The organism is Nostoc sp. FACHB-110, from assembly GCF_014697425.1.
Classification (GTDB): domain Bacteria; phylum Cyanobacteriota; class Cyanobacteriia; order Cyanobacteriales; family Nostocaceae; genus Nostoc_B.
This window is the reverse complement of record NZ_JACJRU010000024.1, coordinates 1-57,671: the sequence shown is the minus strand read 5'-3', so window position 1 is coordinate 57,671 and position 57,671 is coordinate 1. Positions and strand designations below refer to the sequence as shown.

The following is a 57,671-nucleotide window of genomic DNA, read 5'->3' as shown; positions in this document are numbered from 1 at the left end:
TATTTCGATTACCTCGACTGTATTACAGTTTGAATATCAAAACTGTCAAATTAATCTCCTAGATACGCCTGGACACCAAGATTTTAGTGAAGATACCTACCGTACTTTAGCTGCAGCTGATAATGCGGTGATGTTAATTGATGTGGCTAAAGGCTTGGAACCGCAAACTCGCAAATTATTTGAAGTTTGTAAACTGCGGGGTTTACCGATTTTTACCTTTGTCAATAAACTTGACCGTCCGGGTAGAGAACCTTTAGAACTGTTAGATGAAATTGAACAGGAATTAGGTTTGCAGACTTACGCCGTGAATTGGCCGATTGGGATGGGCGATCGCTTTAAGGGTGTATTTGATCGCCAGCAACAACAAATTCACTTGTTTGAACGTAGCGCCCACGGTAGCAAAGAAGCCCGCGACACAGTTGTTGATTTAGGGGATGCCAAAATTGAACAACTGCTGGAAGAAGACCTATATTACCAACTCAAAAACGATTTGGAACTTTTAGAGGGAGTCGGCCCGGAACTAGATTTGGAATTGGTACATCAAGGGAAGATGACCCCGGTGTTTTTTGGTAGCGCCATGACCAACTTTGGCGTAGAGTTATTCCTTAAGTCGTTTTTGGACTACGCCCTCAAACCAGGTATTCACAACAGCAGTGTGGGTGAAGTTCCTCCCACCTACCCGGAATTTTCCGGCTTTGTGTTCAAACTGCAAGCAAACATGGATCCAAAACATCGCGATCGCATTGCTTTTGTCCGGGTCTGCACTGGCAGATTTGAAAAAGATATGACAGTCAATCATGCGCGTACAGGTAAAGCTGTGCGGCTATCTCGTCCGCAAAAACTCTTTGCTCAAGAACGAGAATCAATTGATGTGGCATATCCAGGTGATGTAATTGGTTTGAATAATCCTGGCGTATTTGCGATCGGTGATACCATTTACACTGGTCAAAAGCTGGAATATGAGGGAATTCCGTATTTTTCTCCGGAATTATTTGCCACACTGAGAAACCCCAACCCCTCAAAGTTTAAGCAATTTCAAAAAGGGATTTCGGAACTGCGCGAAGAGGGTGCTGTACAGATTATGTACTCAACTGATGAGTCTAAACGCGAACCAATTTTGGCGGCGGTTGGTCAGTTGCAATTTGAAGTGGTACAGTTTCGTTTACAAAACGAGTATGGTGTAGAAACTTATTTAGATTTATTACCTTACAGCGTTGCTCGTTGGGTAGAAGGTGGTTGGGAAGCTTTGACCAAGGTGGGACGTTTATTTAACACCACCACAGTCAAAGATAGTATGGATCGACCAGTATTGCTATTTCGCAATGAGTGGAATTGCCATCAATTACTAGAAGACCATCCTGATTTAAAACTTAGCGCGATCGCACCCGTATTTTATGGTCAAGCACCAGTGGAGTCATAATTCATTTTGGTAGACCAATCGGGTATAGTTGATGTCCACGGCATCGCGGGGTCGCGTTTTATCTAACCGTGAATCAGTTAGCAGAGATTGGAGTGCCAGAATTTCTATGCCTTCACATGCTGAATCATCTTTGGAGGCTGGTTTAACTGCCCTCAAGCAAGGAAATTACCAAGCAGCGATCGCTCAACTAGAGTCTGTGGCTAGTGGTCAAGTCAATGGTACTACTAGCTTACAAGCTCGTGTTGGTTTAGTAATGGCCTATGCACGCACTGGCGAAGTCCGTAAGGCGATCGCCATCTGTGAAACTTTAAAAACAAGCGATAATAGTCAAGTTCAAGAGTGGGCAGAACGCGCCCTCGAACATTTAATCCAAGCTAAAAAACGGAAAAAAGTAGCCAAAAAAGCTGAGAGTGGCTTTGTTGCTTTCGATAATTCTGCCGCCAAAAACGGTAAAGGCTCGCCTGTCTCTTCAAAGCAGAGAGACAAAGCTGATTATCAAGCATCCATGTCATCACCAAGCTGGCAAAATAATTACATCGAAACATCTATAGTGCATCAAGGTGGCTCTAAAACTCCAGCCACAGGTGCTTTAGTTGAATCTGAAGGCTATACACCACCCCAACCCAAGCTTTACTGGCGACAAGCTAAACGCGCTAAAGTCTGGCAACCTTTACGCAAACCCAACCTAATACCCTTACGTTTGCTGGGATTAGGAACAATTGTTGCTGTGTTTTGGGTATTGCGGGCAATATTAGAATTGGCCATGACATCAGTCAACTTGATATTAATCAAGCTACCTTACCTAGAGCCAATACAGTTATTTTACCGCGACCCAACGGTGGTTGTCTTGGGAATTGTCTTAAGTGCGATCGCCTTATCTCCTTGGCTACTAGATTGGTTACTAACTAGATATTATGGACAGCAACCGTTATCCAAAGATAGTTTGCACAATTACAGCCGGGAAACAGGTAGAGTATTACAACGTTACTGTCAACAAAAACGCTGGCAAGTACCACAACTGCGAATTCTACCTATAGCTGCACCCATAGCCCTAACCTACGGCAATCTTCCCCGCAATGCTCGTATTGTCGTTAGTGAAGGATTATTACACCAACTGGCAGATGATGAAATTGCCTCTATCTATGCGACTCAATTAGGACACATCTCCCACGGTGACTATTTGGTGATGTCGCTGATTTTGTTGATTACACTACCGATTTACAGGCTATATCAGCAAATATCAGATTGGGGAAATAGTTTACCTCAAGGTTTTGTGCGCTGGCCATTTAATATTTTGGCTAGCTTGACTTATGGTTTATGGTGTTTAGTTACTGGGACGGGTTTGTGGTTATCGCGCTTAAGAATTGATTATAGCGATCGCCTAGCTGCCGAAATTACTGGCAATCCTAATGCTTTAATTCGTGCTTTACTCAAAATCGCTATTGGAATTGCTTTTGATGTGCAAAAAGCCCAAAAAACTAATTACGAACTAGAAAGTTTTAATCTCTTGATGCCTGTGGGCTACCAACAAAGTTTATCTTTGGGTAGCGTTGTTGGACATATCCCCTTTGAATGCGCCCTAATGTGGGATCATCTCAATCCCTATTCTTGGTGGTTCACTATCAATAATAGTCATCCTTTAATTGGCGATCGCGCCGGACGTTTGTGTCAAATTGCCCGTCATTGGCACGTAGAAACCGAACTCCATCTCGCTCGCCAACAATCAATCAAAACTACCCGCCAATCTTTCTTACTCCAAATTGCTCCTTTTGTGGGTATCCCCTTGGGTTTTATCTTTGCAGCATTAATTTGGCTGAGTTGGCAAACTGCATTTTCCCTCAAGTTTTTAAACTTGAAGTGGATTTATGAAGATTGGACTTTTGTAAGTGGCTGCTTACTGATTGGTTTTAGTATCGGCTTAGTTATTCGGATGAATACCTTTTTTCCCGATCTCAAAAATGCCAGTTTTCCAGTTGATGATAGTTTATCTAAGCTGTTAGCAAATCCATCCAGCCTGCCCATCGATAGCACTAATGTCAAACTAGTTGGTAAGCTATTAGGTCGTCCTGGTACTGCCAATTCCCTCGCTCAAGACTTCATTTTGCAATCCAGCACAGGTTTAATCAAATTACATCACGTTCCTTGGTTAAGCTTAGGGCAGAAAATCAACCCCCAAGATTTGATTGGTCGCCAAATTACTGTTACAGGTTGGTTCCGCCGAGGTGCTACACCTTGGATTGATATCCAAACTTTGCAAACTCAAGGCGGCAAAACTTTTTACAGCCATCACCCAATTTGGTCAACTATTTTGGCTGTATTAGCCCAGGCTTGGGGTGCTTATATTTTTCTTGTAGGTTGAGGGAGTATGAAGTGTGAAGTATGAAGTATGAAGTATGAAGTATGAAGTGTGTAGACCCTTCGGGTCTGCCGCAGGCTAGTCTGAAATGTTCTCTTCCTGTTTTTTGATTCATGAAAAAATTTGCAACATTTCTTCACAAGTGTTACATTTATTAACAATATCCCTAGCAACCGTCATCATTAAGCAACCCAGCTTAGTTCGTGTGATCGGCTGCTTGCGCCAATGCATCTTTTTATCCTCCCAACACAGCAGCAATCGACCAGCCATTGGCTGGTTTTTGTTTCCCATATCTGTTATTGAGAAAAAAATGTATTTTATGTTACGATATACTGGCAATATAGTGAGAAATGTGTGTTCTGAACTAGCTACGTAGAAGATACCGTGATAATGTAAGGAATGGTGTTAAATTCTGCGGGCAAGGACATTAAGAAAAATGTTTACTGTGGCAGACAGTAGGCTAATTAATTTACTAATTTTAGAATTAAGGTGGTATTAGCCGCGCGTTGTGTGCGCTTTTGTAATAAAAAAGCTTTATCCAAACAAAAAACTGTATTGTATAGGTTGGCAGTTTGGATTAAAAGAAATTGGTTTATGGCAATTTTGGTTAATAGCATCTATTTAAAAGCCAAAGCCAAGTGATTGTTCTCTTGCCTTGCTACGTTCATCAACTCTGGAGGTATAGTTCATGTCTGTTCGCCTATATATAGGCAATTTGCCAAAAGAAGAAATAGATCGTCAAGACCTGCAAGCTGTATTTGCAGCAGAAGGCGATGCTGTCACCACGAAATTAATCAAAGACCGGAAAACTGGAAAATGTCGTGGGTTTGGTTTTTTAACTGTCAACAATGACGAACAAGCTGATCAAATTATTGAAAAATATAATGGTCAGATGTTCAAAGACACCCCAATTAAGCTAGAGAAAGCATTGCCCAGAACAAAGGGTGAAGAAGGCGAAGAGCAAGCTCCAAAAGCTGCTACTAGCAGTCCTACTCCTAGCAGCAATAAAGAAAATAATCGCCGCGACAAAGGCTCTAAGAAGTCTAAACGCAGTGGTGGCGGACGCAGCGAAAGTAACACAAGCACTGAATCTGATGCTATTCGTCCAGATCCACGTTGGGCATCTGAACTAGAAAAGCTCAAGCAAATGCTGGCAGCACAAACAACAAACTAAGCCTAGTGGGTAGAAGTTAAAAATTAAAAATCAAGCTGATGGTTTTTAATTTTTAATTATCTATAAGTTCTAAATTTAGTCGATTGTTGTCAGTGCGATCGCAAAGGTTAGACGTAATATTTGGTTAACTTTTAGTTACTCTGCTCAAGAGATGTTATGGCTTGTTTTATAGGTGATTAACTAAAAAAGACAAGTTTATTAGCAATTGCGATCGCTTTGGTTCAACTCCACTAGGTTTGTTCAAATCTTCCAGAGTTCCGAACCGCCAGCATGAGAGAGAATAGCACTCTTGCACTAGAATCTTTCTAACTGCTTACGCATATTTTATTGAAAACAGCTTTAAACCTTTTTTGTTCAACAAAAGGCTTAAACCTAGCAATACCTTTATCCCTTCAGTCTCAAAATCTGGTAAGCAGATAGACTGGAGGGTTTTTAATGTGTGCCTTTAGGCTTCAGATAATCATGTATAGCAAAGTGCTGTATTATCCAATATTTCCAGGACTTACGCACAAGCTACGGAAAATCGTAGACGCGATAGCGGCTTGCCGCAGGCTACCACAGAGGCGCAGAGTTCACGGAGAAATGAGAGTTTGAGAGATATTTTGCGTAAGTCCTAATTTCTTTAAAATGACTTTCTGAATTTCATAATCCAATCTTTGCAATTAACTCTCTTTTGATACTTTAGAGGAAAAAGAAGAGCTACATCGAATCTAGACGCTGGCGTAATTTACTACTAAAAGCATCAATCACAGTTACAACTACTAACAGTACTAACATCATAGTTGTGGCTTTGTTGTACTCGAAACCGTCAATATAACTCTTCAATTGAAAGCCAATTCCACCAGCACCAACTACACCCAAAACTGAAGCAGCGCGGATATTATATTCAAACATCCATAAGGTGTAGCCTAATCCCAAAGGTAAGACTTGGGGTAAGATGCCGTACTGCACAATCTGAAATCTCGATGCACCCATTACTTGCAAAGATTCTAAGGATTTGGCATTTACCGCTTCGATCGCTTGTTGATAAAACTTTGCTAAATAGCCAATGGTGTAAATTGATAATGCTAAAGTTCCCGCAGGTGCGCCTAAGCCTGTAGCGGCGACGAAAATCAACCCTAAAATAATTGAAGGGACAGAACGCACAGCATTTTGCAGTAAGTTTGCCAACCATTGCAACCAACTAGGTGCAACATTACTAGCACTTGCTACCGCAATAGGTAAAGATAAAATTGCCCCGATGGTGGTTCCCCATAAAGACATTTGAATTGTTTCAATTAATGCCTTAATTGCTATATCGATAACTGTGGTATCCGGGGGAAATAACCGAGAAACAAAATCAGTAATATAAGGCCAGCTAGATGTTAATAATTCAAAATCGACTTTGATACCTCGCAAAGCCCAAGCATAAATTACTACAGCAATTAAAAGGATGAGTAAAGGACTCATCCAAGGGTAACGGCGAAGAATTTTAGAATTTAACATTTGGCGAATTGGGCTTGCAAGTTTTCACAAAGTCCGTCATAAACGATGCGTCCAGCTTCTAAGACGATCGCACGTTGGCCATATTTTGCAGCTATGCCTAAATCGTGCAACACTGTCACAATCGTCATCCCTTGCTGGTGTAATTGGGATAAAGTTTCCATCACCTGTTGACAGGCGACAACATCCAAGCCTGTAATCGGTTCATCGGCTAAAAGAATCTGCGGTGATTGAATTAATGCCCGGGCAATCGCTACTCGTTGTTGTTGTCCACCACTGAGTTGACTAGTTTTTTGATAGGCTTGTTCTTTTAAACCTAACTGTGCCAATAAATCCATCGCTAAAAGGCGATCGCGTCCTGGAAAGCCAAATAATGTCTGCCAAGTTGTCCTGACGCCAAGTCTGCCACACAACACATTATCAATGGCTGACAACTGCCGAATTAATCCGCCTCCCTGAAATAACATCCCAATATCACGGCGAATTTGGGGGAGTGTGCGCGGAGTCATTGTCACCCCATTAATTTGAATTTCTCCCTTGGTGAAAGGGACTAATCCCACAAGCGATCGCAACAATGTGGATTTACCTGCACCATTAAGTCCTAGTAAAACAACAAATTCACCCTCTTTGATTTGGCAATTAATTCCATTCAGGATAGGACGATTCAGAGAAGCAGCATAAGCTGTCTCCAGGTTATGACATTCAATTACAAAATTACTCATCCTATACCTCTCCATAAAAGTGCTGAGATATGAGTGCTGAGTGCTGAGTAAATACAAATTACTTAGTAATAATAAGTTCGGTATATAATCCGCAGCTGTTTAACTCAGCACTTTCAACTCAGCACTCAGCACTATTAATTAAGGTGCAATTCCCACTCGGTTGAGTGCTTCACGAACTGGTGCGAGGTGACGATTATGATCAACTCTTACCAATTCATTGGAGTTATATAAATTGCGTAGTAGTTGATTATTTTGTGACTGATTTAACTTGAGTAAAGCATTTATGAGTCTTTCTCTGTCTTGAACAGGAACATCATCATCAATAGCGATACCGTGGGCAGGAACACCAGAAATTTTATGTAGTACCCTTAACTGGCTCTTTTCTTGGGCTGTAATATACGGAGGGAACAAAGCATACTCAGAAACAACTGCTACATCTGCTTGCCCACGCACGACTGCTTGCAAAGCTTTGCTGTAATTACCACCATAAGCGATTTGCCCAAAGAACCCATCCATGCGATCGCGGTTGGGGACAAATCCCTGTTTAACTAACTCGCTCACAGGGAAAATAAACCCAGAACCAGAAGTCGGCGAAGTAAACGCCATTCGCTTACCGCGTAATTGTTCTAAAGTTGCTTTAGCGTTATTTCTGGTTTTCAGAGGGCTATTGTTAGGAACGACAAATACTGAGTTGTAAGTGTATCTGCCAGAATAATTGTCGCGGACTTCGGCTAGATACAACTTAGCATTTGCTAATTGTTCTGCTTTTAAAGCCGGACGGCTGCTTAAAAAAGCCACATCAGCGCGATTTGCTCTTAAAGCTTCCACCGCCGCCGTATCATCACCAATTTGGGCTTTGACAGGAATTCTTAATTCGTTAGACAAAAATTTTGCAACAGCATTAGCTTTATTTTGCAAATCTGTTGAATCAGAACGGCTAGGAAAAATTACTGTTAAATTACTTAGTTTTTTACCTTGGGCAAGTAAGACTGGTGCTTGTTGATTAGAAATGGAGTTAGCATTAGTCGTCTGCATTACTCCAAAAGTGGTGGCAACCATACTCCCTAGTGCTACACAGGCAGCACCAGTACCCAACAAGCCCTTTTTACTCACACTCATTTCTAACTCTCCGTTAGGAACTATTAGCAATATTTTTGAAAAAAAGTATCAACTATCTCAATGAAAGAATCTAAAACTTTTAGGAATAAAAGTCAATAGAAGGTGTCTGACACAGATTAAAAATGCGTCAGAATATAGAAATAAGCTATTAACTTGATATATAGATAGCAAATTATTTTATTAATAGATAAGGATTTATAATTTTTCCAAGTCAGTAACCAGAGTGATTCGTCATAGTCAAATTAGAGAACAGTGATGTTGCAATGCTGTTTGCAGTAAAGCTTGATACTCTTCATCATCAATGAGATAAGCACCAAAGCGTTCTAGATGAGGGTTCATCATTTGGGCATCGAATAAGACAAATTGCCTTTGGCGCAATCGTTCTACCAACTTAACCATTGCCACCTTTGAGCCATCAGGAATTTGGTAAAACATTGATTCCCCAATGAAAGCACCGCCAATTACAATACCTAAAATTCCCCCAGCGAGTTCGTCACCTTGCCAAGTTTCAAAACTATAAGCAAAACCCGCTTTGTGAAGTAAGAAGTAAATTTCTTTTAATTCATCGGAAATCCAAGTTGTTTCGCGGTTAGCACAGCCCGCAACAACCGCCGGAAAATCGCGGTTAACCGCTACCGTAAAACGCTCTTGATTCAAGACACGCTGCAAAGACTTAGGGTAGCGAAATTGCTCATCTAATGGAATCAAAGTGCGATCGCGGCTAACATACCAACCCAAGCCATGATCGTCATCAGCCATGAGAAAATAGCCTTGAGCATAACGTTGAATAATAGCAGCGATATCATATTGCATAGATAAAATTACAAATAAAAAATATCAGAGGAACGCAATCTGATGTTATCTCCATCCTCTGCGCTCCTCTGCAATATCCTTAGGTTCCTCTGCATTTACCAAAGATGACACAACCAATCCCGCCTATCACCCTACCACCAGCTAACAATCCCTACCTTGAAGGTGAGTGGTTACAAGAGCGTTTGTTGCGGTGGCTGGATGCAGAATTTATCCCGGAAGCAATCAACCAGCAGATTGCCCAACGAGCCGCGCAAATCTTTGTGCGTCAACGGATGGAAGGAGAAAACGACCTAGGTTCTCTAGTCATTGCCATTGTCACCGAGATGCAAGCGTTTGATTTTTCCAAAAGCTTTTATGGAGAGTTTGCGATCGCTAACGCCGTTAGCGATCTACTCTTAGAAAGTCTGGGTATAGACCGTTGTTGTGGTCAATGATTTTTGTCATTTGTCCTTTGTCCTTAGCAAATAACTAATGACCAATGACCCTTCAGGTGACGCTCGCAAGCTCGCTAACGCTGCGCTAACACCAGTTGCTCATGGGGGAAACCCCCAAGACCGCACTGGTTCACTAGTACCTACCAGCTAGACTTAACTACTCCAGGTAACAAACCTTCGTGCGCCCATTCCCGCAGAACGTTCCGAGACAGTCCAAAGTCACGGTAAACACCTCTGGGACGACCAGTTACCCAGCAACGATTCCGGCGACGGTTAGGCGCACTGTTACGGGGTAATTGTTGGATTTTGCGGTGAGCGTCCAGTTTATCTTCTAGAGATTCAGCTTGTTGAAACTCAACCAGCAGAGCTTCACGCTTTTGGGCATACTTTTCAACTAATTTGGCGCGTTTTTTCTCGCGCTCAATCATACTCTTCTTCGCCATACATTCTAAATAAAGACAGCATTTTCCATTCTACAGTGTCCCCATCAATTCTAGGGATACTTATTAACAGTTATCAGTGAGCAGTTATCAGTTATCAGTGAGCAGTTATCAGTAAACAGTGATGTATAGCTGTTGCCAGATGTATTAAAAACATCAGCTTCTCACAAAACCCATATACACAGAGACTTTCAAGCTTGATTACTGTTTACTGTTCACTGTTAACTGATTTTATTTGCCTAGCCTATTGTCATCACTTTATGAGCAGTAGGACATAAATCAGCCAACTGACAAGCCCCGCAAGCAGGTGAACGAGCTTTACAAATAGCTCGACCGTGATAAATCAGCCGAATTGACCAATTTTCCCAATCTGGTTGGGGTAATAACTTCATTAAATCTTGTTCAATTTTGACAGGCTCAGAATGCTTTGTTAAACCCAAGCGTTGACTCAGACGTTTAACGTGAGTATCCACCGTCACCCCAGCATTAATCCCATAAGCATGAGCTAGAACTACATTTGCCGTTTTGCGAGCCACACCCGGTAATTTTAATAACTGCTCCATTTGATTAGGCACAACCGAATCAAACTCACTTACAATCATCCGACAAGCAGCTTGAATATTTTTAGATTTATTGCGATAAAACCCTGTAGAGCGCACCAAATTTTCTAACTCTTCTATATCAGCATTTGCTAAACTTGCGGCATCAGGAAAACGACCAAATAAAGCAGGGGTAACTTGATTAACTCGCTCATCTGTACACTGAGCCGAGAGAATTGTGGCTACGAGTAATTGTACAGGTGTTGAATAATTTAATGAGCAAGTTGCATCGGGGTAAAGAGACTTGATGCGAGTGAGAATTTCTAACGCCCGTTGTTTTTTAGATGGAGATTTGCGAGTGGTTGTCATAGCACAAGTAAAAAGTAAAAAGGCAAAAGTCAAAAATAATTGCCTCTTTACTCAAAAATTAGTAATTAAAAAATAAATTAGCCTGCACAGGCAGGCTTTGTTTAAGTGCTTTAATTTTGCACCAATTCTACTGAGTCGTTAACTGGATAGTTTCTTTAACAATTAGGAAAATTCCTAGTCCTAAAAGTAGCACTAAGCCAGTTTGCATTACACCTTCTTGAATGCGGCTGGGTAATGGTTTACCACGCAAACCTTCAATCAATAGAAAAGCTAATTGTCCGCCATCTAATGCAGGTAAAGGCAAGATATTAATAATGGCTAAGTTAATACTGATAATTGCCGCGAAAGATAACAAATTAGTGCTGTCATCAGCAGCTAATTTAGCACCAACTTTAACAATATTAACTGGGCCAGAAACTTGACCGATAGTTTGTTTAAAGTTAGTAATTAACTGTCCAAAACCATTAAGTGTGCCGACAAATAATTGTTGGAAGCGGTTAGCAGCAATCCCAAAAATCTCAAAAGGACTGTTAGGACTACGATAAACTGGTTTACCATTTGGCCCTAGTTGAATCCCCACTAGACCTTTGCCATCTGACCCTTGGGTTGGTGTTAATTTAAGAGAAACTGGTTGATTTTTCTGTAGAACTTTCAGTTCAATTTCTTGATTGGGATGAGTTTGAATTTCTTTGGTGAGAATAGCGGCAGATTGTTCAGATGCAGGAAGTTCTTGACCATTTACGGCTAAAACAATATCTCCTTCTCTAATGCCTGCTTGATAAGCAATAGATTGTTCGTTAACTGGTTGAACAACTACGCCAGGTTGATAATTGAACTTTTCTGGAATGCCAACAATACCCAATTGCAGAACTAGCACTAAATAGGCAAATATTAAATTTGCTATCACTCCGGCACTGATGACGATCGCCCGATCTAAAATAGGACGGTTACGCAGCAGATTTGGGTCGTTGGGTGGAATTTCACTATCTGGGTCATCATCGGGAAAGCCCACAAAGCCGCCCAAAGGAAACGCCCGGACAGCATACTCAGTTTCCGTTCCTTGGTACTTCCATAAAACTGGGCCAAACCCTAAAGAAAAACGGTTAACGTGAATGCCTTGAGACCTTGCTGCTACAAAGTGTCCCAGTTCGTGTACCAAAATTAAAACAGCCAAGACTGCGATCGCTGCTAAAACTGACATAAAGCAAATTAGTCAAAATATTCGGATATATATTTTTATTGTAGTAGTTGGTGAACGGACGCACAGATTTAAACTAGCCGATAAGCTCAGGCTATGTCTAAGGTAAAGTACACATACGTACTAACGTACTACTTAAATTTCAATTCCAACGTTCAAACTAAAACATCAGAAGCATCTATAACAACTCTACTCATTCAAAGCTTCCAATCTACGCTCGTCAATCAACTCTTGCGAAAGTTCCTTGCTAGCAGGAATATATTTTCTAAAAATAGCCTGAGCATTTTGAACAGAAGTTTGAATACTATCTTGGATCGGTTGCTCTTCTATTACAAGGACAGCATGATATTCACCCACCGGCATATCTATAGGAGAATTGATTAACAACTTGCGATCGCTAGTAATACTGACAATTATTTCTAATGTTTTCATTTACCTTTGCCTTCTCTGATTATATTTTGAGCGATCGCCACACCATACTTAACCAAACACTACTCTATTCATAATGAGTCCACATCCGCAAAATTTTCACTGTATTTTCGGACTCAATCACTTCATATACCAAACGATGCTGAATGTTGATTCGTCGAGAGTATGCACCGTCTAAGTCTCCCACTAACTTTTCGTAAGGTGGCGGATTCTGAAAAGGATTGGTTTGAAGGATATCGAGTAACGTTTGCGCCTTATCTCTTAAGTTGCTTGCAGCTAGTTTTGTAGCATCTTTCTGTGCTTGTTTAGTGTAAACCAAGCCCCAACTCACCATTCTAACTCCCGACTGCATTCCTCAATTGGTGTTGCTAGTCCTTCTTTAATTAATTCCCGCATTCCAGGAATTGAGAGAAGATAGAGAGTTTCTTGTACAGATGCCCAATCTGCTTCAGATATCAACACTGCATTACTATTCTTGCCTGCAATAACAATGGGTTGATGGGATTGATTTACTGAATCAATTAAATCTTGTAATTGTTGTTGAGCTTCATTAATTGGAATCATCATCCACCAACCTTAACCAGTGAATATTTTTCGCTCATCTTCTAACATACAAGAGTGCGTTAATAAAATGTAACGCACCTTGTTATACTGCCTAGTCTGGAGGATTTTTACTATCCTAGACAAAATGAATGATTACAGTACCTCTCTCCCTAAATAAGGTTGCAGTGCTTCTGGTATTTTCACTGTGCCATCTGGTTGTTGATAATTTTCCAAAATTGCTGCCATAGTCCGCCCCACAGCCAAGCCGGAACCGTTTAAGGTATGGACAAATTGCGTGCCTTTTTTACCCGCTTCCTTAAAGCGAATATCTGCCCGCCGCGCTTGGAAATCAAAACAATTAGAACAACTAGAAATTTCTCGATACTTACCAGAAGATGGTAGCCACACTTCTAAATCATAAGTTTTTGTTGCCCCAAAACCTAAATCACCAGTACAGAGATTAATCACACGATAAGGCAATTTTAAAGCCTGTAAAATTGCTTCTGCATTGCCTACTAATTTTTCTAATTCATCAAAAGAAGAACTGGGATGAACAACTTTCACCAATTCCACTTTATTAAATTGATGCAGCCTAATTAAACCGCGCATATCTCGTCCATAACTGCCTGCTTCTCGACGAAAACAGGGAGTATAAGCACAATGATAAATTGGTAAATTTTCCGCAGCTAAAATTTCCCCACGATAAAGATTAGTAACAGGAACTTCGGCTGTAGGAATCAACCACAATTCATCATCAGCACATTTAAAACTTTCTTCCGCAAACTTGGGTAATTGACCTGTTCCTGTTAAAGAATCTGTATTTACCAATAAGGGCGGACTAACTTCTACATAACCTGCTGCGGTTTGCGTCGTCAGCATAAAGTTAATTAATGCTCTCTCTAACGCTGCACCAGCCCCTATGAGGTTCACAAAGCGACTTTGAGCAACTTTTACAGCACGCTCAAAATTGAGAATCCCCAACTTTTCGCCTATTTCCCAGTGTGGCAGAATATTCGGGTTTTGGGGAATGTATTCATCACCCCAACGTCTTACCTCTACGTTCTCTTCTTCACTTTTACCCACAGGTGTAGAATCGCTGGGTAAATTTGGCAGTGCTAGTACAAGTGTAGTAATTTCAGCTTTGATGTCTTTTTCTTTTGGTTCCAGTTCGCTTAATTGCGCTTTAAGGGAATTCCCTTCATCACGCAAAGCTTGGATTTCTGGGTCTTGCTGACTAACGCCAGATTTAATTTTCTGCCCAACAAGTTTACCAATTTCGTTACTCCGAGCTTGGAGTTGACTGCGACTCGCCTCCAATTCTCGTTGTTGCTTATCTAAATCTAATATCGGCTGAATGTCATAATTACCACTGCGACTATTCAACCGTTCTTGAACTAATTGCGGATTTTCCCGTATTTGCTTAATATCCAGCACAGATTTTTCTCAGTCTTTAGCTTAGAATCTTCTTTTCATTACAGTTAACATACAAGACTTCAGCATACCGCAGGGAACAAGGAACAGGGAACAGGGGTAAAGGTCTAAATAATATAAAACAAAATTAAATTGCTTCATTAGCTTTGATGCTCTGTGGTACTACTGCTTTGAGCAATCACGGCTACAGGATTGTTTGAGTTATTACCACCATTTAGGCCAGTAGCCATGAGGCTAGAAGTAGTTTGTTCTTTATCTTCTTTAGTTTGTCCGGGTGAAGGCAGCCAGTAAGCCAGCACACTAGATAAGCCACCCCAGTACAAAGCGATGTTTTTGTCTTGGTCAGTGGTTACAGCAATTTTAAAGATACATAGTGCTAACACCACACCACTAAAAAAGACCTGTACGCCAAATCTCCATGCGTCTTGATTAAATTTGCGTGTTGAGTGATTTCTTGTAATATCAAATTGGCTTTGCATAAATTTTATAAATTTCAAAATATGATATTGCTGCCCGTGTAAGAATCATCCATCTGTAGGATGTTGTTTGCAGGGCTATATATTAATATCCAAGTTTGGGTTTGTCGATTTCGGGAATTTAAAACTGAAGTTGGCAAATTTAGCTCAACCCGAAATCACAAAGCCCACTAGGGACGATTGATGCGATTAAGTAGCCAAAGCGAACCTACTAAGCCTGCAAAGTGGGCAGAAACAGTATTTGTATTAGCTTGGACAACCAACATATCGAGACCGCTAATAATGCGGGTGGGGTCAAAAAATTGTGTCGTGATGGCTTGAGGAGATATTGACCTAGCTACTAAAGTACCAACGATCGCCTGCGCCCCCAAAAGTGTAACAACTGTACCAATTAAATTTATCCACAGACCTAAGCGTAATATTTGCACTGTCTCACTTTTGCGTGGACGGTTGCTGGGATTAGAAGAATCTAAGGCTCTACCAATTCTGGTGTAACGAAAAGCCAAGTAAATTCCCGCACCTAAAACAATCAGTCCACAGACTGCTAAAAATACCCCAAAACCAGTCCCCGGATTATTACTAGGACTACCCGCGCGTTGAGAAAACACAGCAAAGAGTAGGACAATGATACTGGAAACAACGCCTAGGACTAACTGAATCCAAAAGCTAATCCACCCTATGAGGCGAAATGTTTGTGCGATCGCTCGAATATTAGCAGAAGAAGAGGGGGACTCAGAATTTTGTGACATACTCGCTCACCAATTTGCTAGGTGCTTGCTAAATTTACTATCACACTTATCAGATGACCTAGGCGTAACTCAAGTCTAGAAAGTCACTACTGAATACGGAAAATCGAAAGTGTTTAACAAGCTTTACAGACAAAATCGCATTTTCCCTGTAAAATTTCTTCGATGGCATTTTATGTTTAAGCAAGTCTAATCGGCTCGGCAATACTGAATACCAAGGTAACGTTTTACGTTATCTTAACTGCTCCTCACCACACTGCCTAAAGCTTGCATAGGAGCGTGTTTTAACGCCCCTACTCAATTCGCTTGTCTCCCACGAATTTGACGCGTGGGTAATTTTTGTTGCACATCGTTGTTCTGTTGTCACTTTCAAAATCCTGCCTAAGTAGCTGTGTATATTTTGTTGTTTTTAGCATCAAAATATACCAACTATAAGGATGATTGATCCCACATTAAGGCATTGTTTTAGCCATTCATGAAATTATGAAACTTGAGGAGATATATCAATTCTTTGAGAATCCTCCGCCAACTTACCTCTGTCAGGAACTAGCTATCTGTTACATACTTTCCGTTTTACTGCAAGGTGAGTCTTACGGAACCGAGTTAATACAACGTTTAGAAACTGAATACCCAACTTATCGGCTTTCAGATACCGTACTTTATAGTGCGATTAAGTTTCTGGAAGACGAAAAGGCTATCAATGGGTATTGGAAAAAACTCGAAGGCCGAGGACGACCCAGGCGAATGTACCAAGTTTCTCCAGAATGGCAAGCTCAAGCGCAGGATTTAACACATCTTTGGCAAGAGTACATTAATCCACGGTCAAATTAACTAATAATTAATAATGAATAAATCTCCTCCACTCAGACAGTAACAATCAGTTATGGATACTGCTATTCTGCCATCTACGTTGCTGCTTACCTTGCTGCTATTAGTTGGGTTAGTCTTTTTTATTCGTGCGGCAACTAAAGACCGCACGGAAACAGCACACCTAATATCAGAACAAAGTGAAGCTGTATTAATGCCGCAATTGCAGGAATATTTTATTTCTCGGTCTTATCGAGTGGCAGCGGTAGACCGAGATAAAAACCAGGTAACTTTTGAGGGCTATGTTCAACCTAGTTTATTTTTAGCGGTTTTTTTAACTACCCTCGCCACTGTAGGCTTGGTTTGCTTATCTTTAGTTTTATTGCTATTGTTGCCTCACCTCAGTAATCTGATTCTGGGAATAGCACTGCTTTCACCGTTGAGTGGTCTGTTTTATTGGAAAAAAGCAGGAAGAGTAGAAAAAGTTTTGCTGAATATGCCAAAAACCAGTCAAAATAAGCCAGACTCTCCAGGTAAGTTTGCTGTAACGGCGCATCGAGACGAACTAATTGAGCTACAGAGGGCGTTGAATCTGAAACTGAGTGATTAAATGTTCAGTAGGTTACAAAGTTATCTATTGAGGCTGGGTGTAGAGGTGTAAAGGTATAGGGTTAATGGGTTTGGGATACATACACCCTTAGCCAAACTGTGGATTTTTCGTCTTTATACCTAAGTTCTCATGCGATCGCACATTGCCTAATGTTTGATTAACCCAAATTTATGAAGGTCTAGCAAACCATCTCAGTAAACCTACCAAAATTTTCTAGCTCTGTTAACATTTGTTATGATTTCCTACTTGCTAGGAAGAATAATTATTGGAAATAGAGTTGACATTCAGGAGGAGTGAAATGGGACTTAGCGATGGTCTCTCAAACCCAAATAAAAAAGCAATGGTTGTGGAAGACTGTTGCAGCATGATAGAAACACAACTGGCTTCTAAGTCAGGTTTAAGTGGAATTGCCCTCAAAACAGCTTTTGCTGCTTTAAAAGGAGTTAAACCAGGATACATTTCCTACGCTGTAGAACAACTCCTCCCAGCTTGTTTTGATGCACTTGACCCGATTTGGCATGAAGGGGAACAACAGGGAGATCCAGTTACCCATCTGTCTACAAATAAATCTCGCACAGCAGATGCGCTTTTAAGCGTAACTGATAATCGGCTAAAAAGCGTCAAAAGAGCCATTGTGCGCGGAACCTATGACAAACTTCGCGGTTCTGCCAAGCAACATGTAGAGGAAGCCGTGCCAGATTTTGCCCAGGTAATTGATAGGTATACAAAAGCCTAGTATTAATATTTGTAGAGGCTGGGTGTCAGGGTGTAGGGGTGTAGGGTGTAGGTTAATCATTGTCCCTGATATCCACAACCCCTACAAAAGCCAAGCTATATAAAATTAGCCTGATACTTTTTGGTTCCCCTCACCCTGTTCCCTACGGTATGAGGATTACAGTTGCCGTACTACTGGCTGACCATCGATAACTTCGCCAACTAAAACGATGTCGGCACAGTTGACAAAAATACCATTCTCCAGAACGCCGGGAATGTTATTTAAAGTTTTTTCCAAGTTTACGGGGTCATCAATTGAGTCAAACCTGACATCGAGAACAAAATTACCTTGGTCAGTAATTACAGGGCCAGCTTTTTTCACACCCATACGCAGTTCTGGTTTACCGCCTAGTGCTTTGATAGCGTTGGTAACGGGGGTAATTGCCATTGGGATGACTTCAACTGGGACTGCAAATACAGAACCCAAGCGGTCTACTAACTTACCACTGTCTACAACGACAATGAATTGTTTTGCTAAATAATCAACTACCTTTTCGCGGGTGTGGGCTGCACCGCCACCTTTAATTAAGTTCTTGTGGGGGTCAACTTCATCTGCACCATCAATGGCAATATCAATATGGTCAACAGCATCTAAAGTGGTGAGAGGAACACCGTATTCTTTTGCCAAGACTTCTGATTGAAAAGAGGTAGGAATACCGACGATATCTTTAAGTTCACCAGATTTGAGGCGATCGCCTAAATATTGAATTGTGTAGGCTGTAGTTGAACCTGTACCCAATCCAACAATTGAACCTGATTTTACCAAAAGGGCAGCGGCCTTACCCACTTCTTGCTTCATCAACTTTACGGGATCTGCTGCGGTCATTCCCAAAACTCCACAAAAACTGCATATAGTCCATATTAGAAGGCAGATGGTAAGCAGGGGAAGCAGGAGTTGAATTGGGTGTGGGGTGTGGGGTGTCGGGGAAAGAATAAGAATTAATTATTTATAGCAGTCGAAGCATAGATTAGGACTATGTTCATTGCTGAAACTCCTGAGAATACCGAGTTTATATTCAGCACGCTGCTCAACTCCCGCTACCACTAACAGCACTCAGCACATCGCGTTATATTACTCTTAACGAAGAACTATTGACAAATGACCAATGATTGTGTTTTTTAGTCGGATTTGCAACATTATAGAGATGCAATTCGTCAGTAAGTTGATAAGCTTTGGAATGTTGAGTGGCCCAAGTTTGAACTTACAGCAAGCATATAAGGTACAAATTTTCCCAACTTTGTTGCCTGTCCTGTGTTCCCTGTTCCCTGCTGTAAATTCAGTCTGACAGTCTTGTTATGTTTCTATGAGCATCTGAAAATGACGAGAAATCTCAGCCAGTGCATCGGTACTATTTCGTTAGTTGTGCTACTTCAAAGTTTTCCTTTAGTTGTGCAAGCACAATCGACCCAAACCTCTGCTGGAACAACGGCAGAGAGTATTCAAAAGGTAATTGCTGCCCAATGGATGACTAATGCACCGGATGGCAATTTTTATCCAGAAAAGTTGTTGAGTCGGGCAGAATTGGCAACAATTATGGTCAAAGCATTTCACCTTGATAAACGCCAAGCTGTTAGTCAAGAAAATGTTGTCATTCCAGATGTAGCTGCTTCTAATCCAGCATTTAATGATATTCAGATAGTCTTAAAAACCGACATTATGAAAGGCTATCGCGGTAATTTGTTTTTCCCTAACCAAAGAGTAACTAGGGCAGAAGCTTTAGCGATTTTCGCCCAAGCTTACGGGGTGTTTCAGTTTGATGATCAAACTGTGAATGAGACTTTATCATCTTATCCTGATGCTGGCTCGATTCCGACTTGGGCAAGAAGAGCGATCGCTACAGTCATATCTGAAGGATTTATCAATACCGATAGCCAAGGCAATATTTCTCCATTGCGGCCGATGACCCGTGGCGATATGGCTTATATATTGAGTAAATATTTACAAAGGCAACGACAACTACCCGAAACTCCCGAAGTTCCGAGTGTGCCTGATAATACAAATTCCCCTCAGCAACAAAGGTAACGTACCCGTATTTCTGATTGAAGAGGCAATACTTAACAGGCAATGGGCCACAGAATGTTTTGAGTAAGAATTCAGACATCTTCTAAAACTTGCTACTACTAGAAGTAGGGGTTTTTCACTCCCACATGGCAACAAATTGAGGGAAAAAGAGCAAAACTTTTCCCTGTTCCCCAGCCTTATTCCCTTTTTTGATGGAATCTGTAACAGAATTACAATTCCTCATGATTATGGGGGCAACCCGACCGTGGGAAAATCAAAAATACCAGAAGTAGAAATTAGAGAGGAAAACCCTATAATATGCATTTGAGCGAAATCACCCATCCTAACCAGTTGCACGGTCTATCTATTCGGCAACTGCAACAGATTGCCCGCCAAATTCGAGATAAACACCTGCAAACAGTAGCAGCAACGGGTGGGCATCTAGGGCCAGGTTTGGGTGTTGTAGAGTTAACTCTAGGGCTATACCAGACACTAGATTTAGACCGGGATAAAGTGATTTGGGATGTAGGACACCAAGCTTATCCCCACAAATTGATTACAGGACGCTACAGTAATTTTCATACCCTCAGACAAAAAGAAGGAATTGCAGGTTATCTCAAACGCTGCGAAAGCAAATTCGATCACTTTGGTGCGGGACACGCTTCTACAAGTATTTCCGCAGCTTTGGGTATGGCATTAGCTAGAGATTTAAAAGGCGAAAAATTTAAAGCTGTTGCAGTCATTGGTGATGGTGCTTTAACTGGTGGGATGGCTTTAGAAGCTATCAACCACGCTGGACATCTGCCGAAAACTAACTTGCTGGTAGTGTTGAACGATAACGAGATGTCAATCTCGCCTAACGTCGGTGCTATTCCTCGCTACCTAAATAAAATGCGTCTTAGCCCGCCTGTACAATTCATCAAAGATAACTTTGAAGAACAATTCAAGCAAATTCCGTTTGTGGGTGAATCTTTATCACCAGAATTGGGACGCATTAAAGAAGGGATGAAGCGGTTGGCGGTTCCTAAAGTAGGGGCGGTGTTTGAAGAACTGGGCTTTACCTACATGGGGCCAGTTGATGGACACAATTTAGAAGAATTGATTGCGACTTTCCAACAAGCGCATCAAATACAAGGGCCAGTTTTAGTACATGTAGTCACAACCAAAGGTAAAGGCTATGAACTGGCAGAACAAGACCAAGTAGGCTACCATGCCCAAAATCCCTTTAACTTGGCAACGGGTAAAGCTATTCCTTCTAGCAAACCCAAACCTCCTGCTTATGCTAAAGTCTTTGCCCACACTTTAGTTAAATTAGCTGAACAAAACCCGAAAATTATCGGCATTACAGCCGCAATGGCCACAGGTACAGGGTTAGACAAACTCCAAGCGAAACTGCCTAATCAATATATAGATGTTGGCATTGCTGAACAACACGCTGTGACTCTGGCTGCAGGTTTAGCATCTGAAGGGATGCGTCCGGTGGCGGCTATTTATTCCACTTTCTTACAACGGGCTTATGACCAAATCATTCACGATGTCTGTATTCAAAATCTGCCTGTGTTCTTCTGTTTAGACAGGGCGGGAATTGTGGGTGCAGATGGCCCTACTCACCAAGGGATGTATGACATTGCTTATTTGCGCTGCATTCCGAATATTGTGTTGATGGCTCCCAAGGATGAAGCCGAATTACAAAGAATGATTGTCACTGGCATTAACCATACCAGTAGTGCGATCGCTATGCGCTTCCCCCGTGGTAATGGTTATGGTGTACCCTTGATGGAAGAAGGTTGGGAACCTTTAGAAATTGGTAAGGGTGAAATTCTCCGCAATGGCGATGACGTGTTAATCGTTGGCTACGGCACAATGGTTTACCCCAGTATGCAGGCCGCTGAAATTCTCAGCGAACATGGTATTGAAGCCACAGTGATTAATGCCCGCTTTGTCAAGCCTTTAGATACAGAGTTAATTTTACCCTTGGCGAAGAAGATTGGTCGTGTTGTCACTCTCGAAGAAGGTTGTGTGATGGGCGGCTTTGGTTCTGCTGTGGCGGAAGCATTACTAGACGCTGATATCGTTGTCCCTGTGAAGCGCATTGGTATTCCTGATGTGTTAGTGGAACACGCTACCCCAGAAGAATCAAAAGCACAATTGGGATTAACCAGCCGTCAAATTGCGGAAAGAGTTATGCAGGCTTACTTTCAAAAGCAACTATCTACAGTCGTTTAAGTCTGCTATGTGAAATTCACAAGTCATTTTTATTTTGAGAAAGGTGGTTATTAACCACCTTTTTTTGTAACAGGACTTAAGTACCAAGATAAATATAGGTTGTATTTATCTCTGTGATTGGGTTTTAAGTTTTTGAGCCTTTCTATAAAACTGCGGTTTTAATGCTCCACCATAAACCGGACGCAAGAACCGAAAAATTTAGAATTTGCGTAATTTATTCAGTATTTTGAAGAAATAACTGTAGATTTATCACGTATCGTTATTAACCACATCAGATTTTGTTATCCAAACTTGATAGCGTCTCTCTAGCAAGTTGCTAATAGCGATCGCACACGTCCAAGGCGATCGCTTATAGTAATTAATCTGTCGGAATTTGACTGTTACGTTGCTTTTTATGACGCTTTCTGGGATTATTGGTTACTTCTTAGCTGTTTGTGTGGGTCTGAGCTTAGGTTTAATTGGTGGTGGCGGCTCAATTTTAGCTGTACCTGTCTTAATTTATGTTATGGGAGTACAGGTGAAATCTGCGATCGCTATGAGTTTAGTGATTGTAGGAGTTGTCAGCTTGATTGGCATAGTACCACACTGGCAACAAGGCAATGTCAACTTTAAAATAGCAGTTCTCTTTGCTCCCGGTGCGATGCTCGGAGCTTATATTGGCGCGCGGATGGCGACTCTTCCCTTGATTACACCAACCATTCAGCTTGGCTTATTCATCAGTATGATGTTACTGGCTGCGTATTTTATGATTCAAAATAGCAATCATGAACCTGTACCAGCAGAAGTAGACACACAAATAACTCAGGAAAAATCGAGTCATTTTCCTAGTTGGTTTGCCATTCCATTAGAAGGTTTAGGGGTGGGAATCATTACCGGACTGGTTGGGACTGGTGGTGGCTTTATGATTATTCCGGCGTTGGTCTTGTTAGGAAATACCCCAATTAGGCAAGCTATTGGTACTTCTTTAGCAATTATTGTCTTCAAATCTATATCGGGATTTATAGGATATTTGGGTTCAATTCCTGTCGATATAAACTTGATGTTAACTTTTAGTTTAGCTGCTAGTGCAGGAATGCTAATAGGAGCATATTTAACCCAATTTCTGGAAGCAAAACAACTAGAAAAAGGCTTTGGTTATTTTGTCATTTTAGTGGCAATTTTTATGTTGTTGAAGTGGCAATAAATTTGGTTGTGACAGCAGAATTTAAAGGGAAGGTGCAAACTTTGTCAAAACGCTTGATTGCTGTTGAGGCTAACTTTCCTCAAAACTCATTGGGCTTCCAATGCAAAAACTTGAAAAATTTTATGGTAGCCATTTTTTGCTAAATTTTCAGCTTCCTGACGTTCTTCATCAGTGAAGTTACTTTGTAGTTCTTGGTTATCAGAAAATTTAGCAATTAATTTTTCATCATCAAAGAAAAGGGTTTCTCCTGAGTGGAAATATTGAATTGCCACAACTTTGTTATTTTTAAACCAGAATCCTATACCATCGCCTGCTTCTAACAGTGCTTCAGCAGCTTTTACAGGTTCGTTATTGATTGTACAAATACTGTAACTTATACCTGCTTGGACTTTTGTTGCTTCATTGCAACCTTCAGTCATTTCTGACAGAGACTGCATAAGTTCATCAAACAGTTCTTGTGAAGTATTAGCCTTGATGTCTTCCTTTTGTATGGGTACAGTCTCATAATTTTCTTCTAGTGAAGAAGAATTGCCAATCACACATTTATCGGGGATTCCATCACCATCGTCATCAATGCGCGAGTCATTTTGCCGTCCATCATTATCGCAATCGATCATACCGCCAATAATTTTAGCTTCTTTGGTGGTTGGTGTTTGAGTAGAGGTTGCTGGAGTAGATGCTTGAGATAGTTTACAAGTCATGAGTAAAGTAGTTGCAACTAGCAAGCTGAAAGATAATTTTTGGCAAAATAGCAGTTTTTTCATCTTATGTTGGCAGAATGGGGCTATTTTAGTTTGCCCAAAATCCATCTTGTATGATTGGGGATTTTAGATGGAAGCCAAATCTAAAATTGTTAACCTGAAATTTTGCCAGGATTTACCCAAAAATTTACTCCCTTCACCTTTGAAACTTCATTCTCAAGGGAGATCCTGATCGGGGATTAAGTCTCATTCAATAGAAGAAACCGTGTACGCATACGGGTAAATCTTCATGAAACGCGACACCACTGGTAAGTTTGTGAATAATTGGGATTCTGAAACAAAGCAACGAGTTAGTTTGTCACTTACCAGTACAGCATGGCAAAGGCTTGATGATGAAGCGCACAGGCGAGGCATTTCGCGTTCGGAAGTGATTGAACATTTGGCTCGTGGTTTGGGCAATGCAGCCGATGAAATCAGCGCGAATGCAGAAAATTCTCAGCTGCAAGTTCAGATTATGGAACAAAAAAAAGCGATCGCCACTTTAGAACGTCAACAACAAGATTTAATCACTTTATTAGAAAATGCTCCCGATGCGATCGCTCTCAGGCGAGATATGACAGATACCCAGCAACAGTATACTCGACTGATTGTTGCTCAAGAAGCTGAAAGCCGAGTCGCCACCATCCTCGAAAATATTACGGATGCCTTTGTAGCTTTTGACCAAGATTGGCGTTATACATACGTCAATCAAGCAGCAGCGAAAATTCTGCAAAAATCACCTGCCGAACTGCTGGGTAAACAAGTTTGGCTGGAAGTTTTTCCTGAACTCGTAGGTAAAATAGCATACCAGCAACTACATCGGGCTGTAGAGCAACAAGTTCCTGTGTCTTGGGAAGAATTGGTTGAACCTGTTGGATGTTGCTTAGAAGTAAAAGCTTATCCATATGCATCTGGTGTGGCACTATATTTTCGTGATATTACAGAGCGCAAACAAGCTGATGCGGAACAGGAAAGATTACTGCACGAACTAGAGATTGAACATACTCGGTTTATGACGGTTTTACAGCAGTTGCCAACAGGGGTGTTAATTGCTGATGCGGCAACTGGTAAGTTAGTTTTGGCTAACGAACAAGCCAAGCAAATAACTGGGTATGACTACGAAAAATCTTTAGAGCTGGAAGAATATGCACCGATTACGCCTTTTGCGGCTTTTAGCACTGATGGCAGAGCCTATGCGCCGCAAGATTACCCCTTAGCGCGATCGCTTTTTCAAGGGGAAGTGATATCTAATGAAGAAATGGTGCTACATCAAGATGATGACCAGCAAACTTTTATATCTGTCAATTCAGCACCAATTTTTAATTACCAAAATCAAATTGTGGCAGCCGTTTGTGTCTTTCAAGATATCACCGAACGTCAGCAAGCTCAAATAGCCCGGCAACAGCAAGCGGAAGCTTTAGAAAACCAACATAAATGGTTAGAAACAGTGTTGGATTTAATGCCAACGCCAATGGTATTTATTGAACCAGAAACAGCAAAAATCACCTTTGCCAATCGCATTGCTAACCAATTAGCCGGGGGTGACTTACCCAAGCATAAATCTGTTGATGAGTACACCGATGCCTATTATTGTACCGATGCCAACGGCGATCGCATCCCTACTGCAAGAATGCCTGCGGTATTAATTGCACGGGGAGAAAAGTTAGAAAACTATGAAATCAACTGGTATACGCCAGGTGGGATTCGCTCAACCTTGTGCTGGGGCGAAATTTTGCCAGCTATGTATGGGCATCCTGCCACTGGTATTGGAATGTTTCAGGATGTGACACGCCTCAAGCAAATAGAAGAAAACTTGCGGCAGATGGAAGAACGTCTGCAACTTGCTTTATCTTCCGCACAAATGATTGCTTGGGACACAGATTTAATGAAAAATCAGGTGGTGTGTTCTCCTAATGCCTTGGAAGTTTGGGGCATTCAAGAAGGCACAGGAGAAGATTTTTTGGCGATTGTTCATCCAGAAGATCAACAGCAGATGATCGACTTAACACAACAAGCGATCGCTACAGGCACTACTTATCAACAAGAATACCGGATAATTGCCCCTAACGGTGCTTTGCGCTGGCAATATAGCCAAGGCAGAGTTTATGTAGATGCTACTGGCAAGGCAATACGGATGATTGGCGTTTCGGTAGATATTACCCAACGCAAACAAATCGCCGCCGAACGAGATCGCCTTTTACAACAAGAACAAGCAGCGCGAAAGTTAGCCGAAACCGAACGCAAGCGCTTACATGACATCTTAATGCAGATGCCTGTGATGATTAGCATTGTTACCGGGCCAAACTTAGTATATGAATTTGCCAATTCTATGTATCTGCAATTGGCTGGGCAACAAGACATTATCGGTAAATCAAAGCGGGAAGTTTTTCCCGAGTTAGAAGGGCAAAAATACCTTGATTTCATCACTCAAGTTTACCAAACAGGAGAAACACTCATCATTGATGAGTCCCCCGCTTACATAGATCGCAATGGTGATGGCATAGCCGAAGAAGTATTTTTTAACTGCGTATTTTCCCCGTGGCGGGATATCCAAGAGAGAATTCAAGGTGTGTTTATTCATGCGATTGAAGTTACATCTCAGGTTCAAGCCAAGCAACAAATTGCCCAACTTATCGAAAATCTCCAACAGAAGGAAAGACAACAAAGATTTTTAATCGAATTGAATGATGCCATTCGAGCGATTCCCGACTCAAAAGATATTATGTGGCAAGTGGTTTGTGCGACAGGGCAACACTTCCAAGTTAGTCGCTGTACCTATGGCGAAATAGATGCGACTCAAGAATATGTCATTATTGAGCGCGACTATTGCAATGGAGTCATGAGTATAGCTGGTAGCCACCAGATGAACTCTTTTAGCCCAGAAATCATTGCTCAACTCAAGCAAGGTAAAACAGTTGTTGTTGATGATGTTGAGATAGATCCGCGCACGTCTGGATCTAGGGCAGCTGCTTTTACTGCCATTGAGATAAAATCACTGTTGTGTGTGCCTTTGGTGAAACAAGGGCAATTCGTCGCCCTGTTAGTCTTGCATCATCATGCACCGCGCTGTTGGACAAGGGAAGAAGTAGCGATGATGGAACGCATCGCGGAAAAAACCTGGCTAGCCGTAGAAAGATCGCGCGTTGAAGAAGCTTTGCGCGAAAGTGAAGCGCACTTACAACTCGCACTGAAAGTTGGACGTATGGGTACATGGGATTGGGATATTCAAACTGGTGTATTGCAATGGTCAGAAGGACACTTCACTGTATTAGGCTTGCAACCAAACCAATGCCAACCTAGTTATGAAGTTTGGGCGCGTCGAGTTCATGCCGATGATTTAGCTCAAGTTGAAGCGCAACTTCAACAAGCTATGCAAGAAAACCAAGAATATCACCACGAATATCGCCTGCGCTGGTTAGACGGTTCCATTCACTGGGTAGAAGCTCGAGGTAAATTTACTTACGATGCTCAAGGCAAACCCAAACACTCTATTGGGGCTGTAATTGATATTACACAACGCAAACAAGCCGAACAAGAACGCGAAAAGTTGCTTCAACGCGAACGGAGCGCGCGCAATCAAGCAGAAACAGCAAAGCGGCAATTGGCAACTATTTTTAACACCTCTCCCATAGGTATGGGTTTGTTAGATTCCCAGCAACGCTACATAGCTATGAATGAAGCCCTAATTCAAATCAACGGCTTAACCCGCGAACAACATTTAGGGCATTCAATTGCGGAACTTTTTGGTGAATCTGATCCTAAATTAGTGAAAGTCTTTGAAGAAATTTACACTACAGGTAAACCTTTCATCTCACCTAGCTTTGCTGTGAATATTCCTGGACGTAGCGATCGCACTCCGGGTTACTATAACGTTTATTATCTGCCAACCACTAACGCCCAAGGGCGAGTAGAAGATGTTTTAGTGTATGTGGTGGATGTCACCGAGCAAGTAGAGTTAGAACTTGCCCAAAACTTTTTATCTGAAGCTAGTGCAGTTCTCGCTTCTTCTCTCGATTATCAAATGACCTTAGAGCGATTAGCCCAGTTGGCAGTATCTAAGTTAGCTGATTGGTGTACTGTCCACATTGTTGAAGAAAATGGGGCAATTGAGCAAATTACTGTCGCTCACAAAGATCCTGCTAAACTCCAATGGGCTGAACAAACCCGTCATAAATACCCTTTAGACCCGAATGCGGCTAGAGGTGCAGCCTATACTTTGCGAACTGGGGAATCAGATTTGTTAGCGGAGATTCCTGATGAGTTAATTGTCCAAGCTGCCCGTGACGCAGAACATTTAGAAATTCTCCGCGCTGTTGGGTTTAAATCAGTCATGACAGTGCCTCTCAAAACCCAATCACGGATTTTAGGTGTAATTACCTTTGTTTCCGCAGAATCAGGACGACGATATGATGAAGACGATTTGTATTTAGCCGAAGAATTAGCTTATCGTGCTTCTTTAGCCATTGATAACGCTCAATTATACCAATTAGCCCAGAGCGATCGCGCTAAAGCTGAAGCCGCCAACCGTGTAAAAGATGAATTTCTGGCAGTACTATCTCACGAATTGCGATCGCCCCTCAATCCAATTTTAGGTTGGACAAGAATGCTCCGCACTCAAAGGCTCAATCCCGCTAAAGTTGACTTAGCTTTAGAAACCATCGAACGCAATGCCAAATTACAAGCGCAATTAATTGAAGATTTATTAGATGTCTCTCGCATCCTCCAAGGCAAAATGACCTTAAACGTTGCGCCTGTAAATTTAGCAGAAACCATCGCCGCCGCTAAAGAAACAGTGAGACTCGCAGCCGAAGCCAAAAACATTCAAATTCACACCCGACTCAACCCCATTGCTGGCACAGTTTCCGGTGATGCTAACCGCTTACAACAAATTGTCTGGAACCTAATATCAAATGCCGTGAAATTCACCCCAACAGGTGGCAGCATTGAGGTGCGCTTAGAACAAGTTGGGATGTATGCTCAAATTCAAGTTCAAGATACTGGTAAAGGTGTCAGCCCCAAATTTTTACCTTACGTATTTGAATACTTCCGCCAAGAAGATGGCACAACCACACGCAAATTCGGCGGCTTAGGATTAGGGCTAGCAATTGTGCGCCATTTAACTGAACTGCACGGGGGAACTGTCACCGCCGAAAGTCCTGGGCAAGATTTAGGCGCAACCTTCACAGTTCGACTACCGCTAAATATCCAAGAAAAACAAGGGCTAGATGAAAGTGATAGACTCAGCACTCAGCACTCAACACTCAGCACTTTGCTAACAGATATTCGCATTTTAGTTGTGGATGACGATGCAGATATGCGGGAATTGGCAGAATTTATTTTGATGCAATCTGGCGCACAAGTCAAAACTGCGGCTTCTGCAATCCAAGCATTAACTATGTTGAATCAATCTCAGTTTGATTTGCTGCTGTGTGATGTTGGAATGCCAGAAATGGATGGCTATTCTTTGATTAGGCAAATTAGAAAATGGTCGCCCCAACAAGGAGGGACAATTCCCGCGATCGCACTTACCGCTTATGCTGGAGAAATCAACCAACAACAAGCCCTGCAAGCCGGATTTCAGCAGCATCTTGCCAAACCCATCGATCCCCAAGAGTTAGTGCAGTCTATTGCTAAATTAATTGCCAATTCACGTTTAAGTAAGTCGATGCAATAAAACCAAACTATGTGAAGAAAAGTAAATAAGGCTCAAACGCTTTTTCCCCCTGCCCCCCTGCAACCCATTTGTATCAAACTTAAAGTGAAACGGTATGAGGGCGGGCAAGACTTGTACTGAGCTTGCCGAAGTATGCCCACCGTACAAAATACAGCATTTTTGATATGGATCAGGTAAGCGATCGCTAGCCTTACTTTGATTACATCATATCCAGTAACATTTACTTACCAACCTTACGAACCTACCTATTTTCATGACAAGCTCTGCAAATCAGGTTTATCCGGTGATTTGGCACAACAATTGTGTGTCACTAATTGACCAAACTCGTTTACCCAATGAATACGCCTTTGTCGAAATTCACAATAGTCAAGACATGGCGCAGGCGATTAAAACCATGATTGTGCGGGGTGCGCCAGCTATTGGTGTGGCTGCGGCTTATGGAATTTATCTGGGGGCGAGGGAAATTACCACCAGCAACCATAGCGAATTTTTCACCCAACTAGAAAGGGTTGCCCAATTATTGCGGTCTACTCGTCCCACGGCGGTAAACTTATTTTGGGCTATTAGTCGGATGTTGAAAACTGCCCACGCCAAAGAAGGAAGCGTCGAAGATATCAAACAAGTTTTATTCCAAACAGCCCAAGCCATTAATCAAGAAGATTTGCAAACTTGTCAGGCAATGGGTGATCATGGTTTAACGGTACTGCCCAAAACACCCGAAAAGCTAACTTTACTCACTCACTGTAATGCTGGGGCGTTAGCAACTGCGGGTTATGGTACAGCTTTGGGTGTTGTGCGTTCTGCTTGGCGCGAAGGGCGTTTAGAACGGTTGTTTGCTGACGAAACTCGTCCCCGGTTACAAGGTGCAAAACTCACGGCGTGGGAATGTGTGCAAGAAAAAATTCCCGTGACATTGATTACCGATAACATGGCCGCCCATTGTATGCAACGGGGTTTAATTCATGCTGTTGTTGTTGGTGCTGATAGGATTGCGGCGAATGGTGACACAGCCAATAAAATTGGTACATATAGTTTAGCGATCGTTGCCAAAGCCCACAACATCCCCTTCTTTGTGGCTGCACCTTTTTCTACCGTTGATTTTGCTTTATCTGACGGTAGCCAAATTCCTATAGAAGAACGCCACCCAGAGGAAATTTATCAAGTTGGTGACACCAGACTCACCCCCCAAGGCGTAGAATTTTACAACCCAGCTTTTGATGTCACCCCGGCCGAATTCATCACAGCCATAATTACAGAAAATGGGGCATTTTCACCTGGTGATTTAGCAAAGTACCAGTTAAAACAGTGTGTTAACTAACTAACATTACTGTTTTTATGCAAATTGCTATTCAGCCTCGGTGGGAAAAACCTCAAATTTCCACACAGCAAAATTCTCACCGAAGCAATAACCTGCTTTCTCATATATTTATGGCGGGTATATTTTTCACCAGCCTTTGCCCTGTTATAGCGACACCTGCTGCTGGTCAAACTCACAACAAACCCGCCAGTTTATCTCAACCAAAAATTAATAGTCTGGGGCAACAACTTTTACAAGAAGTCTCAAAATGTGCCACAGATAAAACCTTTAATCAAAAACTAACTACTCCCCAAGCGGAAGCCATTGTGAATAGATGTGCTTTGCAAGTAGTAGCATTAGCCCCAAATGGCAAATTTCGCCCAGATGCTTTTGAACGTATGGCGGCTTTTATGGAAGCAACTGGTGTGAAACTCCCTCAACCTATTAGCCAAGGACAAGCCAGCGTTCAACTTAGCTTTGCTGGGGAAAGTTCTATTTTTACGATTCCGGTGCGTATTGGCACACAAACTCAAACTTTTATATTAGATACAGGTAATAGCCAAACAATTATCAATACTCAAATAGCTCAACAATTAGGGCTAAATAGTAACCCAATCCCCAATGGACTTTTAGAATATAAACCAGTTATTGGTAACAATCTCAAAGGATTAACAGTTAATACCCATACTCTACCAGTTTTAGGTGTCAATTCTGCCACTGTTTCTGGTATTCAAGGCTTAGGACTACCTACACAAGCATTACCAAAAAATATATCTGGGGTTTTAGGGTTAGATTTTTTAAGTAATTTTGATGTTGTGCTGAATCCCAAAAAACAACAATTGCAACTTCTACCACCTTCAGAAAATGTTGCTGGTGCTATTCCTTTAAAAGGTCGCTTTGGTATTTTAACTGCCCAAGTTTATATTAATGGTCAAGGGCCTTTTAACTTTGCTGTGGATACCGGCGCATACAGCATGATGATATCTCAACCTGTCGCGCAAAAGTTAGGAATTGGCGATCGCAATGCCCAAACAGCCCAAATATTTGGTTTTGGTGGACAAGAAACAGTCAAAAAAATTAAATTGAATAAGCTGCAAATTCAGCAACATCAAGTCACTGAAATTGATGCTGTGATTGTCGAGCAAAGTAATATTCTTCAGCTTCCTGGTGTAGAAGGTATTATTGGACAAAACTTCCTCAATCAATATCAACAACATTGGCGGTTTGATAAACCCAATGCACTGGGAGTTGTGCAATCGGGAAGTTTAGTTTTAACACCTTAGAGGCAGGAGGTAAGAATATTAATATTGTAGGCATTCATGCTTTCAAAATTAATTATTGAACATTGCCAAATCTTTGTACATCCGTAACACACCCTAATTGTACTTTATAAATAGACTCTAACTATGAACAAACCTAGCTTAATTACTGGATTAATTATTTGTCTAATTTGGATGAACGGTTGTGCTAATTCTTCTACAGAAGTTAGCCAAGAAACCCCAACAACTAAATCTGAAATTACCCAAAGCCCTAGCAAAGACTCAGAAGTGACTGCATCTGCTGAAGCAACTCCTACAACTGAGGTTTCGCCTTCAGAAAATACAGAAACATCGACAAAAGCCTTACCAAATATTGGTAAAGTAAAAGAACTAGTCAATGGTGATTTATTGTGTTATGCCACATTAATTGATGAACAAGGAGTTGAACATCAAGTAGGTGCATCTTTTGAAATTTGTGCAGAATCAGCGAAATTTTTAAACAAAAAAGTCCGTGCATCTTACACAATTGAATCAGTGAGTGATTGTCAAAGTGCTGAACCTTGCGGTAAAACTAAAAAAGAATCAATCATTACTAAGATGGAAGTTTTGACTCAATAAAAAATAATGCGAAACTAATCTAGAGCATTCATGTATAAAAAACAATTTAATCTAAAAACTTGGGCTATTCGTCTTGCTTGGGCTTTTGTGATTATTGGAGTAGCATTTCTCTATTTTTATCCCGTAATTAGTTGTAGATTTTTACATGATCAAGCTGCTTGTGAAACTGACAAGTGGCAACAGCGTAATTTACCCTAATTCTTAATTTTATGACTCAGGCCATCTTCTATCGCCAGTAATAGAATCAAAGATAAATAACTGAGTTAAATCTAATTGTAAGGATAAGCGATCGCCTACACTCACCCGTACATTTCCACCAAGCTGCACATTCAATAACACTGTTGAACCAGGTAAACTCGCACGAATTAAAGTTTCTCTCCCCAAAGGCTCAACCACCTTCACTTCTACCAGCAACTCTCCTACCTCTTGTTCTCCGTGTTCTCTGCGCCTCTGTGGTTCGTTAATAGAAATATGTTCTGGACGAATACCCAAATCATAACTTTGCCCTGGACGCAGTTGTAATGTTTCCCTGACAACTTCAGGAACTGCTATTAATTGTTCACCCACATCAAAGCCATCATTGGTATATTTTGCTGACAAAATATTCATTGGTGGATTGCCTAAAAAAGTTGCCACCATATGATTACATGGCAGATCATAAATGCTTTGAGGGTCGCCAATTTGTTGAATTCTCCCCCGATTCAGCACGACAATTTTATCAGCCAAGGTCATCGCCTCAACTTGGTCGTGAGTTACATAAACTGTAGTAATTCCTAACTCTTGATGGAGTTGTTTTAATTCGGCTCTAGTGTCATCGCGCAATTGAGCATCTAAATTAGATAGAGGTTCATCTAATAAAAATACTTGAGGTTCACGAGCGATCGCTCTTCCTAATGCTACCCGTTGTTGCTGTCCACCAGAAAGCTGTTTGGGTTTGCGATCTAATAAATGTTCCAACGAAAGCGATCTCGCCACCGTCCCCACCCGTTCTTGAATGAGTTTTGCGTCCACCTTTCGCATCTGCAACCCAAAGGCGATATTTTCCGCCACCGTCATGTGCGGATAAAGGGCGTAGTTCTGAAATACCATCGCCACATCGCGCTGTCTAGCGGGGATGTTATTCATTAAGCGATCGCCTATAAATAGTTTGCCAGAAGTGGCAGTTTCTAAACCCGCGATCGTCCTTAAAATTGTCGATTTCCCACAACCAGAAGGCCCGACTAACACCCAAAACTCGCCATCGGGAATTTCAAAGCTAATATCTTCGATGGCGGTGACGTTATTAAACCGACGTTTAATTTCTTCAAGACGTACTTTTGCCATTATATTAATCTGAGATTTTGAATGTACAGTTTTAATTCAGTACTAAGTGCTTTCGTTTGGTTTCTCCAACAAAGTTTGAGGTTTCTGTGTCAGTTCATTAACTTGATTTTCCTGTGTGACTCTAATCAGGAATCTGAGAGCCTCATTAACAGCTTCAGCATTAGGAAATACTTTTGCGACATCAGGTTCTAAACGAACCGTTGTCTGAGAAAAACTCTTGCGTTCCGACCCAAATTTTCTGACTTTTAGGCTTTTTAAGTCATACTCTGAACGCAAATCATCTTCAATTTCTGAATTATCCTTCTTCATAAGCTTTTTGCTCATTTAGTGTTACTTGTCTAGCACTAATAATACGGATGACATCTCCTCTTTCTGTATACGAAACAATTAATAAACGTCTTTGCTTGGATTGTCCAACAATAAGATAACGCTCCTCATAATCAGAATGGTCTGGGTCGTAAAAGTCAACATACAAAGGGTCATCAAAAACTGTTTTTGCTTCTTCAAACGCAACTCCATGCTTTGAAATATTTTTCGTTGCTTTGTTCTCGTCCCACTCAAATCTCATAAAATTCTTGCAGGATATACTTGAATACTATTTAGTATTTTTTCATCAATTTGAGTTTCTAAACAAAGTTCAATGACTTCTTTAATATTGACCATCAACTCATCAATTGTTTCTCCTTGGCTATAACAACCTCTTAGCTGCGGGACTTCTCCGACATAATAGCCATCTTCATCCCGTTCAATAATGACGTAAAATTCGCGTTTGATGTTATTCCGCATAATTTAATTTTACGAGGTTACTAATTTCATACTTCACACTTCACACTTCACACTTCATACTTCACACTTCATACTTTATTCGTCCACGCCGGATGAGCAAATAAAGACGCAATAACTCGCACACCTCGGAGTTGATTGGATAAAGGTAAATGACCTTTTGGCGCGCTCAAATCCCAAATAAAGCTATTAGGATAACGTGTCCAAGTATTACCATTTTTCCAGGCGATTTTCGTCCAGAAATTATCCCAATTTTTGCCGAGGCTTAACCAAATTTCGCGCTGTACCGAAAAGCCAAATTTTCCTTCCGAATGAACTAACCACAAATGATTAATGGTGTGTAAGTCAGTCACAGGGAAATTGTCAACTTCCGTAAAATATAGCCATTTGCGCTTGACAGCCGTTGGCCCTGCTACTTCGCACATTTTCTCAATAGTCATGCGATCGGCGGCTTGGAAGTCTTGGGCAGCAAGTAGCTGTTGTAAAGGTTTGTAATTGATCCCTGCATCTGATTTTAGAGGTACAATGCCTTCAGGAAAATTTGTTTGGAGAAATTCTCTGGCGTTTGGTGCATCAGAGTTGTAAAGGACTTGGTAAGCTTTACCATCAATCCAAGTTGCTGGGGACTCACGACGTTTCAATAAAAATTCCCTCAACACTTCCAATCCCTCGTTACCTAATTCGGCTAACTGTGGGATGATCTGTTGTTGGACTTGAAGAGACCCAGCGATTAAGCGTTGTCTGAGGGAGTCGATGTCATTAGCAGTGCCTGATACAATCATTGGGTCTGTCATGCCATTACTCGTGTTAGCGGTCAGTGAACAAGCGATCGCTATCGTGGATTCTTGATGATGAAACACTGATAGCGAAAAGTAGTTTACTATTTTTGATCGTACAAAATTGCGTCAGTTTCACTTAATCCCCAAATGCTGTAAAAGGGGAATAGGGGGAAAATCTGCATATTTAGGGGTGCTTAGGCTAGGATGCTCAAGGCTAGAACCTAGGCAAGATGAAGGCTGAAGCTGAAATTTATATTTGACACTTCACACTTCATACTTCATACTTCATACTTTTTATGTTTTTCTGGAGTGTTTGAACTATGTACGAAAAGATTACCCCCCCGACTAGTGGATCAAAAATCACCTTTAAGAATGGTGAGCCAGTTGTGCCTGACAATCCAATTATCCCGTTTATTCGGGGCGATGGCACAGGTATTGATATCTGGCCTGCTACCCAAAAAGTACTAGATGCGGCGGTAGCTAAGGCGTATCAGGGTAAACGCCAAATCAGTTGGTTTAAGATTTATGCTGGTGATGAGGCTTGTGATTTATACGGCACTTATCAGTATTTACCCGAAGATACTCTGACAGCCATTAAAGAATATGGTGTAGCTATTAAAGGGCCTTTGACCACTCCTGTAGGCGGTGGGATTCGTTCTTTAAATGTGGCATTGCGGCAAATTTTTGACTTATATGCTTGCGTACGTCCTTGCCGTTACTATGCTGGTACGCCTTCACCCCACAAAAACCCTGAAAAGCTAGATGTCATTGTTTATCGGGAAAATACTGAAGATATATATTTGGGGATCGAATGGAAACAAGGTAGTGAAATTGGTTCACGCTTAATTTCCATCCTCAACAAAGAACTGATCCCCGCCACCCCAGAACACGGTAAAAAGCAAATTCCCCTCGATGCAGGGATCGGGATTAAACCCATTAGCAAAACTGGTTCCCAGCGTCTAGTACGTCGCGCCATCAAACACGCCTTAACTTTGCCCAAACACAAGCAACAAGTCACGCTGGTGCATAAGGGTAACATCATGAAGTACACCGAAGGCGCGTTCCGTGATTGGGGTTATGAACTAGCCACCAGCGAATTTCGTCAAGAAACAGTCACCGAACGGGAATCTTGGATTTTAAGCAACAAAGAAAAAAATCCTCACATTTCCCTAGAAGACAACGCCCGTCAAATCGACCCTGGTTTTGATGCCCTGACTCAAGAGAAAAAAGCACAAATTGTCAAGGAAGTGGAAACAGTTCTTAACTCAATTTGGGATAGCCACGGCAATGGCAAGTGGAAAGATAAAGTCATGGTCAATGACCGCATTGCTGACAGTATTTTTCAACAAATCCAAACCAGACCAGATGAATATTCGATTCTGGCTACAATGAACCTCAATGGCGATTATTTGTCAGATGCCGCCGCCGCCATTGTTGGTGGTTTAGGTATGGGGCCTGGCGCAAATATTGGGGATGCTTGCGCCGTTTTTGAAGCCACTCACGGTACAGCACCCAAACACGCAGGCTTAGATAAAATTAACCCTGGTTCAGTGATTTTGTCTGGCGTGATGATGCTGGAATATCTAGGTTGGCAAGAAGCAGCCGACTTAGTTAAGAAAGGTTTAGGGGATGCGATCGCTAACGGTCAAGTCACCTACGATTTAGCAAGGTTAATGGAACCACCTGTAGAACCTCTCAAATGTTCTGAATTTGCCGACGCAATTATTCAACATTTCGGTTAATTTTCGTTAATTATTAGGATGGAAAACCCCATCCTAAAAGGATTTATCGATTCGGATCAGAAATTTACTGGTGAAGGCAGGCAGGGGGGGATAGTAACCTCTCCCCTGCTCCTCCGCTCCCAAGCGAAGCAGGCCCCTCTGCTGTCTTAATGAAGAGATGTCTTAACCAAACCGTATTGCCTTCATCCCTAAACCCTCATATTTGACCTACACATTAAAGCGGAATAACATTACATCCCCTTCTTGGACGATGTACTCTTTTCCTTCACTTCTGACTAAGCCTTTTTCTTTAGCACCATTCATTGAACCACTTGCAACTAAATCATTGTAAGCAACAGTTTCGGCGCGAATAAATCCACGTTCAAAATCAGAGTGAATCACACCTGCGGCCTGAGGGGCAGACATCCCAGCATTAATTGTCCAAGCACGGGTTTCTTTGGGGCCACTAGTGAAATAAGTCCGCAAACCTAACAAGGTGTAAGTTGCGCGAATCAAAGATTTTAACCCGCCTTCTTTCACACCTAAAGATTCTAAGAAATCTGCTTTGTCTTCTTCAGCTAATTCCACTAATTCTGCTTCTACTTGAGCAGAAACAATGACGACTTGAGCATTTTCTTGTGAGGCAATTTGTCGGACTTTTTCAACAAATTCGTTACCTGTAGCTAAGTCATCTTCTGAAACATTGGCAGCATAAATAATCGGTTTACTGGTGAGCAGTCCTAGCCCTTGAATAATGGCTGCTTCTTCTTCATTTAAACTAACTTGACGGACAGATTGACCTTCGTTTAAAGCTGCTACTAATTTTTCGAGAACTGTAATTTCAAACTGAGCATCTTTGCTGGTGCGGGCTTGTTTGCGGGTACGTTCAATGCGGCGTTCAATTTGGGCTAAGTCGGATAAACCGAGTTCTAAATTGATAATTTCAATATCCCGCGCTGGATCAACAGAACCAGCAACGTGGATAATATCATCATTCTCAAAACAACGTACCACATGAACGATCGCATCAACTTCTCGAATGTGGGATAAAAATTGGTTCCCCAACCCTTCACCTTGACTCGCACCTTTGACCAAACCGGCAATATCCACAAACTCAACACGGGCGGGGATAATTTGTGCCGAACCAGCAATTTGCGAAAGCACGTTTAACCGCTCATCCGGTACTGAGACAACGCCGACATTCGGTTCAATCGTGCAGAAGGGAAAGTTAGCAGCCTCCGCTTTCGCATTGGCTACTAAGGCATTAAACAAAGTAGATTTTCCGACGTTGGGAAGTCCGACAATTCCGGCTCTTAGCATTTTGGATTTTAGATTTTAGATTTTGGCTCAAACTACTAAGATAATTCAAACAGGTTCAGGTATGGTTTGGGGAATTGTCCCAGGAACAGTTTGCGGAATGGGTGCAGGTACAGTTTCTGGTACAGGTTCGGGAATAACTGGTTGTGGTGTCGGTTCCGTTTTGGGTAGGGGGTTTGGTTGCGGTGTCGGAATTTGGGGGTCGGGAATTGAAATAGCTTGAATATCAATCATGGGTAGTCTAGTTAAATTATCTGACTTCCTCAAGCTAGATGATTAACCTTGATGCTGACATCTTCCTCAAAAATGGAAAAAGTCTGAAGTATGAAGTCTGAAGTATGAAGTCTGAAGTCTGAAGTATGAAGTCTGAAGTATGAAGTCTGAAATTGGCATTCAGATCCCCGAATCAAAAAAGTCGGGGATCTTGCGGTCTGCTATCCTATACCCATAAACTCTTACACCCTTGCAAAGCAAAGAAATCTTCAAACTTCTGCTGGGTGATATTCTTGCTGTCTTTCGACAAAAGTTTGGACGCGGTGGCGGTAGTTGCGGATGGTGTCGTCTACCCAATCGCGATCGCCACTATTTGCATACAAATGTACTAATGGCTCGCTAGCATCAGGTAAAACTAACAGCCAATTATCATCGTAGGGTTGACCAATTTTCACGCCATCGATGAGTTCCAGGTTTTGGGCTGGATGGGTTTCTACTAAGTAGCGCATTAATGCACCTTTAGCAGTCCAAGGACAGCGAATTGTTTGGGTTCTGTGAATGACGCGGGGTAATTCTGAACGTGCAGTAGCCAGCGATCGCTCTTGAATTGTTAACATTTCAATTATCTTGGCAATGCAGAACATAGAATCAAACCCCGGATGCAGTTGCGGGAAAATGAAACCAGTTTCGCCACTACCACCTAGAACCACATTAGAATTTTTTTGGCAAGCTTCCATTAAGGCGGTTGGGTTAGCTTTCGTCCGAATTACTCTGCCATCGTGGCGACGGGCGACTTGTTCCACCGCACTAGAAGCGTGAACTGGCACAACTACTGTACCTCTGGGGTTAGAGGTTAATATCATATCCACCATTAAGGCAGTTAACATTTCCCCACGAATAGCAAAACCTGATTCATCAACTAAAATTAGCTGTTCACCGTTCGCCGAAACTTGCACACCAAAATTTGCTTTGAGGGCTTCTACTACATGACCTAACTGGGTTAATAGGGCTTCGCGGTCAGCTGTAGTAACAGCGTGTTTATTTAAGCTGGCATTGAGTACCACTGCATCCGCGCCGAATTTATCCAACATTTGCGGTAAAACTGCCCCAGACACAGCATAAACATAATCAATCACGATTTTGGCGCGGCTGTTGGTGAGGGTAGAAACGTGCAGAAGTTTCTCAAAGGCTGTGCAGTAACTGTCAATAACTTGACTGGGATAAGCCACATCGCCAACTTCATGAATCAACGCCCGACGCATATCTTCTTTAAAATATGCCCCTTCAATTTTCTTTTCTTGGGCTTTGGAAATATTAATGCCTTTGGCATCCATGAATTCTATTAGGATGTAGTCGGGGCGGTCGGGATGGACTCTGACATGAATACCCCCTGCTACTGACATAATCGGAATCACCGTCCGGGCAATGGGAATAGCAGTAGCATCGAGGTTTTGAATATCAACCCCTACAGACATTAAACCGGCAATCAGCGATCGCGTCACCATCCGAGAAATGTTGCGTTGGTCTCTCGACACCGTAACTTTAGAACCAGGTTTTAATGTCGAACCATAAGCCGAACCTAAGCGCACCGCAAATTCTGGGGTAATGTCAATATTCGCCAAACCTTGCACACCACGTTGACCAAACAAGTTTCTTTGGGCAGTATTTCCCCAAATCAAATTGATGTTTAAAATCGCACCAGATTCAATTTTTTTACTCGGCCAAACCCTCACCCCAGTACTAATTTGTGCTTCTTCTCCTACCGTAGATAACGAACCGACCACAGCCGCTTCTAATACATGGGCGCGACGATCTACACGGCTACCACGCGAAATGACGCAGGCACTCAGATGCGCTTCTTCTCCCACAAATGCCCCATTCCAAACAATCGGGCGCTTCAAATTGGCATCAGCCCCAACTGTAACGTTATCACCAATTACAGTACCCGCTTCAATCTCAACTCTTGCCCCAATGCGGCAATTGTCGCCAATCATGGCAGGAGTTTCAATACTCGCCGTTGCATCAATAAAAGTATTCTGCCCTACCCAGACACCAGGCGAAATTTCTTCATAAGCAAAATCAAGTTTTACCTTACGATCTAAAGCATCATATTGCGCTTCTCGATAAGCATCTAAATGGCCGACATCACACCAATAACCTTGGGCAATATAGCCATACATCGGCTCATTTTTAGCTAAAAGTAACGGAAATAAATCTTTAGAAAAGTCAGTTTCTGTATTAGCAGGTAAATAATCTAAAACTTCGGGTTCAAGAATGTAGGTTCCTGTGTTGACTGTATCGGAAAAAATTTCGCTTGTAGATGGTTTTTCTAAAAATCGTTTAATTTTTCCTACTTCATCAGTAATGACTACTCCAAATTCAATCGGGTTAGGAACCCTAGTTAAAATCAAAGTTGCTTTTGATTTTTTTTGTTTATGAAATTCAATTGCTGCTGTTAAATCAAAATCTGTGATACTATCGCCACTAATTACTAAAAAAGTTTCATCAAGCAGTTCGGCAATATTTTTCACACAGCCTGCTGTGCCTAGCGGTTGGTCTTCTTCTACCGCGTAAGTCATTTGTACACCAAAATCACCCCCGTCTTGAAAGTAATCTCGCAAGACATCAGGTAAATAATGTAATGTAGCAATCACTTCAGTGATTTGATGCCTTTTAAGAAGATTGATAATATGTTCAGCAATGGGTCGATTGAGAATCGGAACCATCGGTTTAGGTAAATCACAAGTCAAGGGACGAAGCCTTGTCCCTGAACCGCCTGCCATCAGTACTGCCCGCATAAGTCCTCCTAAATTATTTGCAGCTTTAGCTGCTTGCAACCCCAAGAAAATATGTTTGTTTTATCTTTCTTCAGTGTCCTATAGAGTTTCTGATTTCAGGAACTTCCACAAGAGGCATCTAAATTTAGGTGTTAAGCATATTTACTCAACACATCAGCCAATTTGTCTAGAAAAAATGAAGAAATGTGTCTGAAAATCGAGTTTATTTATTATGCCAGTTTCAAAGGCTTTCCAGTTAGCAATACAAGTAAAAAACCAACCTAAAAGTATAGAATAATATATTTATATTGATTTTTATAATTAACCTAATTAATCACTATGTTATGTGAAGCTGATAAATCCCAGATGATCTAGCTGCAATGCTCGAAGCTACTTTACACTGGAATAAAAAGCTTCAGTGGTGTGGTAATTTTGCTTAAAGTTTACTTTGTCAGTGTAGATTAAGAATTGCTGAGATAATTTGACAATTCTTAACTTGAGTTAGCAGCAACCGGAGTTCATCAATATGAGTAAATTAATTGTATTGCTTTTGATAGTAGGTTATGTCGGCTTAGGTTGGAAGTTCTGGTCAGGATTTACGAGAACTAATTTTAATCCATCCTTATCTAATCGAATTACTTTATCTTTATTATGGCCTGCTTTATTTATTGCGAATGGTTCCTATCGGCGCAATTTTAAAAAAGCACTGAAAGGTTAAATACTAACGCGCGTAATTTAGCGTGAATTCTGTCTGCTGACGGATGTATTCTATTTCACTCAAATCGGAAATCGTCAAGAATGCAGATAATTCTATGGGGATGGGGTTTATTGACTCAAAAACCATAACCCCATCCCCTTTCACAGGCCAGTTTGCTCAAGCTGGAAAACAAGGCTTGTTAAAATCTAATTCAGAATGTGCATGATGTACCATTTGGATGGTACAAATGGGAAGAGCAACTCCCAGTATTACGATCAAATTGTATAATAAAACACAGCTACAGCCTAAAACGATGAAAGCATCTGCTAAGTTCGACTTTGAGGACGAGAAATTTAATGCACCGCCTTCTCAAGTCATCCCCTGGTGTCAGATGATTAATCCTCGGTATGGCAATGATGGTTTGCAGACTTATGGTTTGGCTATTAAACTAGACAATGCCAATGCTGTGGGTTTTCAGCCGGATGAAAATTGGCAGCAGGTGGAACATGAATTTAGTTCTGGTGTCGAAACGGTTTTTATCAGTACTACGCCGCGTTTAGTAATTGTGCGTCGCGGCCCTTTGTCGGTGAAAGACCGAGAAACTGGAACTAAATTGGGTACATTAAAAGAGAATTATGATGCTTTTTTAGCTGATAAACTTAAGTTTAAAACTTTTACTCGCTATTTAATTTTCTTAGTTGGAGAAAATAAAAAGTTTTTGCATGAAACGCCCTTACAACTAACTTTAAATGGTGCAGCCGGGGCTAGTTTTAGTAAAACTTATTGTGAGTTTCAACAAGGTAAAGTTGTGAGTGGTTTTGTTTACGACCTAGAAAGGGCTTATGCTGTATATCGTAAGCAACCTGTGACCCCAAAAGGGCCTTTGTTCCACGCACATGGAATTTTTGCGCCCATTATTGAGTGTGAAGAAAGAGGCATAGAACCAAATACTGTTTTGGTGGCTTCGACTGTAGATTATCAACATCCGACAGTTGGGACTTTAACACAATATTTAATTGCTTCTGATGCACCAGAATCGGCAATTATTTGTAAATATTTTGAAGAGTATAAAGAATTTGGCAAAGAACCTGTAAGAACAGAAACGAACAATAAAATGGCGATCGCAGCTGGCGTTTCGAGTTCTTATATTTACGCAGATGAAGATGATTTTGCTTATCCACCTTACTAAAGTGTGAAGTGTGAAGTATGAAGTCTGAAATTTTTAGACTTCATACTTCACTGCCTATTTTTTCAGCAGCAGATAGTATAGTGAACCATTACCGCCAGTGATACCAGCGCGATCGCCTGCTAGTCGGCCTGTTCCCATAAAATAATCTACCCGTCCTGGCCCTTTAATAGCACTGCCTGTATCTTGATCGAGTACAAAGCGGCTGACGGCGCGATTTTCTAATTTGCCACCAGCAGCAGGATAAGGAAATGAACCATTAATCAGTGCTAGTGCGCCTGGTGGCATGAGTGATTTATCGGTAGCAATCGAACGTTCTGCTGTTACCGGCACATTCAAACTACCAGTAGCTTTTCTGCCAGGAACTTCTTTAAAGAACACAAAACGTTCCCAGCGTGGCAAATAATTACTTAACTCTAAAGGATTTTGCCGGAAGAAGCTAATTAGCTTGGGCATAGTTAAGCCATCTAGGGGCAGTTTGCCATCTTTGGCTACTTCTTTACCAATACTAGTCCAAGGATAATCAGTGCCGCCTGCATAACCGACGGCTGTTGTTTTGCCATTAGTTAAGCGAATTTGAGCAGAACCTTGGATATGTACCATATATGCGTCTAAGCGATCGCGGAACCACAACAATTCCAAACCGCGCAACTGGCTTTTATCTCCCAATAAACCATCTTTGCCTTCTAAATCAATGCGTTTGGGATGGGGCTTAGTCCATTGGTCAAAATTGGGAGGGAGTCGATAAAGAGGATACTTATATATAGAAGTTCTGATCCGACTAGCTTGATAAACAGGCTCGTAATAAGCAGTAAATTTAACAGTACCCTTGCCATCGTTGCCGACAGACTTATAAAACACAAACTCCCGGCGGACGGCAGCTTGTAGTTGGGCTGCGGATCTGGAAGTGGCTACTAATTGCCGGAAACGCACCAAACTTCGACGCACGCGATCATATGTAATTCCTGGCACAGGATAATTTTGATATGCGGAGATCGCTTTATCTTTGGTCAGGTAACTCAAACTGTTGTCAATCGCCGCTAATATAGCCCGGCGATCTCCTGGTTTGCCTAGACTACCGAAAAGTTGCTCATCCCAACCCAAGCAAGTATAGCCTGGAGTACAACTATTCCCCACGTCGAATGGTTCTAGTGGTAATTGTACTTCTTGTGGTGTGCTTGGCTGGGTAGGCTGTGGCACTGGTAACGGTATTGTCACTGTAGGAATTTGAGCAAAAGCTGGCCAAATGGCGTTTACAAGGGTAATTCCCAAACTCAAAGAAGCCAAAGCAAGGGTTTTTCTCATGATTTAGTCAAATCTTTCAACACTAGAGCTAAACAGTGGTTCTACCCGGATTGCGACAATCCGAGATGGGCGTACAACCATATACTCTCCCTGAATATTCTTGATTGGGACACTAATAAAGTCATTCGATGTAGACTTAGGTACTAGTTCGCCGCTATACCATTTTTGAAATTCTTGAATAGTGGGAAACCGTACTTCTTCACGATGACCAGTTTCCAAAAGCAAGTGTACGGCGTATTCGCTTGGTGTTCTAGGCATAAGGTTAAATGTGGAAAAATTCGTTCAACCCATGTTAACCACGTCACCTCAGAATGAAAAGGGTAAGCATACGGGAGCAAGACCAGGTTTTTGGAAAGTTTTGCATTAATTACCCATGAGATATGACTCCATAAGTCTTAAATTTTATTTTCACCCTAGACGGACTTTACTTTAACTGGTTCCGCGAAAAGGTTAATAATCGTTGCACTTTAAAAATGATATGAGACTAAACAGTATAATTTTTAATTGCTAAAAAACACTTTCAATATTTTTATCTTCTCAAGTCAAAAGGAGCTTGCATAAACCTCAATAACCTACGTATTGATATATCAAGCATTTGTATTGGAGATAATTCTCATGAAACTAATTCCTGTCTTATCATCAGGTTTAATAGCCTTAAGTCCTATCGTATTTGCGCAAGCGGCTTTGGCCGATGGCTGGCCAACTAGTGTGGTAGGCAATTGGAGTGTAAATGCTAATAATAGTACTGGAACTTTAAGCATTACCACTCAAGCCACAACTGGCAATTGTAGATCAATTAGAGGTTCCATCTTTGGCAACCCGATTACAAAAGGCTTTTACTGTCCATTCAGTGGCCGCCTCCATTTCATCAGAGATGTAAATAATTCTGCGTTTCAAGTTTATAACGCCAATGTTTCGCAGAACGCAACGACACTGAGAATTGGTGGTTTATTTAGTGACTATGCGCAACCTGGAGAGTATAGTTTTTTTGGCAGTAAATAGTTGGGTGTTGCCCAATTAAATTTATCATTTTGATAGGTCTTATTAAGAAGAATTGACCTATCTTTTTTTATCCTAAAAACTCTACACTCTTCTATTTTTCTGCTATATCCCCTTTATTTTTACGTCAGAGCAGATGGTTGAATTCATGAGTCAGGAGTTATAAGTTTGATACAAATGGGTTGCAGGGGGGCAGAGAGCAGGGGGCAGGGAGAAAGAATTAAAAACCAATGTATTTGTATCAGGATTTTCGTGAAATGGTATTAACACAGAGAATAAATTTTGTCAGGTTGGCCTCATCAAACCTGAACTAATTGGTAGATGTAGATGTTTCTTCTTTTTTTACAACTCTTCTACCCCAAGGTTTGAGTACAGAAATAGCAACAATCCCTAGTATAAAAAGAGTTTGAATTACACCACCGATTAATACTCCTTTGACATCAAAGGTGTACAAGGGATTGCTCAAGGCTTGCTCCCGTTCAATATCTGAAATACTGGTAGCTGCATTTACCCAAGGCCCTAACCAAGCAGTTCCTACACCAATTAAAGTAACTGTTGCTACCCATTTAACAATGACCCAGTAGTGTTTAAAAAATCCCCAAATAGTTAGCCAACAAAGTAATCCGCCAGTTAACAACGACAAATTAGCAGAAGGAATCACGACAAAATCATCCAGTAGTTTTAAAGTTGCATTAATCGCATACAGTTCATCACCGTTTGTGGTGTGGGCATTTTTAAATGCGATTGCTACCATGCACAAAGCCGAGCCAAACCAAATACTACCAGAAGCCACATGGGCAGAAAGTAACCAGTTTTTTTGTTTGATATTAAGTTTAGGCATAAGCTGTTCAGCCGTGTACACAACTCTTACACGAATCCAGACTACAGGACAATCGCTAATAAATCAAATAGGATTGCTATATTCCAAAAGATAATTTTATGCCAAGCAATTTATTCTTATGTTGAGTTTTAATCAAAAGTATTTTTCCTGCACGCTTTTATTATTTTGCATTGAGGTTTTGATTGCTGTTTTTATTACTGATGGTTTTATCCGTCCTTTTATTGGCGATGTTTTAGTAGTTATTTTAATTTATTGTTTTGCTAGAACATTTTTTCGGGTCAACTATTACATCATTGCTTTGTTAGTATTTGCCTTTGCTTGTATGATTGAAACTCTGCAATATTTTAACTTTGTCAAAGTTTTAAGATTGGAAAGATATAAGATTTTAGCGATCGCTTTAGGAAGTACATTTGATTGGCGAGATATAATGGCTTATGCCTTAGGCACGACAATTATTATCTTTTTAGAAAACAAAACCAATATAAAAGCAAAAACTTAATCAGTCGCCTACACCCTACACCCTGTTCATCCTTGATATTCCATACCATTTGCTTCGGCATAACGGTGCAAAAAGCGCATCACTCGCTCCCAATGATCATCTTTTTCGACTTCAAATTGGCACTCGACGCGCTGTAATTCATCCCCCTCATCGCCACCAAAAATAAATTTAGTCGAAGAAGGAGTCACGTTAATTTCACCTTCTTCATCTGTTAAAAGCATGGAATTTAACGAGGGTTTGGTAAAACTGTTAAAACCTTCTAATGCTTGTAAAGTATTAAAAGTCATGGCAACAATGCGTTTACCAGAAGTTTTGCCGCGCCGCAGACTCACATTACTAAGTTCTTCATAAATGCCAGAGAAAAATTGAATTGAAGGTGTGGTAGATGTCATGAGCGAACAAAAATAGGAGACAGGTTATCTGGGTTGGTAATATTGCGGGCTAGTCAACTGTGGTGATTGATAACCGCTTGGAGGAATGATATTAACCGTACTGTTGGGTATAGCCGGATTCAGCATTGGTGATTGATAGCCAGTTATCGGCATCACCCCAGTGGTGGTATTAGGTATGGGTGAAGTGATGTTTGGGGCAGGATAAGTTGTAGTTGTCGGCACTGTGGTGTTATTGGTTGCGCTACTTTGACTCAAGTTTTGATAAACAATGCGAGAAATCGAACTGATGAGTTTTTCGGCACGAACATCATTATTAGGACGCTTGACCATCACAGAAATGATGTAGCGTTTGCCATTAGGTACATCAACTAAACCTGTATCTGCTAGCATTGTCCCAATGTCGCCTGTTTTGTGATATATTCTCGCGCCTGAGTCTAAACCTGAAGGTAATAAAGTGTCTCTTTCGGTGCGGCGCATGATGTCTAACATTAAATCACGCGATCGCATACTGACAAAATTACCTTGATTAACCATCGCCATTAAGTTACCCAGTTCTTTGGGGCTAGTGATGTTTGTGCCTTGTAAATCTGGCAGCTTATTATTAATCGCTGTGGTTGTCAAACCCCAACTGCGAAAACGTTGGTTTAATGCTTCTATGCCTCCCAAGCGCGCAATCAGCATATTAGTCGCTGTATTGTCGCTGATGGTAATCATTTTGGTCGCCACTTCTAAAGCAGTGTATTGCGTCCCCACTGGTTTAAATTGAAAATTTCCCGAACCACCAGCTACCATATCTTGCTGCATGGTTAGCATTTCATCCAGACGGATTTTACCCGCGTCTACATCTTGGAAAAAAGCTACCAGAACTGGGACTTTGATAGTGCTAGCTGCCGGAAAACTCGTAGAAGCATTAATATCTACATAACTACCATTGTCTAAATCGACCAAGAACACACCAGGAGTCATATCTGGCGTGGTTGTGGCTAATTCTTGAACAGCATTTTTTAAGGAAGTATTTTCTTGAGACAGGTATAAACCTGAAGTAGTAACAGCCTGATTAGGGGTAGCTTGTGGCTGAACTTGGCCAGCATTATTACTAGTATTAGATGACACCGAAGTAGTCGAATTGATGCGGCTAGCCGGGTCTAGCACAGACAATACTGTACCAACGATCGCGCCCATGCCCACTCCTACAATTAACAACCGCAGGATATACAACATGGTTCTGGCCATTGGCTTTAACCGCGTCTTTTTCGATACTTTTTTGGTTCTTTTGAGTTGAGGCGGTGGTTGCTTTTGGACTCGCACTGTTTTGACTTTGACAGTGCTAGGGTTAGCAGGTGCTATATTTCTTGGTGTTTTGGGGATGGGTTTGACTGCTGTGGGCATGACTAACCCTTGTCTGGGCCTGGGTACACCAGCAGATGCAGGTTGAGGCACTAGTACGGATTCTCGCACAACAGGACGCTGTTGCGGATTAGGTGCTTTAGCCTTTTTTGCTTCTACTTTTTGAACTTTACGCGATCGCTGGCGGCGGTTGACCGGTTGTCGCCGCGAGAAATCTCTTAGCTTGTCACTTGATTCTGTCACTGCTACTCCTTGTGACTCACTCAAATTTTTCTAGCAGACTCCCGACCCAAAACTTATACCATAACTTATACTACTCAGTAGCATTCGTGTGTTTAGTTTAAGTCATATTATCTATTTTGGGGTAAGAATGCGTCTATATTAATCGATGTAGCATAAGTTTTCATCATCATATGTATTTGAGTGCTGGGTGGTGAGTTTTGAATACAAAAGACTGATGCGTGATTTCTGGTAAAACTAAAAATTACTGATGGCGATGGTTAATTGCCCATTCCATTTGCCGGATGATACCGCGTAACAAGGCGATTTCCTTGGTTGTGAGTCGCGCGCGGTTATATAACTGGCGAAATTTTTCCATCCGACTTACTGCTGTATGAGGATAGATGTAACCAATATTCAACAGTAGAGATTCTAATTGTTGGTAATATTCTTCCACAAGCTCTAAAGGTGCTAATTCTGTTGGTTGGCTGGTCTGTGGTTGAGTAGTATTTGCCTGTTGAGCTAGTTCATAACAACAAATACCTACAGCACTAGCTAAATTTAAAGAAGGATAAATTTCGCTACTGGGAATACGGACAAATCGTTGGGCATAGTTGAGTTCTTCATTACTTAATCCCCGGTCTTCTCTACCAAAAATTAAAGCGGAGGATTTTTCAGGTTCTTCGAGTAACCAAGGTAAAGCTGTGCGGGGGTTCTCCATTGGAGTTTGCCAATCACGCACACGGGCGGTGGTGGCGATGGCTCGTACACATCCTTGTAAAGCGGCTGGCAGTGTGCTTTCTAATACTGCTGATTCTAAAATATCTTTGGCATGAACAGCCATTTTCATGGCTTCTGCTGATAAATGATTACATTGGGGATTGACTAATACTAAATTAGTGAGTCCAAAATTTTTCATTACCCGCGCTATTGCGCCCACATTCATCGGGCCAGCTGGTTCGACTAACACAATTTTTATCCCAGCTAATGCCATTGTTTGCCTCCTGTGTGCGTTAAATTAACTTTTTTGATAACGCATTCCTGGCAGTTGCGAAATTAAACCCATAAGTTCTAACTGTAATAGAACACTAGAAACGGAACTAGCCGGATTGCCTGTTTTATGGACAATAGCATCAAATGATAAAGTATCACAGGCGATCGCATCGATGATTTGCTGCATTTGCGGTGATAAAGTGGGCATTAACTTTTCTGGGGGTGGGGAAGTAGTCACAGCATCGAGTTTGGGGACTGCGCCTAACATCGTTAACAGTTCGTCTAATTCTCGAAAAATTAACGAAGCCCCTTGAGAAATTAACTTTAAACAGCCTTGCGACGGATAATCATCTAATCTCCCTGGTAAAGCATAAACATCTCTACCAAAATCGTTGGCGTAAGTTGCGGTAATTAACGCCCCAGATTTTAAAGGTGCTTCTATGACTAATATCGCTCGGCTTAAGCCTGCAATAATGCGATTCCGCCTGGGGAAATGCTGGCGGTCTGGTGGGGTTTTCGCTGGATACTCACTCAGCACCAATCCTGCACCTAAAATTTGATGATATAAATCTCGATTTTTGTGGGGATAGATCACATCTACACCCGTTCCCAATACAGCCAAAGTTCTTCCACCTGCTTTGATAGTGGCACTGTGAGTTTCTGTGTCGATTCCTTCTGCCATTCCCGACACAACAGTAAAACCATTTTGAGCCAAAGCTGTGCTAATTTGCCGAGTCCAGCGAATACCATACTCGGAAGGTTGACGCGTTCCTACAACCGCAACTAAGGGTTTTTGTCCCGCATTTTCTAATAAATCAATTTCACCCCGATAGTATAAAACTGGCGGTGGGCTGGGCGTTTCTAATAACAAGCGGGGATAGTCAGCATCGGCTGGTGTCCAAAAATGGGGGTTTTCTTGCTGGTGTTGACTGAGTAACTGTGCTGGATGAAGATGCGATCGCTGTTTAACTACTTTTTCTAAAGTTTGCACCCCAAAACCTTCAACTGCTGCTAATTCTGTCTTGGTAGCTTGCCAAGCCGTTGATAAGTTACCAAAATGCTGGTGCAATCTTCGCAGCAAAACCGGGCCAATCCCAGAAATTTGTGTCCAAGCTAACCAATACGCCCGTTCTTCTACCACTAGCTAAATCCTCACACCTGATGGGTTGAGTATTCCCAAATTCACAGGACTGACGCACAAAGTTTAGCTGTGGAGACTGAGATTAAGGTTGTATGTATCAATTCATGTGTAGTTCTGATTGCTGATAGGGATTTGTATGACAAATTCTGTGCCTTTCCCTAAAGTTGAAAAGCATTTCAATTGACCAGTATGTTTTTGAGTAATGATTTGATAGCTGATGCTAATTCCCATCCCTGTTCCCTTGCCAACAGGCTTGGTTGTAAAAAATGGGTTGAAAATGTTTTTTTGAATTTCTTCAGACATTCCAGGGCCATTATCAGCGATCGCAATTTCCGCCCATTCTGCATTAATCATGGATGTCCGAATTGTAATGGTCGGTGCTTTTTCTTCTAAATCATCAGTAATCGTGGATAATTCTTCTAGGGCATCGATGGCATTGGTCAAAATGTTCATAAATACCTGATTCAGATGGCTAGGATAGCATTCTATTTTTGGTAATTGTCCATAATTTTTAATAATTTGCATCTCAGGAAAATAGGGGCTAGCTTGTAGGCGGTGTTGCAAAATTACTAATGTGCTATCTATGCCTTCATGAATGTCAACTTGCTTCAATTCGGCTTCATCCATCCGTGAAAAGTTACGTAGTGATTGCACAATACTATGAATGCGTTCAGTGCCGACGTTCATAGAATTAATAATTTTAATGATATCTGTTTGTAAAAAATCTATATCAATCTCTTTTGATTTATTTTGAATTTCGGTAACAGGTTCAGGATAATAATGTTGATATAACTTGATAAAATCTAATAAATCTCTGGTGTAATTTTGGATATGATTGAGATTGCCATGAATAAAATTAACTGGGTTATTAATTTCATGAGAAACTCCGGCAACTAATTGTCCCAAACTTGACATTTTTTCTTGTTGAATGAGATGGGCTTGGGCTTGCTGGAGTTCATAAGTGCGTTCTTCGACTCTTTGTTCTAATTCTTCATTCATTTGTTGTAATTGTAAGGTGGCTGTGCGATTTTCTTGAACAGCCGAAGACAAAATTAGAGTAGCGATCGCTAGTGTTCCAACAAAAGATTGTAATAGCACCAAAGAGTGATTCACCTCGTTACCTTTAGCAAAGGAGCCAAAGCCATGCGAAGTTCCAAAGACTGCGATCGCTGCCATAATTAAAATTAGCAAAGTCGATGATTTCTGCCCTAATCTTAATGCTGACCAAATTAAGGGAAAAACCATCATATATTCTAACGGATGACCTCGCAAAAAAGTAATATTACCAATGAATAATAAGATAATTATAATTAAAATAAATTCACTAATTTTTAATAAGTGTGATTGCCAATATTCAATTAAATTATTAGCAGAAAAGTTTAAGATTTTTGGGCGAAAGTTATTGAAGATGAGGTGGTAAGTATCGTGAATTTTTAGTGGTTGTAACCAAACTAATAGTACTGGTGCAATAATTAACATCCCAGAAATATTACTGGTATACCAAGTGCGCCAAACTATTTTATAAGCATCCCAAGCAGTAATCCCAGCCCAACATTGAACTACTGTACCAATTGCCGAACTCATTATAGGATAAGGGATGAGTAAAGCCACAAATAAAATTACATCTGGCACACGGTTAAACGGATTGCGTTTTTGAATAAAATGCTTAATTAAAAATCCAGCAACTAAAGGATCTGTGGAATCTAAAAAACCAACAATCAAGCTAGCTAAAATATGATGTAAAAAAAGTGTGTGAAAAACTACAAAATCACAAAACCAAATACCAAACCAAATCCTTCGCCCACATAAAAGTAAAGCAGCTAAAAATACCCCCGTGGAAGGCCAAATGGGTGTGATGCCATTTTGAAATGTAAATGTTCCAGAGATAATAGCTAGGGCAAAATGAATCGGTAGCAAAATGATAATTACTACGAGATTGAGGCGAAAATTAGCAAAAAAATACTTTTTGATTAAATTGATGTGACTAAATAATTTTTGAGGCAGCCATTTCCAGATATTCATATCATTCACTCGTGATTGGTAGTCTGCAATTTGAACAGCCTAATTTTTTTGAAACAAACCCACGCTATTACATATCATTCCCGCAAGCTAACAAGTAATTTCAAATATTCTGGAAGATTTGATATTGGCATCTCGTGAGATTACTGAATATCCTTGAGTACCGAGAAAAGCCGGAAGCTGAATCTAAATCTCCCCTTCAATAGGAGGATTTCGCACCAGCTAGAACTGTTTGCTACTAATATGGGGAGGAGGCAAGAGGAATTATCTGGGTGTACTGATTTTTTTCCAAATCAAGTATTCTTCTATTATGAATATTTTTGTTACAACACTTATTTGTGCAAACCTGATGTAAAACTTGCGCTACTATGTCTCCTATTGCCTTTGTGCAATGTATGGCAGGCGAAGGAAACACACCAAGATGACGCAAAATAGCACAATACAGGTTGTCGAAAATTTACTGACTATTGCCGATCAATTTACACTCCAGGGTCAGGTAAGTAGTGTAACAGCATTTGGCAGTGGCAATATTAACGATACGTTCTTAGTGACGCTAGATGGAGCGAGAGAATCGCAATTTGTGTTGCAACGCATTAATACACAAGTATTTCGCCAACCGCAATTGATTATGCGAAATATGCGGATTTTTAGCGATCATGTTTATCAACGCTTGCAGCAGACACCCTTAAATCGGCGTTGGGAAGTGCCAAGGGTATTGTCAACCAAAGACTGTCAAGATTATTACATTTATACTGATGGTGCTTTTTGGCGAGCAATCAGTTTTATTCAAGGCGCAGAGTCTTTTGATACGATGCAAAATATCGCATATGCCAAAGAAATTGGTTACGCTTTGGGGATGTTTCACAATTTAATTAGTGATTTACCGCCAGAGAAACTTGCAGATACGCTGCCTGGTTTTCACATTACACCCGATTACTTGCAACATTATCAAGAAGTCTTAGCGCGAGCAAATCCACAAGTATCGCCAGAAGTCAATTATTGTTTACAGTTTGTTAGCGATCGCTTATCCTTTGCACATATCCTGGAAAATGCCAAAGCCGCAGGCAAACTACCACTGCGTTTGATGCATGGCGACCCTAAAATTAATAATGTCATGTTTGACATCCAAACGCAAAAAGCAGTGAGCGTGATTGATTTAGATACAGTCAAGCCCGGATTAATACATTATGATATTGGCGACTGTTTACGCTCTGGTTGTAATCCAGTTGGTGAAGAAACCAATCAATGGGATAGTGTTTATTTTGACACTGATTTATGTCAAGGTATTTTGCAAGGTTATGTGACAGTTGCCAAAGAATTTCTCACCGACAATGACTATGCCTATATGTATGATGGCATTCGTTTAATTACGTTTGAATTAGGATTGCGATTTTTTACCGACTATTTAGCCGGGAATGTCTATTTTAAAGTTAAGTATCCAGAACATAATTTAGCAAGAGCGATCGTGCAGTTTAAGCTGATTGAGAGTATCGAATCTCAAGCCAATCAAATTCATCAAATTATTCAAGATATGAAATGAATCAACAAATCTTTACCCTGCAAGCATTCCCTGGCGAAAACTTACCACCAAATGTGCAAATTGTAGGCAATATAACTCGCAATCAGCAGCAACTAGAGATTACTTACAAGCTGCTGGGTGATTTGTCAGAAATTGCGATCGCGACACCAACAAATCAACCAAGTCGCAAACACGAACTTTGGCAAGATACCTGCTTTGAATTTTTTGTCGGTCTCAAAAATGCCACAAGCTATTGGGAATTTAACCTTTCTCCGGCTGGGGATTGGAATATTTATCGTTTTGATCACTATCGCCAAGGAATGCAAACAGAAACTACCTTTATCGAGTTGCCATTTCATGTAGAAAAATCTGCTAGTTTTACTCTGAATTTGCAGTTAGATTTAGCTAAAATTATTCCTCCCGACCAAAAAATTGATGTGGCAATTACTAGTGTGATTAAACAACAAAATAATCAAATTACTTATTGGGCATTAGCGCATAAAGGCACTAAACCAGATTTTCATTTACGAGATAGTTTTATCATCGAGTTATGAACTCTATTCGCCAGGAAGTAAGACTGTAAAAATAGTGCCTCTGGGATAATTATCTTCGACAAAAATAGTGCCCTGATGGGCTTCAATAGCAATTTTGCAAAAAGCTAATCCTAACCCAATTTGCGAAACTTCTGGCATCAAAGTCCCGATTTCATACTTCTCAAAAATAATTTGACGTAAATCTTCTTTCACTCCAGGGCCAGAATCAGCCACTTGTAATTTAGCACCACCTGTTGGTAAACACTCGGCTGTTAACTTTACTTGCGAGTTAGAAGGGGAAAATTTAATAGCATTGTTGAGTAAATTATCTAGCACTCGCCGAAAAATCAGCGCATCTATTTTAACGATCGCATGAGATTCTGTTAATTCGCTCATGAGGGCTATTTTCTTTTGGCTAGCCATCACTTCAACATCTGTTAATGCTGATGTACAAATTGTATTTAAATTTACTTCTGAGTAGTTAAGTACCATTTTGCCTGATTCTAGTTTAGCCATAATCAGCAAACTATTAATCAACGCTTGGAGTTGTTGTCCAGCCAGCCTAATTTGCTCGACTTTCATCTGTTGTTGTTCAGATGATAAGTGAGGAAAGCGGAGAATTTCAGCAGCCAAGACAATACTAGCCAAAGGATTTCGTAGATCGTGGACAATCATATTTACCATGTCTTCTCGCAGTTTGAGTAACACTTGAAGACTGTCGTAATGCTGCTTAATCCGCAACATCGAATTGACTCTCGCTCTTAACTCCACACCGTTGAGGGGTTTACTAATAAAGTCATCTGCACCCGTACCCAGACATCGAGCTAAATCTTCTTTAGCAGTTAAGGCTGTTGCCATGATTATCGGCACTGCTTGCCATTGCGGATCAGCTTTAATCCGTTTACACACTTCCATACCATCTAAATCTGGCATCATCACATCTAGCAAAATCAAATCTGGCTGAAAACTACTGAGGCGATCTAAAGCTTGTTGACCACTCGGCGTATAGTATAGCTGGTAATTTTCCCCATCTAACAAAGCTTCTACAACATCGAAATTATCGGGTTCATCATCGATTACTAAAATAGAAGGTTGTGTATCCATCGAAATTGTCTGTTATCTTTCTAAAAGTTGTTGAATAGTGGTAACAAGCTGTTTGAGTTTGACAGGTTTGGTGAGATATTCATTAGCACCAGCCGCTAAACAAGTTTCCCTATCGCCAGGCATAGCTAAAGCTGTCAAGGCAATAATCGGCAAATGGCCAAACTCCGGCTCTCTACGGATGTGGCGAATCGCCTCTAACCCATCCATCCCTGGCATTTGAATATCCATAACAATTAAATCGGGGTGTTGAGCATGAACTTGGTCAATCGCTTGTTGACCATCGTGAGCCATAATCAAATGATATCCCCGACTTTCAAGATAACCAGACATAGTATCAATATTGGCTTGGTTATCTTCTGCTAACAAAATCACCGGGGTTTTAGGTAATCCATTGAGATTTTGCGCTGGCGAAGGAGCAGCAGTTTGCAATTTATCTATAGCGGCTTGAAGTTGTACGCGAGTAATTGGTTTCACCAAATATGCAAATGCTCCTTGGCTCAAACCTGGCTCATGCTCATCAACCACAGAAATGATAATTACGGGAATATCTTTGGTTGCAGAATTTGACTTGAACTGCTCTAGCAAATCCCAACCTGATAGATGGGGTAATTGTAAATCTAAAATAATCAGTGCCGGTTGCAGACGTAGCACTTCTTTTAAGGCTCCTTCGCCTTGGGAATAGACAATAGGCTGCATCCCGATTTCACTTAAGTAGCGCGAAATTTGTTCAGCTGCTGGCACTGAATCTTCAATAATCAATACTGGAGCATTACTTGTTTTGAAACAATAGTTAGAAAATAAAGTTGTCACTGATTGAACTGAAAAATCATCGCCAGGACAATAGGGAATGCAAACACTAAAACAACTGCCCTGGCCAACTTGACTATTAACTGAGACAGTACCACCATGCAAAGTGACAATTCGATGGACTAATGCCAAGCCTAAACCCGTGCCATTGTATTGGCGGTTCAGGCTGCTGTCAAGCTGTACAAACGGCTGAAATAACTTACCTATCGCTTCTGGGGCAATACCTATACCTGTATCGATGATGTGAAAGCAGATGTTTGCGGCCTCTAGGCGCAC

At 41.2% G+C, this 57,671-nt stretch carries 55 protein-coding genes (1 of these 55 running past the window's edge); 22 read left to right on the top strand and 33 right to left on the bottom strand.

Annotation, left to right across the window (positions count from 1 at the left end; translation table 11 throughout):
• From prfC to H6G69_RS20570, 3 genes are all read left to right on the top strand, one after another.
• Positions 1-1,420 carry the 3' portion of a peptide chain release factor 3 gene (prfC, locus tag H6G69_RS20580; protein WP_190690986.1) on the top strand. It extends 209 nt beyond the left edge of the window, so the window shows 1,420 of its 1,629 coding nt (coding positions 210-1,629); the start codon falls outside the window, past its left edge; the stop codon is at positions 1,418-1,420.
• Between the two features lie 106 nt (positions 1,421-1,526).
• A complete protein-coding gene (locus tag H6G69_RS20575; RefSeq protein WP_190691038.1) occupies positions 1,527-3,779 on the top strand; it encodes a M48 family metalloprotease in 2,253 nt (750 codons plus the stop codon).
• A gap of 685 nt (positions 3,780-4,464) precedes the next feature.
• The gene (locus H6G69_RS20570; protein ID WP_190690985.1) at positions 4,465-4,950 is read left to right on the top strand and encodes an RNA-binding protein; all 486 of its coding nucleotides are present in this window, start codon (positions 4,465-4,467) and stop codon (positions 4,948-4,950) included.
• 699 nt (positions 4,951-5,649) lie between these two features.
• Here the strand turns inward: H6G69_RS20570 and phnE are convergent.
• From phnE to aat, 4 genes are all read right to left on the bottom strand, one after another.
• Entirely contained in the window at positions 5,650-6,435 is a 786-nt protein-coding gene (gene phnE / locus H6G69_RS20565; RefSeq protein ID WP_190690984.1) for a phosphonate ABC transporter, permease protein PhnE, read from the bottom strand.
• Positions 6,429-7,154: a phosphonate ABC transporter ATP-binding protein gene (locus H6G69_RS20560; protein WP_190690983.1), complete on the bottom strand. Its 726-nt coding sequence runs from the start codon at positions 7,152-7,154 to the stop codon at positions 6,429-6,431. The genes phnE and H6G69_RS20560 overlap by 7 nt, the downstream gene beginning before the upstream one ends.
• A gap of 138 nt (positions 7,155-7,292) precedes the next feature.
• Positions 7,293-8,273 carry a phosphate/phosphite/phosphonate ABC transporter substrate-binding protein gene (locus tag H6G69_RS20555; RefSeq protein WP_190690982.1) on the bottom strand — a complete coding sequence of 327 codons (981 nt, stop codon included), beginning with the start codon at positions 8,271-8,273 and terminating at the stop codon, positions 7,293-7,295.
• 237 nt (positions 8,274-8,510) lie between these two features.
• Positions 8,511-9,086, bottom strand: a complete 576-nt coding sequence (gene aat, locus H6G69_RS20550) for a leucyl/phenylalanyl-tRNA--protein transferase (RefSeq protein WP_190690981.1) — start codon at positions 9,084-9,086, stop codon at positions 8,511-8,513.
• A 104-nt stretch (positions 9,087-9,190) separates the two neighbouring features.
• Here aat and H6G69_RS20545 point away from each other — a divergent pair, with 104 nt between their 5' ends.
• The gene (locus H6G69_RS20545) at positions 9,191-9,520 is read left to right on the top strand and encodes a hypothetical protein (RefSeq protein WP_190690980.1); all 330 of its coding nucleotides are present in this window, start codon (positions 9,191-9,193) and stop codon (positions 9,518-9,520) included.
• A 140-nt stretch (positions 9,521-9,660) separates the two neighbouring features.
• Here the strand turns inward: H6G69_RS20545 and rpsN are convergent, their stop codons facing one another.
• The 9 genes from rpsN to H6G69_RS20500 all read right to left on the bottom strand — a co-directional run bounded on the left by rpsN (position 9,661) and on the right by H6G69_RS20500 (position 15,694).
• The gene (gene rpsN / locus H6G69_RS20540) at positions 9,661-9,963 is read right to left on the bottom strand and encodes a 30S ribosomal protein S14 (RefSeq protein WP_190690979.1); all 303 of its coding nucleotides are present in this window, start codon (positions 9,961-9,963) and stop codon (positions 9,661-9,663) included.
• A gap of 236 nt (positions 9,964-10,199) precedes the next feature.
• Positions 10,200-10,868, bottom strand: a complete 669-nt coding sequence (nth, locus tag H6G69_RS20535) for an endonuclease III (RefSeq protein ID WP_190690978.1) — start codon at positions 10,866-10,868, stop codon at positions 10,200-10,202.
• A gap of 127 nt (positions 10,869-10,995) precedes the next feature.
• Positions 10,996-12,069: an RIP metalloprotease RseP gene (gene rseP, locus H6G69_RS20530; protein WP_190690977.1), complete on the bottom strand. Its 1,074-nt coding sequence runs from the start codon at positions 12,067-12,069 to the stop codon at positions 10,996-10,998.
• A 186-nt stretch (positions 12,070-12,255) separates the two neighbouring features.
• A complete protein-coding gene (locus H6G69_RS20525; RefSeq protein WP_190690976.1) occupies positions 12,256-12,498 on the bottom strand; it encodes a hypothetical protein in 243 nt (80 codons plus the stop codon).
• A 64-nt stretch (positions 12,499-12,562) separates the two neighbouring features.
• Positions 12,563-12,847 (bottom strand): Txe/YoeB family addiction module toxin, encoded by a 285-nt coding sequence (locus H6G69_RS20520; RefSeq protein ID WP_242072127.1) that lies wholly within the window; start codon positions 12,845-12,847, stop codon positions 12,563-12,565.
• On the bottom strand, positions 12,823-13,059 hold the full coding sequence (locus H6G69_RS20515) for a type II toxin-antitoxin system Phd/YefM family antitoxin (protein WP_190691037.1): 237 nt from the start codon (positions 13,057-13,059) through the stop codon (positions 12,823-12,825). The genes H6G69_RS20520 and H6G69_RS20515 overlap by 25 nt, the downstream gene beginning before the upstream one ends.
• Positions 13,060-13,191: 132 nt before the next feature.
• A complete protein-coding gene (serS, locus tag H6G69_RS20510) occupies positions 13,192-14,472 on the bottom strand; it encodes a serine--tRNA ligase (RefSeq protein ID WP_190690975.1) in 1,281 nt (426 codons plus the stop codon).
• A 137-nt stretch (positions 14,473-14,609) separates the two neighbouring features.
• Positions 14,610-14,948, bottom strand: coding sequence for a hypothetical protein (locus H6G69_RS20505; protein ID WP_190690974.1), 339 nt, complete (start codon positions 14,946-14,948; stop codon positions 14,610-14,612).
• Positions 14,949-15,115: 167 nt separating this feature from the next.
• Positions 15,116-15,694, bottom strand: coding sequence for a DUF3611 family protein (locus H6G69_RS20500; RefSeq protein WP_190690973.1), 579 nt, complete (start codon positions 15,692-15,694; stop codon positions 15,116-15,118).
• Between the two features lie 480 nt (positions 15,695-16,174).
• Here H6G69_RS20500 and H6G69_RS20495 point away from each other — a divergent pair, with 480 nt between their 5' ends.
• The 3 genes from H6G69_RS20495 (at position 16,175) to H6G69_RS20485 (ending at position 17,844) form a co-directional block, all read left to right on the top strand.
• Positions 16,175-16,522, top strand: a complete 348-nt coding sequence (locus H6G69_RS20495; protein WP_190690972.1) for a PadR family transcriptional regulator — start codon at positions 16,175-16,177, stop codon at positions 16,520-16,522.
• Between the two features lie 52 nt (positions 16,523-16,574).
• Positions 16,575-17,108 (top strand): cofactor assembly of complex C subunit B, encoded by a 534-nt coding sequence (locus H6G69_RS20490; protein WP_190690971.1) that lies wholly within the window; start codon positions 16,575-16,577, stop codon positions 17,106-17,108.
• Positions 17,109-17,406: 298 nt separating this feature from the next.
• Positions 17,407-17,844, top strand: coding sequence for a DUF6918 family protein (locus tag H6G69_RS20485; RefSeq protein ID WP_190690970.1), 438 nt, complete (start codon positions 17,407-17,409; stop codon positions 17,842-17,844).
• 156 nt (positions 17,845-18,000) lie between these two features.
• Here the strand turns inward: H6G69_RS20485 and rpiA are convergent, their stop codons facing one another.
• Positions 18,001-18,708 carry a ribose-5-phosphate isomerase RpiA gene (gene rpiA / locus H6G69_RS20480; protein ID WP_190690969.1) on the bottom strand — a complete coding sequence of 236 codons (708 nt, stop codon included), beginning with the start codon at positions 18,706-18,708 and terminating at the stop codon, positions 18,001-18,003.
• A gap of 492 nt (positions 18,709-19,200) precedes the next feature.
• Here rpiA and H6G69_RS20475 point away from each other — a divergent pair, with 492 nt between their 5' ends.
• The 3 genes from H6G69_RS20475 (at position 19,201) to H6G69_RS20465 (ending at position 23,293) form a co-directional block, all read left to right on the top strand.
• Positions 19,201-19,905 carry an S-layer homology domain-containing protein gene (locus H6G69_RS20475; RefSeq protein ID WP_190690968.1) on the top strand — a complete coding sequence of 235 codons (705 nt, stop codon included), beginning with the start codon at positions 19,201-19,203 and terminating at the stop codon, positions 19,903-19,905.
• A gap of 297 nt (positions 19,906-20,202) precedes the next feature.
• Positions 20,203-22,110: a 1-deoxy-D-xylulose-5-phosphate synthase gene (gene dxs / locus H6G69_RS20470; protein ID WP_190690967.1), complete on the top strand. Its 1,908-nt coding sequence runs from the start codon at positions 20,203-20,205 to the stop codon at positions 22,108-22,110.
• Between the two features lie 394 nt (positions 22,111-22,504).
• A complete protein-coding gene (locus H6G69_RS20465; RefSeq protein ID WP_190690966.1) occupies positions 22,505-23,293 on the top strand; it encodes a sulfite exporter TauE/SafE family protein in 789 nt (262 codons plus the stop codon).
• Positions 23,294-23,379: 86 nt separating this feature from the next.
• On the opposite strand, the gene H6G69_RS20460 is transcribed toward H6G69_RS20465, so the two are convergent.
• Complete coding sequence (locus H6G69_RS20460; RefSeq protein ID WP_190690965.1) at positions 23,380-23,994, bottom strand: hypothetical protein; 615 nt, start codon at positions 23,992-23,994, stop codon at positions 23,380-23,382.
• A 289-nt stretch (positions 23,995-24,283) separates the two neighbouring features.
• On the opposite strand from H6G69_RS20460, the gene H6G69_RS20455 reads away from it, so the two are divergent.
• From H6G69_RS20455 to H6G69_RS20435, 5 genes are all read left to right on the top strand, one after another.
• A complete protein-coding gene (locus H6G69_RS20455; protein WP_190690964.1) occupies positions 24,284-29,707 on the top strand; it encodes a PAS domain-containing protein in 5,424 nt (1,807 codons plus the stop codon).
• A gap of 253 nt (positions 29,708-29,960) precedes the next feature.
• Positions 29,961-31,025 (top strand): S-methyl-5-thioribose-1-phosphate isomerase, encoded by a 1,065-nt coding sequence (gene mtnA / locus H6G69_RS20450; protein ID WP_190690963.1) that lies wholly within the window; start codon positions 29,961-29,963, stop codon positions 31,023-31,025.
• Between the two features lie 17 nt (positions 31,026-31,042).
• A complete protein-coding gene (locus H6G69_RS20445) occupies positions 31,043-32,287 on the top strand; it encodes a retropepsin-like aspartic protease (RefSeq protein ID WP_190690962.1) in 1,245 nt (414 codons plus the stop codon).
• A 123-nt stretch (positions 32,288-32,410) separates the two neighbouring features.
• Entirely contained in the window at positions 32,411-32,881 is a 471-nt protein-coding gene (locus H6G69_RS20440) for a hypothetical protein (RefSeq protein WP_190690961.1), read from the top strand.
• A gap of 30 nt (positions 32,882-32,911) precedes the next feature.
• Positions 32,912-33,079 carry a hypothetical protein gene (locus H6G69_RS20435; protein WP_190690960.1) on the top strand — a complete coding sequence of 56 codons (168 nt, stop codon included), beginning with the start codon at positions 32,912-32,914 and terminating at the stop codon, positions 33,077-33,079.
• A 9-nt stretch (positions 33,080-33,088) separates the two neighbouring features.
• Here H6G69_RS20435 and H6G69_RS20430 read toward each other — a convergent pair whose 3' ends face one another.
• The 5 genes from H6G69_RS20430 to H6G69_RS20410 form a co-directional block, all read right to left on the bottom strand.
• A complete protein-coding gene (locus H6G69_RS20430) occupies positions 33,089-34,204 on the bottom strand; it encodes an ABC transporter ATP-binding protein (protein WP_190690959.1) in 1,116 nt (371 codons plus the stop codon).
• Between the two features lie 42 nt (positions 34,205-34,246).
• Entirely contained in the window at positions 34,247-34,513 is a 267-nt protein-coding gene (locus tag H6G69_RS20425) for a hypothetical protein (protein ID WP_190690958.1), read from the bottom strand.
• A complete protein-coding gene (locus H6G69_RS20420) occupies positions 34,500-34,772 on the bottom strand; it encodes a BrnT family toxin (RefSeq protein WP_190690957.1) in 273 nt (90 codons plus the stop codon). Before H6G69_RS20420 ends, H6G69_RS20425 begins: the two co-directional genes overlap by 14 nt.
• Positions 34,769-34,990 carry a type II toxin-antitoxin system HicB family antitoxin gene (locus H6G69_RS20415; protein WP_190690956.1) on the bottom strand — a complete coding sequence of 74 codons (222 nt, stop codon included), beginning with the start codon at positions 34,988-34,990 and terminating at the stop codon, positions 34,769-34,771. The genes H6G69_RS20420 and H6G69_RS20415 overlap by 4 nt, the downstream gene beginning before the upstream one ends.
• Before the next feature lie 68 nt (positions 34,991-35,058).
• On the bottom strand, positions 35,059-35,781 hold the full coding sequence (locus tag H6G69_RS20410) for a GUN4 domain-containing protein (protein WP_190590222.1): 723 nt from the start codon (positions 35,779-35,781) through the stop codon (positions 35,059-35,061).
• A 305-nt stretch (positions 35,782-36,086) separates the two neighbouring features.
• Here H6G69_RS20410 and H6G69_RS20405 point away from each other — a divergent pair, with 305 nt between their 5' ends.
• Positions 36,087-37,508: an NADP-dependent isocitrate dehydrogenase gene (locus H6G69_RS20405; RefSeq protein WP_190690955.1), complete on the top strand. Its 1,422-nt coding sequence runs from the start codon at positions 36,087-36,089 to the stop codon at positions 37,506-37,508.
• A 207-nt stretch (positions 37,509-37,715) separates the two neighbouring features.
• Here H6G69_RS20405 and ychF read toward each other — a convergent pair whose 3' ends face one another.
• The 3 genes from ychF to H6G69_RS20390 all read right to left on the bottom strand — a co-directional run bounded on the left by ychF (position 37,716) and on the right by H6G69_RS20390 (position 41,815).
• Entirely contained in the window at positions 37,716-38,807 is a 1,092-nt protein-coding gene (gene ychF, locus H6G69_RS20400; RefSeq protein ID WP_190690954.1) for a redox-regulated ATPase YchF, read from the bottom strand.
• Positions 38,808-38,852: 45 nt separating this feature from the next.
• Positions 38,853-39,038 (bottom strand): hypothetical protein, encoded by a 186-nt coding sequence (locus H6G69_RS20395; RefSeq protein WP_190690953.1) that lies wholly within the window; start codon positions 39,036-39,038, stop codon positions 38,853-38,855.
• A 248-nt stretch (positions 39,039-39,286) separates the two neighbouring features.
• Entirely contained in the window at positions 39,287-41,815 is a 2,529-nt protein-coding gene (locus H6G69_RS20390) for a mannose-1-phosphate guanyltransferase (protein ID WP_190690952.1), read from the bottom strand.
• Between the two features lie 505 nt (positions 41,816-42,320).
• Here H6G69_RS20390 and H6G69_RS20385 point away from each other — a divergent pair.
• Complete coding sequence (locus H6G69_RS20385) at positions 42,321-42,512, top strand: hypothetical protein (protein WP_190690951.1); 192 nt, start codon at positions 42,321-42,323, stop codon at positions 42,510-42,512.
• Positions 42,513-42,804: 292 nt separating this feature from the next.
• Positions 42,805-43,680 (top strand): DUF5895 domain-containing protein, encoded by an 876-nt coding sequence (locus tag H6G69_RS20380; RefSeq protein WP_190690950.1) that lies wholly within the window; start codon positions 42,805-42,807, stop codon positions 43,678-43,680.
• Positions 43,681-43,734: 54 nt separating this feature from the next.
• On the opposite strand, the gene H6G69_RS20375 is transcribed toward H6G69_RS20380, so the two are convergent.
• Together H6G69_RS20375 and H6G69_RS20370 are read right to left on the bottom strand one after the other, a co-directional pair.
• Complete coding sequence (locus H6G69_RS20375; protein WP_190690949.1) at positions 43,735-44,982, bottom strand: murein transglycosylase A; 1,248 nt, start codon at positions 44,980-44,982, stop codon at positions 43,735-43,737.
• Positions 44,983-44,985: 3 nt separating this feature from the next.
• Complete coding sequence (locus H6G69_RS20370) at positions 44,986-45,240, bottom strand: hypothetical protein (protein WP_190690948.1); 255 nt, start codon at positions 45,238-45,240, stop codon at positions 44,986-44,988.
• 357 nt (positions 45,241-45,597) lie between these two features.
• Between H6G69_RS20370 and H6G69_RS20365 the strand changes: the two genes are divergently transcribed.
• Positions 45,598-45,984 carry a hypothetical protein gene (locus tag H6G69_RS20365; RefSeq protein WP_190690947.1) on the top strand — a complete coding sequence of 129 codons (387 nt, stop codon included), beginning with the start codon at positions 45,598-45,600 and terminating at the stop codon, positions 45,982-45,984.
• Between the two features lie 307 nt (positions 45,985-46,291).
• Here the strand turns inward: H6G69_RS20365 and H6G69_RS20360 are convergent, their stop codons facing one another.
• Positions 46,292-46,822 carry a hypothetical protein gene (locus H6G69_RS20360; RefSeq protein ID WP_190690946.1) on the bottom strand — a complete coding sequence of 177 codons (531 nt, stop codon included), beginning with the start codon at positions 46,820-46,822 and terminating at the stop codon, positions 46,292-46,294.
• 178 nt (positions 46,823-47,000) lie between these two features.
• Between H6G69_RS20360 and H6G69_RS20355 the strand changes: the two genes are divergently transcribed.
• Positions 47,001-47,321, top strand: a complete 321-nt coding sequence (locus H6G69_RS20355) for a DUF2809 domain-containing protein (protein ID WP_242072126.1) — start codon at positions 47,001-47,003, stop codon at positions 47,319-47,321.
• 26 nt (positions 47,322-47,347) lie between these two features.
• Here H6G69_RS20355 and psb28 read toward each other — a convergent pair whose 3' ends face one another.
• The 5 genes from psb28 to H6G69_RS20330 form a co-directional block, all read right to left on the bottom strand.
• Positions 47,348-47,713, bottom strand: coding sequence for a photosystem II reaction center protein Psb28 (psb28, locus tag H6G69_RS20350; RefSeq protein WP_190690944.1), 366 nt, complete (start codon positions 47,711-47,713; stop codon positions 47,348-47,350).
• A gap of 24 nt (positions 47,714-47,737) precedes the next feature.
• The gene (locus H6G69_RS20345; protein WP_190690943.1) at positions 47,738-49,303 is read right to left on the bottom strand and encodes a serine hydrolase; all 1,566 of its coding nucleotides are present in this window, start codon (positions 49,301-49,303) and stop codon (positions 47,738-47,740) included.
• A 241-nt stretch (positions 49,304-49,544) separates the two neighbouring features.
• Complete coding sequence (locus tag H6G69_RS20340; protein ID WP_190690942.1) at positions 49,545-50,273, bottom strand: RNA methyltransferase; 729 nt, start codon at positions 50,271-50,273, stop codon at positions 49,545-49,547.
• Between the two features lie 24 nt (positions 50,274-50,297).
• Entirely contained in the window at positions 50,298-51,413 is a 1,116-nt protein-coding gene (gene dprA, locus H6G69_RS20335; RefSeq protein WP_190690941.1) for a DNA-processing protein DprA, read from the bottom strand.
• A gap of 102 nt (positions 51,414-51,515) precedes the next feature.
• Positions 51,516-53,435 (bottom strand): MASE1 domain-containing protein, encoded by a 1,920-nt coding sequence (locus tag H6G69_RS20330; protein WP_190690940.1) that lies wholly within the window; start codon positions 53,433-53,435, stop codon positions 51,516-51,518.
• A 418-nt stretch (positions 53,436-53,853) separates the two neighbouring features.
• Here H6G69_RS20330 and H6G69_RS20325 point away from each other — a divergent pair, with 418 nt between their 5' ends.
• Together H6G69_RS20325 and H6G69_RS20320 are read left to right on the top strand one after the other, a co-directional pair.
• Positions 53,854-54,972, top strand: coding sequence for a phosphotransferase enzyme family protein (locus H6G69_RS20325; protein WP_190690939.1), 1,119 nt, complete (start codon positions 53,854-53,856; stop codon positions 54,970-54,972).
• Positions 54,969-55,505, top strand: coding sequence for a DOMON-like domain-containing protein (locus tag H6G69_RS20320; protein ID WP_190690938.1), 537 nt, complete (start codon positions 54,969-54,971; stop codon positions 55,503-55,505). Before H6G69_RS20325 ends, H6G69_RS20320 begins: the two co-directional genes overlap by 4 nt.
• 3 nt (positions 55,506-55,508) lie before the next feature.
• Here H6G69_RS20320 and H6G69_RS20315 read toward each other — a convergent pair whose 3' ends face one another.
• Together H6G69_RS20315 and H6G69_RS20310 are read right to left on the bottom strand one after the other, a co-directional pair.
• On the bottom strand, positions 55,509-56,588 hold the full coding sequence (locus H6G69_RS20315) for a response regulator (RefSeq protein WP_190690937.1): 1,080 nt from the start codon (positions 56,586-56,588) through the stop codon (positions 55,509-55,511).
• A 12-nt stretch (positions 56,589-56,600) separates the two neighbouring features.
• On the bottom strand, positions 56,601-57,671 hold a 1,071-nt coding region (locus tag H6G69_RS20310; protein ID WP_190690936.1), incomplete at its 5' end, for a response regulator.

Excerpts from the sequence above, each read along its gene's own strand:
- H6G69_RS20575 (WP_190691038.1), top strand. The coding sequence starts at position 1,527 with ATGCCTTCACATGCTGAATCATCTTTGGAGGCTGGTTTAACTGCCCTC.
- H6G69_RS20570 (WP_190690985.1), top strand. The coding sequence starts at position 4,465 with ATGTCTGTTCGCCTATATATAGGCAATTTGCCAAAAGAAGAAATAGAT.
- phnE (WP_190690984.1), bottom strand. The coding sequence starts at position 6,435 with ATGTTAAATTCTAAAATTCTTCGCCGTTACCCTTGGATGAGTCCTTTA.
- H6G69_RS20560 (WP_190690983.1), bottom strand. The coding sequence starts at position 7,154 with ATGAGTAATTTTGTAATTGAATGTCATAACCTGGAGACAGCTTATGCT.
- H6G69_RS20555 (WP_190690982.1), bottom strand. The coding sequence starts at position 8,273 with ATGAGTGTGAGTAAAAAGGGCTTGTTGGGTACTGGTGCTGCCTGTGTA.
- aat (WP_190690981.1), bottom strand. The coding sequence starts at position 9,086 with ATGCAATATGATATCGCTGCTATTATTCAACGTTATGCTCAAGGCTAT.
- H6G69_RS20545 (WP_190690980.1), top strand. The coding sequence starts at position 9,191 with ATGACACAACCAATCCCGCCTATCACCCTACCACCAGCTAACAATCCC.
- rpsN (WP_190690979.1), bottom strand. The coding sequence starts at position 9,963 with ATGGCGAAGAAGAGTATGATTGAGCGCGAGAAAAAACGCGCCAAATTA.
- nth (WP_190690978.1), bottom strand. The coding sequence starts at position 10,868 with ATGACAACCACTCGCAAATCTCCATCTAAAAAACAACGGGCGTTAGAA.
- rseP (WP_190690977.1), bottom strand. The coding sequence starts at position 12,069 with ATGTCAGTTTTAGCAGCGATCGCAGTCTTGGCTGTTTTAATTTTGGTA.
- H6G69_RS20525 (WP_190690976.1), bottom strand. The coding sequence starts at position 12,498 with ATGAAAACATTAGAAATAATTGTCAGTATTACTAGCGATCGCAAGTTG.
- H6G69_RS20520 (WP_242072127.1), bottom strand. The coding sequence starts at position 12,847 with ATGCAGTCGGGAGTTAGAATGGTGAGTTGGGGCTTGGTTTACACTAAA.
- H6G69_RS20515 (WP_190691037.1), bottom strand. The coding sequence starts at position 13,059 with ATGATTCCAATTAATGAAGCTCAACAACAATTACAAGATTTAATTGAT.
- H6G69_RS20505 (WP_190690974.1), bottom strand. The coding sequence starts at position 14,948 with ATGCAAAGCCAATTTGATATTACAAGAAATCACTCAACACGCAAATTT.
- H6G69_RS20500 (WP_190690973.1), bottom strand. The coding sequence starts at position 15,694 with ATGTCACAAAATTCTGAGTCCCCCTCTTCTTCTGCTAATATTCGAGCG.
- H6G69_RS20495 (WP_190690972.1), top strand. The coding sequence starts at position 16,175 with ATGAAACTTGAGGAGATATATCAATTCTTTGAGAATCCTCCGCCAACT.
- H6G69_RS20490 (WP_190690971.1), top strand. The coding sequence starts at position 16,575 with ATGGATACTGCTATTCTGCCATCTACGTTGCTGCTTACCTTGCTGCTA.
- H6G69_RS20485 (WP_190690970.1), top strand. The coding sequence starts at position 17,407 with ATGGGACTTAGCGATGGTCTCTCAAACCCAAATAAAAAAGCAATGGTT.
- rpiA (WP_190690969.1), bottom strand. The coding sequence starts at position 18,708 with ATGACCGCAGCAGATCCCGTAAAGTTGATGAAGCAAGAAGTGGGTAAG.
- H6G69_RS20475 (WP_190690968.1), top strand. The coding sequence starts at position 19,201 with ATGACGAGAAATCTCAGCCAGTGCATCGGTACTATTTCGTTAGTTGTG.
- dxs (WP_190690967.1), top strand. The coding sequence starts at position 20,203 with ATGCATTTGAGCGAAATCACCCATCCTAACCAGTTGCACGGTCTATCT.
- H6G69_RS20465 (WP_190690966.1), top strand. The coding sequence starts at position 22,505 with ATGACGCTTTCTGGGATTATTGGTTACTTCTTAGCTGTTTGTGTGGGT.
- H6G69_RS20460 (WP_190690965.1), bottom strand. The coding sequence starts at position 23,994 with ATGACTTGTAAACTATCTCAAGCATCTACTCCAGCAACCTCTACTCAA.
- H6G69_RS20455 (WP_190690964.1), top strand. The coding sequence starts at position 24,284 with ATGAAACGCGACACCACTGGTAAGTTTGTGAATAATTGGGATTCTGAA.
- mtnA (WP_190690963.1), top strand. The coding sequence starts at position 29,961 with ATGACAAGCTCTGCAAATCAGGTTTATCCGGTGATTTGGCACAACAAT.
- H6G69_RS20445 (WP_190690962.1), top strand. The coding sequence starts at position 31,043 with ATGCAAATTGCTATTCAGCCTCGGTGGGAAAAACCTCAAATTTCCACA.
- H6G69_RS20440 (WP_190690961.1), top strand. The coding sequence starts at position 32,411 with ATGAACAAACCTAGCTTAATTACTGGATTAATTATTTGTCTAATTTGG.
- H6G69_RS20435 (WP_190690960.1), top strand. The coding sequence starts at position 32,912 with ATGTATAAAAAACAATTTAATCTAAAAACTTGGGCTATTCGTCTTGCT.
- H6G69_RS20430 (WP_190690959.1), bottom strand. The coding sequence starts at position 34,204 with ATGGCAAAAGTACGTCTTGAAGAAATTAAACGTCGGTTTAATAACGTC.
- H6G69_RS20425 (WP_190690958.1), bottom strand. The coding sequence starts at position 34,513 with ATGAAGAAGGATAATTCAGAAATTGAAGATGATTTGCGTTCAGAGTAT.
- H6G69_RS20420 (WP_190690957.1), bottom strand. The coding sequence starts at position 34,772 with ATGAGATTTGAGTGGGACGAGAACAAAGCAACGAAAAATATTTCAAAG.
- H6G69_RS20415 (WP_190690956.1), bottom strand. The coding sequence starts at position 34,990 with ATGCGGAATAACATCAAACGCGAATTTTACGTCATTATTGAACGGGAT.
- H6G69_RS20410 (WP_190590222.1), bottom strand. The coding sequence starts at position 35,781 with ATGACAGACCCAATGATTGTATCAGGCACTGCTAATGACATCGACTCC.
- H6G69_RS20405 (WP_190690955.1), top strand. The coding sequence starts at position 36,087 with ATGTACGAAAAGATTACCCCCCCGACTAGTGGATCAAAAATCACCTTT.
- ychF (WP_190690954.1), bottom strand. The coding sequence starts at position 38,807 with ATGCTAAGAGCCGGAATTGTCGGACTTCCCAACGTCGGAAAATCTACT.
- H6G69_RS20395 (WP_190690953.1), bottom strand. The coding sequence starts at position 39,038 with ATGATTGATATTCAAGCTATTTCAATTCCCGACCCCCAAATTCCGACA.
- H6G69_RS20390 (WP_190690952.1), bottom strand. The coding sequence starts at position 41,815 with ATGCGGGCAGTACTGATGGCAGGCGGTTCAGGGACAAGGCTTCGTCCC.
- H6G69_RS20385 (WP_190690951.1), top strand. The coding sequence starts at position 42,321 with ATGAGTAAATTAATTGTATTGCTTTTGATAGTAGGTTATGTCGGCTTA.
- H6G69_RS20380 (WP_190690950.1), top strand. The coding sequence starts at position 42,805 with ATGAAAGCATCTGCTAAGTTCGACTTTGAGGACGAGAAATTTAATGCA.
- H6G69_RS20375 (WP_190690949.1), bottom strand. The coding sequence starts at position 44,982 with ATGAGAAAAACCCTTGCTTTGGCTTCTTTGAGTTTGGGAATTACCCTT.
- H6G69_RS20370 (WP_190690948.1), bottom strand. The coding sequence starts at position 45,240 with ATGCCTAGAACACCAAGCGAATACGCCGTACACTTGCTTTTGGAAACT.
- H6G69_RS20365 (WP_190690947.1), top strand. The coding sequence starts at position 45,598 with ATGAAACTAATTCCTGTCTTATCATCAGGTTTAATAGCCTTAAGTCCT.
- H6G69_RS20360 (WP_190690946.1), bottom strand. The coding sequence starts at position 46,822 with ATGCCTAAACTTAATATCAAACAAAAAAACTGGTTACTTTCTGCCCAT.
- psb28 (WP_190690944.1), bottom strand. The coding sequence starts at position 47,713 with ATGACATCTACCACACCTTCAATTCAATTTTTCTCTGGCATTTATGAA.
- H6G69_RS20340 (WP_190690942.1), bottom strand. The coding sequence starts at position 50,273 with ATGGCATTAGCTGGGATAAAAATTGTGTTAGTCGAACCAGCTGGCCCG.
- H6G69_RS20330 (WP_190690940.1), bottom strand. The coding sequence starts at position 53,435 with ATGAATATCTGGAAATGGCTGCCTCAAAAATTATTTAGTCACATCAAT.
- H6G69_RS20325 (WP_190690939.1), top strand. The coding sequence starts at position 53,854 with ATGACGCAAAATAGCACAATACAGGTTGTCGAAAATTTACTGACTATT.
- H6G69_RS20320 (WP_190690938.1), top strand. The coding sequence starts at position 54,969 with ATGAATCAACAAATCTTTACCCTGCAAGCATTCCCTGGCGAAAACTTA.
- H6G69_RS20315 (WP_190690937.1), bottom strand. The coding sequence starts at position 56,588 with ATGGATACACAACCTTCTATTTTAGTAATCGATGATGAACCCGATAAT.